The following is a 56474-nucleotide window of genomic DNA, read 5'->3' on the forward strand; positions in this document are numbered from 1 at the left end:
TGCGGCAACCCACTCAAGCAGGCTGTCGTCGTCTTTCGTACACCGGGCGCTGAATTTTTCTTTATCGACCGCGTTGAGTGTGCTGCTGTCATCGCTGCAGTTAATGGTCTGCTGTTCGTTGCTGTTAATATCGTTCGTATCTGCCGCCCAGCTGTTGCCGCTCAGGGCCATGGCGATACATAACGACAGAATACTGCGTCTCTTANCCTTTCCGTATGGGATTATTTTGCTGGCGACAAAGGGTGTTTAATCCAGCGCGGCAATATTATTTTTGGAAAGGTCAGAAAAAGATATGGGGCGGGAACGTGTCCATTTTTGGTGGCTGAATAACTGGCTTAATTACAGTGTGTTACGTGGCATTATATTAATTAACACTTGCTTTCAGTGAAACTGAATAAATATTGCTTTCTTATTTTATTTATATATTTCATTCATGGCGTAAATATAAAAACGCCCACACATCGTGGGCGGGAAATAATATATTTGCTGTAATTATACTGATTGCAGCCACCAGACGGCTTCATACGGGCGAAGCGTCATATCGCCAGGTTTTCGCGCGGTTTCCGCATAGTTGCTGATAACGGTTTGCCATTCGCCGTTTGTCGTTTGTGGCGACCATGCCTGGAACAGGTTGCTCAGGTTGGCGACGACCATCAGCGTTTGCCCCTGCCACTGGCGGCGATAACACCACAGCGCCGGGTGATCCGGCAGGAGATCTTCATAATCTCCCCAGGTCAGGACAGGTTCACGCTTACGCAGGGCGATAAGCCGCTGATAGGTGTAAAACACCGAATCAGGATCGTGCAGCGCGGCGTCGACGTTGATCTCGCGGTAGTTGTCGCACAAGCCAATCCACGGCTCGCCGGTGGTGAAACCGCCGTGTGGCTGCGCGCTCCATTGCATCGGCGTGCGGCCATTGTCACGGGATTTACTGGCGAGGATCGCCAGCAGCTCGTCGCCATCACGCCCCTGAGCACCCAGTTCGGCGTACATGTTGTGGCTCTCCACATCGCGATAGTCGGTTATCTGGCGGAAGTGCGGGTTGGTCATGCCGATCTCTTCCCCCTGATAGATGTAGGGCGTGCCCTGCATGCCATGCAGCACCATCGCCAGCATTTTCGCCGAGGTGTCGCGCAGCGCGCCTTCGCTGCCAAACCGCGAGACGATGCGCGGCTGGTCGTGGTTACACCAGAACAGTGCGTTCCAGGCGACGTTATGCATACCCTGCTGCCAGTGGCGGAACAGCGCTTTCAGGGCGACGTAATCGGGTTTTGCCAGCGCCCATTTTTCGCCGCCGGGGTAATCCACTTTCAGATGGTGAAAGTTAAAGGTCATCGACAGCTCGCGCCCGTCGAGGGCAGCATATTGCTGGCAGTGCTCAAGCGATGTGGAGGACATTTCGCCCACCGTCATCAGGTAGCCAGGTGTGAAGACGTCGCGGCTCAGTTCCTGCAAAAACTCATGCGCCCGCGGGCCATCGGTGTAGAAACGGCGGCCATCGCCGCGGTCATCGTCCGGGAAGGTCTGGTCTTTGGATATCAGGTTAACGACGTCAAGACGCAGGCCATCCACGCCGCGATCCGCCCAGAACTCGCACACTTTTTTCAGTTCGGCGCGTACCGCCGGGTTTTCCCAGTTGAGATCCGCCTGCTCCGGCGCAAACAGATGCAGAAAATACTGCTTACTTTCCGGGTGCCACTGCCAGGCGTTACCGCCAAATTTCGACCGCCAGTTGTTGGGTTCATCACGCCAGATGTAGAACTCGCGGTACGGGCTGTCCGGGTTCAGAGATTCGCGAAACCACGGATGTTGCGTCGAGGTGTGGTTGAACACCATGTCGAGCACGATGCGAATGTTGCGCGCTTTGGCCTGCGCCACCAGTTCGTCAAAGTCGTCCAGCGTGCCGTAAGTGGGATCAATAGCGGTGTAGTTCGCCACGTCGTAGCCGTTATCCACCTGCGGCGAGACATAGAACGGCGTCAGCCAGATGGCGTCAATGCCGAGCGTCTGCAGGTAGTCCAGGCGCGCAGTGACCCCGCGTAAATCGCCGGTACCGCTGCCCGTCGTGTCCTGAAAGCTTTTGGGGTAAATCTGGTAGATAACGCCGTTCTGCCACCAGTGGGGAAGGGTATTCATTATGCATTCCTGCTAAAAAAGGGGGCGCCCCGCGCCCCAACACCATTACACAATTTGCAGCGAGCCCTGACGGAACTTACGCTGATAAATCACTGACGTGAGCACAATCGGAACCACCACCGCGATGGCCATCGCCAGCGCGTAAATCTGCCAGTACGCTGGCTGGATGGAGAGAATGCCCGGCAAACCGCCGACGCCAATACCGTTCGCCATGACGCCGTTGAGACCGCACAGCAAACCGGCCAGCCCGGAACCGACCATCGCGCACAGCATCGGGAAGCGGTATTTGAGGTTGATGCCGTACATCGCCGGTTCGGTCACGCCGAGAAAAGCGGAGATGGCGGCCGGGACGGAAATTTCACGTTCGTTGTGTTTGCGGCTGACGATAATAATGCCCACCACCGCTGCTGCCTGCGCGATGTTGGAGAGGGCAATCAGCGGCCACACCGGCGTACCGCCCATGCTCTGGATCATCTGCATATCAATCGCCAGCGTGGTCTGATGCACACCAGTGATCACCAGCGGCGCATACAGGAAACCAAACAGCGCGGCGCCAATCGGGGCGAAGCTGCCGGTCATCAGGTGGCGCACCGCGAAGGCCACGCCGTCGCCAATCAGACGGCCGAACGGGCCGATCAGCGCATGGGCGAGGAACACGGCGAGGATCAACGAGCACACCGGCACGACGACCAGATAAAGATAGTCAGGCACGATCCGCTTCATCCGCGTTTCGATAAAACCAAGCGCCAGACCCGCCAGCAGCGCCGGGATCACCTGCGCCTGATAGCCCACTTTGGCGATGGTGAACAGGCCAAAATTCCACACTTCCGGCGTCTGTTGACCCAGCAGGTAAGCGTTCATCAGCTGTGGCGACACCAGCGTAACGCCCAGCACGATGCCGAGGATCGGTGTGCCGCCCATTTTTCTCACTGCAGACCAGCAGATGCCGACCGGCAGATAGAAGAAGATCGCCTCGCCGATCAGCCACAGGAAGTCGTAGATCGTTTTCAGCGCCGGGAACATTTGCGCCAGGGTCTGGCCGTTGCTCATCGGCACATCGCCGATCACGTTACGGAAACCGAGGATCAGACCACCGCTGATGAGGGCAGGCAGCAGCGGAAAGAAGATCTCGGCGAAATGCGAAATCAGCTGTTCGTGCCATTTCATGTTCTGGCGCGCGGCTTTTTTCGCTTGTTCTTTGTCGGCTGCCGCCTGGCCGGTGGTGGCCAGCAGTGCCTGATAGTAGTCGCCGACATTGGTGCCGATGACCACCTGGAACTGCCCGGCGTTGGTAAAGCAGCCTTTGACCATCGGTAATGCTTCGATGGCTTTCGGGTTGGCTTTCGCGGGCGAGTTCAGGACGAAGCGCAAACGGGTAATACAGTGGCTGACGGTGGCGATGTTCTCGCGCCCGCCCACCAGATCGATCAGATTGTCGATGTCCTGCTGATTGACTTTGCTCATCATGAAGCCTCATGGCAGATGAAGGATGTTGCGTAATGACCTGATGAGCATCCTGAACCTTTCCTCAAATTCGGTAAATGGGAACGTTCCCGAAACGCAGCCAAGATCACACAAATTGTGCCGCAGGGGGTTAAGCGAGTCGGGCGGGGATCACTATCTGACGCGGTTCGGCGCGGCCGTTGATCTGCTCGATCAACTGTTGTGCCGCGCGGCTTCCCGCCTCGGCGTAGCCGGGATCGACGGTGATAATTTCCGGGTGGAGAAACTTCATCAGCGGCGTGTTGCCGACGCTCGCCAGCTGGATGCTGTCGATACGTTGTTCCTGCAAATATTTGCTGGCGCCAATGGCGAGGGTGTCGGTGGCGCAGAGCAGCGCGGTGGTGTCGGTGTTCATGACTTTCGCGACGTTGTCATAACCCTGTTTCATCGCCAGACCGGGCAGCGCGGCGACCGGGTTGATTTTGCTTTTTTTGCAGAAAGCGAGGTAGGCATCATGACGGCGTTTGCCGGTGGTGACGTCGCTGTGCGGTACGCCGAGGAAACTGATATGACGGTGCCCCTGATCGTACAGGCGCTGCATCAGGATATTAATGGCGCCTTCGTCGTCATAACAGACCGAGGCAAACCCGCTGGCGTCCCGCGCCAACAGCACTAACGTTGACTGCCACGGCTCGAGCATCGCCTCGGTGATGCCGGTAAAACCAAACAGCACCACGCCGTCGATGTTACGGCGACTCAGCATGCCTAAATGTTCTTCCACCAGCGCCGGGGAAAACTGGCTCTCAATCATGATTGGATCGTAACCGCGTTCGTAGAAGGCAGGCAGCATCGTTTGTACGGCGAGGTTTTCGGAGAGGGAATCGAGACGGGTGACGATAATGGCGACCACTTTATCACTCTGCCCGCGCATGGCGCGCGCCGAGCGGGAAGGGGAGAAACCGTGCTGAAGCATGACCGCTTCAATCCGTTCCCGGGTGCGTTCGCTCACGCCGCTTTCATTGTTCAGCACGCGGGAGACGGTGGATTTGCCCACCCCGCTTAAACGAGCGATGTCTTTGATGGTCAGCCGGTTTTGCATCCTCAGTTCCCGTAATAAGCCAGTGCCGCAGAATAAACAGAGACTACTGTGATTCAACCAAATCGCAATGGGCAAAGTCTGGTTGATGCCCGGTTTAGTTGCGCGGTCGTATGATAACGCCATCATCGCACAAGCTTCATCGTTTATCTGGCTGACTTGCGCGGTATCTCTTCTTTCACTTACCGGAGGCTGTATGGATCCCGATCCCACTCCCCGCCATCGACGGGGGTTTTTTACGTTCCGGTAAGGCTGTGATTGCTGTCTTACCGGCGCGGTGAGGCAGTGACGTCGTTGATGTCCCTGTAGTCAATTTTGTGCCTTTCAGGTACGGCCTGGTGCCGCCTGAAAACCATGCTGCGCCCGTCTGTGATGGGCGTGGAGGGACTTTTTTATGTGGAAAAATATTACCCGGCAGCTGTTTGCACAGCTCAGCCGCCGTTTGCCGCGTCGTCTCGTTCAACGCGACCCGATGCCCGCAGGGAAAGCGCTCGCCAGCGGTCCGATCCCGGACTCGCTTGCCCGCCATTGCCTGAACATCGCCGCGATGGATGAAAACGAAATCTGGCGCGCTTTCAACAGCCACCCGGAAGGGCTGAACGCGATGGAGGTTGAGGATCAGCGCGAGCAGTACGGCGATAACACCATTCCGGCGCAGAAACCGGCGCCGTGGTGGGTGCATCTGTGGTTGTGCTATCGCAACCCGTTTAATTTGCTGCTGACGGCGCTGGGGATCATCTCCTATTCCACCGAAGATCTGTTTGCGGCGACGGTGATCGCCCTGATGGTGGCCATTTCCACGCTGCTGAACTTTATCCAGGAGGCGCGATCCACCCGGGCGGCAGATGCGCTGAAGGCGATGGTCAGCAATACCGCCACGGTACTGCGGGTGATTAACGATCAGGGTGAAAGCCGCTGGTGCGAAATCCCGCTCGATCAACTGGTACCCGGCGATGTGGTGAAGCTGTCGGCAGGCGACATGATCCCGGCTGATCTGCGCGTATTTCAGGCCCGAGATCTGTTCGTCGCCCAGGCGTCGCTGACCGGCGAATCGATCCCGGTTGAGAAGGTCGTCCGCAGCCGTGTCCCGCAGCAAAGCAACCCGCTTGAGTGCGACACCCTGTGTTTTATGGGTACTAACGTGGTCAGCGGCACGGCGCAGGCTGTCGTGTTCGCCACTGGCGGAAAGACCTGGTTCGGGCAACTGGCCGGGCGCGTCAGCGAGCAGGAAAGCGAGCCGAACGCGTTCCAGAAAGGCATCAGCCGCGTCAGCATGCTGCTCATCCGTTTTATGCTGGTGATGACACCAGTGGTGTTGCTGATTAACGGCTATACCAAAGGCGACTGGTGGGAAGCGGCGCTGTTTGCGCTTTCCGTGGCAGTGGGGCTGACGCCGGAAATGCTGCCGATGATCGTCACTTCCACGCTGGCGCGCGGCGCGGTGAAACTGTCGAAACAAAAGGTGATCGTCAAACATCTTGATGCGATCCAGAATTTCGGCGCGATGGACATCCTCTGTACTGACAAAACCGGCACCCTGACGCAGGATAAAATCGTGCTGGAAAACCACACCGATGTGTCCGGTAAAGTCAGCGAGCGCGTGCTGCACTGCGCCTGGCTCAACAGCCATTATCAGACCGGGCTGAAAAACCTGCTCGATACCGCGGTGCTGGATGGCGTCGGGCAGGATGCCGCGCGCGGTCTGGCGGAACGCTGGCAGAAAGTGGATGAGATCCCGTTTGATTTTGAGCGTCGCCGCATGTCGGTGGTGGTCGCCGAGCAGGAACACGTTCATCAGTTGATCTGCAAAGGTGCGTTGCAGGAGATCCTCCGCGTTTCCACGCAGGTGCGCTACAACGACGAGATCGTGCCGCTGGACGACACTATGCTGCGCCGTATTACGCGGGTGACCGACACGCTCAATCGTCAGGGGCTGCGTGTGGTGGCGGTTGCCAGTAAAGTGCTGCCGGCGCGGGAAGGGGATTACCAGCGCATTGATGAATCTGACTTGATCCTCGAAGGGTATATCGCGTTTCTTGATCCACCAAAAGAGAGTACAGCCCCGGCGCTGAACGCACTGAAGGCCAGCGGGATCTCCGTCAAAATCCTTACCGGCGACAGCGAGCTGGTGGCGGCGAAAGTGTGCCATGACGTCGGGCTTGATCCTGGCGAGGTGGTGATCGGTAGCGACATCGAGCGTCTTGGCGACGATGACCTGGCGCAGCTTGCCCGTCACACGACGCTGTTCGCCCGCCTGACGCCGATGCACAAAGAGCGCATCGTGACGTTGCTGAAGCGCGAAGGGCATGTGGTCGGCTTTATGGGCGACGGCATTAATGATGCACCCGCGCTGCGTGCGGCGGACATTGGTATTTCGGTGGATGGCGCGGTGGATATCGCCCGTGAAGCCGCGGATATCATCCTGCTGGAAAAGAGCCTGATGGTGCTGGAAGCCGGGGTGATCGAAGGGCGTCGTACCTTCGCCAACATGCTGAAATACATCAAAATGACCGCCAGTTCGAATTTCGGTAACGTCTTCAGTGTGCTGGTCGCCAGCGCATTCCTGCCGTTTCTGCCGATGCTACCGCTGCACCTGTTGATTCAGAATCTGCTGTACGACGTGTCGCAGGTGGCGATCCCGTTCGACAACGTCGACGACGAACAGATCCAGAAACCGCAGCGCTGGAACCCGCGCGATCTGGGGCGCTTTATGTTGTTCTTCGGGCCGATCAGCTCGATCTTCGATATTCTGACGTTCTGCCTGATGTGGTTTGTATTCCACGCCACCACGCCGGAACACCAGACCCTGTTCCAGTCCGGCTGGTTCGTGGTCGGGCTGCTGTCGCAGACGCTGATTGTGCATATGATCCGCACGCGTCGTATTCCGTTCATCCAGAGCCGCGCCGCGTGGCCGCTGTTGGCGATGACGCTGGTGGTGATGGTTGCGGGCATTGCGCTGCCGTTCTCGCCGCTGGCGGAGTATGTGCAGTTGCGGGCGCTGCCGCTGAGCTATTTCCCGTGGCTGGTGGCGATTCTGGCGGGGTATATGACGCTCACCCAATTGGTGAAAGGGTTTTACAGCCGTCGTTATGGCTGGCAGTAAATCGCAACAGGTTATTATTCGAGCGCAAATTTTCCTGTTACGCCGTCCGGTATAGTGCCTGTCAGTACATGATTATCAGCTTAAGGAGAAGGTGATGAAACGTATCGATTTACATACCCATTCGGCGTACAGCGACGATGCCGATTTCGCCGTCAGCGATTTATTAACGATGGCGAAAGCGGCAGATCTCGCGGTGCTGGCGATCACTGACCACAACTCCGCGCGATCGGTGGAAGAGGCCATTCCGGAAGGCAAAACGCAGGGCGTCAGTGTGATGACGGGGATCGAAATTGATTGTTCATTTGCCGGTAATAATTACCACTTGTTGGGCTATGGTTTTCGGCGCAACAGCCGGGATTTTGACGCCGTTGAACAGAACTTCCATCAACTTGAACGCGCGGCAACGCCGCTGAAACTCAGCAAACTGCGGGCGCTCGGGTTTCATTTCGACGAAGAGCGTCTGTATGCGATGGCGGGCGACCGCATCCCACAGGAAGAGGAGATGGCGGAGCTGATTTTAGAAGACGCCCGTAACGCAAACCATGATCTGCTGTTGCCTTACCGGGCCGGGAACGCGCGCAGCGATATGCCGCTGATTAACTTTTTCTGGGATTTTTTCGGCAGAGGCAAACCCTGCCATGTGACGGTTGAACTCCCACCAATGGCAGAAATGGCGGCATTGATTATCGACAACGGTGGCATTCCGGTGATTGCGCATATCGGCGCTAATGTGAAGGAAAAACATCTCTCAGTGATTGAGCAGATGCTGCCGCTCGGTGTGCAGGGGGTGGAGGTGTTCTCCAGCTATCATGACGAGGCGCTTCGCCACGCGCTTTATCAGTACACGCTGGATAACTCGCTGCTGGCGACCTGTGGCAGCGACTTCCACGGCAAAAACAAACCCAACATCGCGCTGGGCAGCAGCCAGCCGTGGCCGTACGCGGCGCCGTATACGCAGGAAATCCTCGAACGCGTGACGCTCTATTAATCTTCTCTGAACCCGGTGCGGTGAAAACACTAGCCGGGTCTTCGTGACCCGGCACCGCGATTAGCGACGAACTGCGATAGCTTCGATTTCGATCTTCACATCTTTCGGCAGACGCGCGACTTCAACGCAGGAGCGCGCCGGGAACGTGGCGTTGTGCTCGGTGAAGAAGGCTTCATACGTGGCGTTAACGGTCGCGAAATCATTCAGATCTTTAACGAAAACCGTGGTTTTCACGATATCGCCCACTTTCAGACCAGCTGCTTCAACGATCGCTTTCACGTTTTCCAGTGACTGACGCGCCTGGGCGGCAACCGCGTCCGGCACGCTGCCGGTTTTCGGATCCACCGGGATCTGACCGGAAGTGATGATCATGCTGCCAAGATCAACGCCCTGAACATACGGGCCGATAGCTGCGGGTGCATTTTCCGTCGCAATAGTTTTGCTCATGTTATCTCCTGAATACAGCGCTAATTAGGGTCCTGGTCATTATAAGGACCAGGCCCGTCATTACCAGTCAGAAATCGTTAGCCAGTACGACATGATGAGAGAATTCTTTCTCACAATATTTGCATTTCAGGGCGATATCGCTGTCGCGTTTTTTCACCGCAAAGCTGGAGCAGACCGGCTCTGCGTGGCTGATGCAGTTGCTGTTCGGGCACACCAGCACGGTGTCGATGCGATCCGGCAGGCTCGGGTGTGATTTACCGACCACTTCATAATTGTCGATACGGTTGACGGTGGCCTGCGGTGCGTACAGCGCCAGCTGGTTCACCTGATCGTCGGTCAGAAATGTATTTTCAATTTTAATCAAATCTTTGCGCCCCATCTCGCCGGACGGCAGGTTCAGGCCGATGGTGATGCGCTGGTCGGTTTTGGTCAGTTTGAACAGCGTCAGCAACTGAAAGCCGATCTGCGCAGGGATGTGGTCAATTACGGTACCGCATTTGATGGCTTCAACCTGAAGTTTGTTATCGTGTGTCATTGTCGTTTCCCCCTTACAGAACCAGATCGCTATTCAGTACCAGTGCCAGTAACGCCTGACGCGCGAAAATCCCGTTGCCTGCCTGCTGGAAGTACCAGGCGTGCGGCGTCTTGTCGACATCAGTGGCGATTTCATCAACGCGCGGCAGCGGGTGCAGCACTTTCATATTGCTGCGCGCAGTCTCCAGATCGCTGGCGCGTAGCACAAACTGCGCTTTGACGTTGGCGTATTCCGACGGATCGAGACGCTCTTTCTGCACGCGGGTCATGTACAGAATGTCCACGTCGGCCAGCACTTCGTCGATGGCGCTGTGCAGGCTCCAGGCAATGCCTTTTTCGTCCAGCATGTCGAGGATGTACTGCGGCATCGCCAGCGCATCCGGGGCGATAAAGTAAAAACGGTTGCCGTTGAATTTCGCCAGCGCCTGGGTCAGCGAGTGCACGGTACGGCCATATTTCAGATCGCCGACCATCGCCACGTTGAGGTTTTCCAGTCGGCCCTGGGTTTCCTGAATGGTGAACAGATCCAGCAGCGTCTGCGTCGGGTGCTGGTTGGAGCCGTCACCGGCATTCAGTACCGGCACGTTACCGGAAAATTCGGTCGCCAGACGCGCCGCACCTTCCTGCGGGTGACGCATCACGATGGCGTCAACGTAGGTGCTGATGACCGAAATGGTGTCGGCGAGGGTTTCCCCTTTCTTGCCCAGCGACGTGTTGGCGCTGTCGGAGAAACCAACCACGCTGGAGCCGAGGCGATGCATCGCAGTTTCAAACGACAGGCGGGTGCGCGTCGAAGCCTCGAAGAAGCAGCTGGCAATTACTTTATGCTTCAACAGCTCCGGCTGCGGGTTTGCTTTCAGTTTCGCCGCGGTCGCCAGCACCAGTTCAAGGTCCTCGCGACTAAGATCGTTTATGGAAATGATATGTTTTTGATATAGCGGGTTAGCCATGTTTATCTCCTGATCGCTGGGCAAAAAAAAGCCCCTTGAATAAGGGGCTTTGAGAATGAATGATCAACGGGAAGAAAAACGGCAGGCCTGCGCCCTTTTTCAGACGCGGTAAGACAGTATGTCGTACACTCTGGACCATGCTTCCCCCCGGCAAATTGTCCGGCATTATACGCAGCTGCATTTTCGGATCAAGCGATTAATGCACAAATTTGCGAAGGTAAACGGTTATCTCTGCATATCAATTCATCATAAGTAAATAATTAATCTGTTTGTGTACCAGCGGCGTGCGTTTAACATCACGCGGGGCAACCCAGACAATGCTGCTACCCGCCACCACGCCGAGGATTTCAGGCAAGGCGTGATAATCGAGAATTCGCGCCACCGCCCGCCCGTATCCCGCCGCGGTGTAGATAAGGATAAATTCGCTATTGTGCTCAACGCTCACCACCATTTCGGCAATCGAGCGCGCCGCGTTGGGCGCAGGCCGTAACTGCGGATTCACAGAATAAATTTTTTGTCCTTTAGCATTTCTTATTTTTATGACGCCAAGCAATTTCAGCAGGCGGGACACCGTTGACTGGCTGATGCTGTCAAAGCCGTGGCGCTGCAGATCGCGGCGAAGCTCTTCCTGGGATAAATAACTTTTTTCACCTATCAGGCGCTGACAAACGGCAAGCTGAAGCTGCTCTTTATCACTGGTGGGTTGGTCAAATTTCATCATCGGATTTCAGTTTCCATGTTGATAAAACGAACGTTTTTGAACAATCAATAACTTACGTGCCGATTTTATTGGTTATTTATTGTTTACCCAGATAAATCGCCCCACCCGGGGCGTGGTTATTCCATCATGTGATAGACATGGTGCCCGCCGCAATCTGCATCAGCGTGTAACCTGCCACGATCACCAGCAGCACCAGAACGCCCCACTCCAGCGAATTAAAGCAGCGTTGCTGGCTGACTTTTTTCTTCCAGATATAAACCGCCGCGCCCGGAATGAACAACAGCGAGCTGAGCAACATGGAATCGCCCGCGGCATAACAGAGCCAGAAACCATACACGGTGGCGATGACGCTAATAATGCCATCGCGCAGGGTTTTCTCCTCCGTCTGATAGTGTTCCCGCGTCATCACCAGTTTCAGGCCGTATGCCGCACTGAACAGGTAGGGCGGCAGAATAGCCGCTGTCGCAATGGAGAACAGCACCTGATAACCCGCCTGGTAAAACAGCGCCAGCAGCAGGAAAAGTTGCACCAGACCGTTGGTGATCCACAGGGAAACCGACGGAGAATTGCGGCTGTTTTCACGGGCGAACACCGACGGGAAAACACCATCCTGTGCGGCGACTCTCGGCAGTTCGGCGGCGAACAGCGTCCACGCCAGCAACGCCCCGGCAACCGAGAAAATCACGCCGCCTGCAACGAATTTCGCGCCCCACGGCCCGACGACGCTTTCCAGCACCCCGGCCATTGACGGATTTTTTAAGCCTGCCAGCGTCGCCTGGTCAAGAATCCCCATCGACAGCACGCTGACCAGCACATAAATAGCCAGTGCCCCCAGCAGGCCGACAACCGTCGCCTTACCGATATCACTGCGCCTTGCTGCGCGTGCGGAAACCACGGTTGCCCCTTCGATACCGATGAACACCCAGGTGGTAACCAGCATGGTGTTTTTCACCTGACTGAACAGCTCAGGCGCGGTGCCATGGACGCGCATCATGCGACCCCAGAAATCGGCGGTCAGCACGCCCAGACGGAAAGCGATCAGCACGGCGATGATGAAAATGATCAGCACCAGTACTTTCACCACAGTGAGAATAGTGTTGATCCACGCGGCTTCCCTGACACCACGCAGCACCAGCGTGTGGACCAGCCACAGCACGACTGACGCGCCGATGATTGACACCAGGTTGTTGCCATCGCCAAAAACGGGGATGAAAAAGCTCACGGCGCTGAACAGCAGCACGGCGTAAGAGACGTTACCGAGCCAGGCCGAAAACCAGTAACCCCATGCGGCCTGAAAGCCGATGAAATCGCCAAATCCGGCTCTGGCATAGCTGTAGATACCGCCGTCAAGATGCGGGCAGCGGGCACTCAGGTTCTGATAAATAAACGCCAGGCACAGCATGCCGACGCCGGTGATCACCCAGCCAATCATCAGCGCGCCGGGTGAGGCGACAGAGGCAAAGTTCTGCGGCAGGCTGAACACGCCGCCGCCAATCATCGATCCCACGACCAGTGCCACCAGCGCGCTCAGCCCGAGCTTTTTCTCGCCGCTACTGACGGCTGTTGCGTCGTCCTTCGTTAAATCAGTCATCGTATTATCCTCCTGTCTGGTTGCGCAGAGGGAAGGACGCCGCACCGGGCGGCATCCCTTCTCAGGCATTACTCGCCAAGCGTGGCAACCATGACGGCTTTAATGGTATGCATGCGGTTTTCCGCTTCATCGAACACAATGGAGTGCGCCGACTCGAACACCTCTTCGGTGACTTCCAGTCCGGCCAGGCCATACGCAATTTCGATTTCGCGACCCATAGTGGTCTGCGCGTTGTGGAACGCGGGCAGACAGTGCATAAACTTGACGTTCGGATTTCCCGTCGCGGCGATGACGCTCGGGTTGATTTGATAGGGGGTCATCAGGCTGACACGTTCGGCCCAGGCCTCCTTCGGTTCGCCCATCGACACCCAGACATCGGTGTAGAGGAAATCCACGCCATGAACGCCTTCTTCAACGTCTTCCGTTAACAGAATGCGTGCGCCGGTCTCTTCACCAATGGCGACACACTGTTTCACCAGCGCTTCGTCCGGCCAGAATGCGCGCGGCGCCACGAGGCGAATGTCCATTCCCATTTTTGCCGCGCCGACCATCAGCGAGTTGCCCATGTTGTTGCGGGCATCGCCCAGGTAGGCAAAGCTGAGCTCTGGCAGCGTTTTGCCCGGCGCGTGTTCCAGCATGGTCATCAGGTCTGCGAGGATCTGGGTCGGGTGGAATTCATCGGTCAGCCCGTTCCAGACCGGCACCCCGGCAAACGCACCCAGCTCTTCGACGATCGACTGGCCATAACCGCGATATTCAATGCCGTCATACATGCGGCCCAGCACGCGCGCGGTGTCTTTCATCGACTCTTTGTGGCCGATTTGCGATCCGCTTGGGCCGAGGTAAGTCACCTGTGCGCCCTGGTCGAACGCCCCGACTTCAAACGCACAGCGGGTACGGGTGGAGGTTTTTTCAAAGATCAGCGCGATGTTTTTGCCCACCAGCGTTTTCTTTTCGCGTCCCGCTTTTTTCGCCGCTTTCAGTTCCATCGCCAGATCGATCAGGTACTGAATTTCGGCAGGTTTGTAGTCCAGCAGTTTCAGAAAATTGCGGTTTTTCAAATTGATAGTCATGAATAAATCCTTTGTATTTCTCAGCAAACCGGCAGCACCGGGGCGTGTTCATTACGAATTAGCGTGCCTTTTTCGCCCGCCAGAATGTCCTGTCCATCGGCCAGCGAGCCGATACCGGCAATGCCGTTGCACTGCACAACGAAATGGCGACAGGCGGCGACCTTCGGCCCCATCGAACCGGCATCAAACGACAGCGTGCTCAGGAGCTCCGGGGTGACCTGCGTCAGCGGGCGTTGGGTGGGTTTGCCCCAGTCGAGATAAACGGCGTCGGCATCGGTGAGGATCAACAACGCGTCGGCATTGAGCTGGCGCGCCAGCAGTGCCGCGGACAGGTCTTTGTCGATCACCGCTTCAATGCCGCGGTAGCCATCGGCCTGTTCCACCACCGGCACACCGCCGCCGCCGTTGCAGATGACCAGATGGTCACGGGCGATCAGTGCGCTGATAGCGTCGCGTTCGACGATGCGCTGCGGTTGTGGTGACGGCACCACGCGGCGGAAGTACGGCCCGTCGGCCTTAAACACCCAGCCTTTTTCCGCTTTCAGGGCGTCGGCCTGCTCACGGTCGTAAACCGGGCCGATGTATTTGGTGGGGTTGCTGAACGCGGGATCGTTGGCATCCACTTCCACCTGGGTCAGCAGCACGCTGATTTCGCGCTGCGGCAGCTGATTTTTCAGCGCCTGTTGCAGCATGTAGCCAATCATTCCCTGACTTTCCGCACCAAGAATGTCGAGCGGATAGGGCGTGACCTTTTCGTAAGCGCTGTTCTGCAACGCCAGCAGGCCAACCTGCGGGCCGTTGCCGTGTACCAGCACGACGCGCCAGTTCTGCGTCAGCCGGGCGATAATTTTTGCGGCAAGTTCGATGTTCTTGCGCTGGATGTCAGCTTCGAGCGGTTCGCCGCGTTTCAGCAGCGCGTTGCCGCCCAGGGCGACGACCAGTGTGGGTTTCGTCATGCTCATCTCCTTAAATTCCGTCGCGTTCCAGCGGGCAACTCATGCAGCGTGCGCCGCCGCGTCCGCGTCCCAGTTCGTCACCCGGAATGGGCAGGACGGTGATCCCGGCTTTGTCGTATTTCTCGTTGGTCCAGATGTTGCGCTCGTAACCGATGACCACGCCGGGGCGGATCGTCAGTACGTTGTTGGCATCGTTCCATTGCTCACGCTCGGCTTCGAAAGCGTCGCCGCCGGTGGTGATGAGATTGACCTGGGTGATCCCCAGCGCTTTTTCGATGGCATGCAGCAGATCGCGCTCCTGCAGGCGTTTGATGCCGCCGCGACCGTCCGGCGTCAGCGTCCAGCACTGCACGTCCTTGCGCACCACTTCCGGGTAGACTGAGAAGGTATCGACGTCGATGTGGGTCATGACGGTATCGAGGTGCATACAGGAGCGGTGTTTCGGCAGTTCAACTGCAATCACCCGTTCCGCCTGGCGGTGTTTAAACAGGGCACTGGCCAGAAATTCAACCCCTTGCGGCGTGGTGCGCTCAGACATACCGATTAATACCGCGCCGCGACCGATCACCAGTACGTCGCCGCCTTCTAATGTGGCGTGATCGTAATTAATGTTTTCGTCGCCAAAATATTTAATAAAATCACCATTGGCGAATTTCGGGTGCCAGCGATAAAGCGCGCGCAGATTATTTGTTTCGCGCTGACGGGCTGCTTTAGCCATCGGGTTAATTGACACGCCGTTATAGATCCAGCATGACGTATCGCGGGTAAATAAATGATTGGGTAATGGCTTCATAATAAAGTCATTGATATCATGCGTATCCACGATCATATTTTTGATGCTGGCGGGAATTTCCCCGTAGGTGACGCCGCCGCTTAAATGGCGCGCCAGTTCGCGATGCGGTAAATCCGCCAGCCAGCCACGCACATCGGCGGCAAAGGTTGGCCCGAGGCGGTAGTCGGAAACCTGCGTATCCAGCAGCCAGCCCTTGGCATCCGGGATGTCCAGCGTTTCGGTCAGCAGGTCGGTAAGCAGCAAAACTTCCACGCCCTGCTGGCGCAATGTATTGGCGAAAACGTCGTGTTCTTCCCCGGCGCGCTCGACTGAAAGCACATCATCAAACAGCAATTCCTGGCAATTTGACGGTGTCAGTCGTTTTAAACTTAAATTAGGGCGATGTAACATCACGCTGCGCAACTGGCCTACTTCGGAACCGACATAATGCTTTTCCATAATTATTCCTTTAACTTTTTTAGAATAAAAAGGGTGGCTGCGAAATTTAATTCGTAGTCGTTTGGGTGAATGATTTCGCGGCTAATAGTCGATGCTTTTCTGGCAGTAAAATGTGACAGTTCTCACAGCGGTTTCGAGAAAATAAAACAAATTATGATTATATGATAAAGGTCAGAGATTATTTATTTTGCTGTCATTCTTAAATGAATGAGTAAGCAGAAGGGCAGGTTGTTATTTTTAGTTGTTAATAGTGTGTAGATAATTTCAATAAATACTGATTTCTGTAACTTATTGATTAATAAGTTATTGATATTTTATCTGGTATGGTTATGCATAATTATCACTTTATTATTTCGCGGGTAAGAATTTTCTCGAAATAATTATTGAATGGGCACGCATTTCAGACGGATGATTAAATTGTGAGCGAGCGCGGAGTATTTGCTTTACTCGTGAGCATTCAGGCGGTTAGGCAGGGCTTTTCAGACAAGAAGTCAGCGGTTATGCATATTTACTGCATAAGATGCGGCAGCGAGTTAACCGTTAATTAACACCTTCAGCGATAAACATGCGCTGGCGCAAAAGTGTGACACAAAGCGGTGGTATGGCAGCAGCGTCTTGCGTATAACAGTGAAAATGAAACGGTGTTTTAATTGAGGTAATAAACATGATCATTGGCAACATTCATCATCTTCAGTCCTGGCTTCCGGCTGAGCTTCGCGAGGCTATCGAATTCGTCAAAGCGAACGTGACCGCCGCCACGCCGCTGGGTAAGCATGATATCGACGGCAGCCGCCTGTTTTATCTGCTGTCAGAAGATATGACAGAACCGCTCGCGGCGCGTCGGGCAGAGTTTCATGCGCGCTATCTGGATATTCAGATCCTGTTGAAGGGTCAGGAAGGCATGACGTTCAGTACCCTGCCGAATGGCAAGCCGGAGACTGACTGGTTAGCGGATAAAGACATCGCTTTCCTGCCGGAAGGGGCGCAGGAAAAAACGGTGATCCTTAATGAAGGGGATTTCGTGGTGTTCTGGCCGGGGGAAGTGCATAAACCGCTCTGTGCGGTCGGTGCGCCCGCGCAGGTGCGTAAAGCTGTGGTGAAAATGCGGGTGGAATAAAAAGATTGCCCGGCGACGTTGTGCCGCCGGGCATGTTGGTTACTCGCCGAGCGTTGCCACCATGACGGCTTTGATGGTGTGCATCCGGTTTTCCGCCTGGTCGAAAACGATGCTGGCGGGGGATTCGAACACCTCATCCGTCACTTCCATGCCGCCATGCAGATTAAACTCTTCCGCCATTTTCTTACCGGCGGTGGTTTGATCGTCATGGAACGCGGGCAGGCAGTGCAGGAATTTAACGTTCGGGTTGCCGCTGAGTTTCATCATCTGGCTGTTCACCTGATAGTCGCGCAGCAGCGCAATCCGCTCGGCCCATTTTTCTTTCGGCTCGCCCATCGACACCCACACATCGGTATAGATGAAATCAGCGCCTTTAACGCCAGCGGCGATGTCTTCGGTGACCGTGATATTACCGCCGTGTTTCTTTGCCAGCGCGGTGCATTCGGCGACCAGACCGGCGTCCGGCCAGCAGGCTTTCGGTGCCACCAGACGCAGATCCAGCCCGGTGAGCGCGGCCGCTTCCAGCATCGAGTTACCCATGTTGTTGCGTGCGTCCCCGGCGTAAACCAGCGTCATCTCATTGAAGGCTTTGCCCGGCAGATGCTCCTGCATGGTCAGCAGGTCAGCCAGCAGTTGCGTCGGGTGGAACTCGTCCGTCAGACCGTTCCATACCGGCACACCCGCAAATTCTGCCAGCGTCTCAACCACTTCCTGCCCCCAGCCGCGATATTGAATGCCGTCAAACATCCGGCCCAGCACGCGCGCGGTATCTTTAATTGATTCTTTATGCCCAATCTGGTTTCCGTTTGACCCCAGATAAGTGACATGAGCACCCTGATCGTGTGCGGCAACTTCGAAAGAGCATCGTGTACGGGTTGAGTCTTTTTCGAAGATGAGCGCGATGTTTTTCCCGACCAGTTTTTGTTGCTCAACGCCTTGTTTTTTATCTTTTTTAAGGCTTGCAGCGAGCTGCACGAGCGAGATGATTTGTGCAGGGGTGAAATCGAGTAATTTCAGGAAATGCTTGTGATGTAACGACGTCATGTTTGCCTCTCATGGTACAGACCACTTGTTGAATTAAAATTCACTTTATATGGATTAATATTCACTTGCAACCCCGTATCACAAATCTTTTTCACAAAGGTGGAGGCATTGTCAGCGGTATGTGACAATAAGAGTGACTGCCGCACATTATGAGGAACGAGCAATGGCAAACCCGGAACACCTGGAAGAGCAACGTGAAGAGACGCGTCTCATCATTGAAGAATTACTGGAAGACGGTAGCGATCCGGACGCGCTGTACACCATCGAACACCATCTTTCCGCTGATGACTTAGAAACGCTGGAGAAAGTGGCTGTAGAGGCTTTCAAGCTGGGTTACGAAGTGACCGAGCCGGAAGAGCTGGAAGTGGAAGAGGGCGACGTGGTGATCTGCTGTGACATCCTCAGCGAATGCGCACTGAAGGCAGAACTGATTGATGCGCAGGTTGAACAGCTGATGAACCTGGCGGAGAAACACGACGTGGAGTACGACGGCTGGGGAACCTACTATGAGGATCCCAACGGTGAAGACGGCGAAGACGATGACGAAGATTACGTCGACGAAGATGATGACGGCGTTCGCCACTAAGCAATGACCCGTGCGGCGGGCTCTCCGCCGCACTGCAGGATTCAGGTATGGATTACCCGCAACTACTCGCCCCCGTTTTAGACTTTCTCCACTGCCCGACGCCCGTCGCGTGGATCGATGAAGCACGCAAACCTGCCCGGTTGCCACTGCTGCTCACCGATCATATGGTCTGCGAGCTGAAAGCCGCGCAAACCGCGATGTTACTGGTACGAAAATATATTGCCGATAAGCAGGGCGCAGAAGCGCTGCTTGAGTGGCTGAAACCCTACGAGGCTTTCACCTTCCGTGAAGGGCCGGAACCGGATTTCGTTGCGCTGCATAAGCAGATTGGCAAAAGTGTGATGCCGAAAACCGACGATCCCTGGGGGCAGCAACTTATCGACAGCATGGTGTTGCTCATCAAAGAGGAACTGCACCATTTCTGGCAGGTGCGGGAAATGATGCTGGTGCGCAATATCCCCTATGTCAAGATCACCGCCAGCCGCTATGCCAAAGGGATGCTGAAAGAAGTGCGCACTCACGAACCGTTGACGCTTATCGATAAGCTCATCTGTGGGGCATACATCGAAGCGCGCTCCTGCGAGCGATTCGCCGCACTGGCGCCGTACCTTGAGGCCGATCTACAGAAATTTTACTTGTCGTTGCTGCGTTCAGAAGCACGCCATTATCAGGACTACCTGACGCTGGCGCAGCAGGTGGCAAAAGAGGACATTTCCCCACGGGTGAAATTCTTTGGTGAAGTTGAGGCGCTGCTTATCACAACGCCTGATGCGGAGTTTCGCTTTCACAGCGGCGTACCTGTATAGCCTTGCTCCCGGCGCGTTCGCGCCGTTTTCCTCCCTCCCTCATCGTCACCCCTTGCGCAAATGAAAATATGGTGGCTGGAAATGCCCGTCCATTGCCGCAATAATCAACACTCATAAAGGGGAAATATAATCCCCGGCAGAACTCTTGATTGGAATAAGGATGGTTAATGAACTGGGCTCACGTAATTTTGGCAGGCTATATTGGCGCGGTGATTGCCGTGCTGGTCGGCGTATTTCGTAAAAAGGGTTGGGTAGGCAAGGCCGCCGGGGGCGTCATTTTCGTGGTGGCGATTATTGGTTGGAATCTGTTTGACGTGCACTATCTCATACCGCGCATGAGCCCGGATTATGGGCAGACCGAAGAGCAGAAATTTGAATCGGCGATGATGAGCATGCCGACGTTCCAGGTCATTAAAGAACAGGATCCGGCGTTCTGGCAGCATATTCTCGAGCTATCGGTGCAGATGAAAAAGGCGGGCAAAGATCAGCAGCAGATTATCGATGCCATCCAGCCGCAAATCCTGCAGCTACAAATGGCCCGGCTACAGCAGGCACCTGATGCCAACGTGGTTGAGTATATGAAAATCAACCTTGAGCAGATAGCCCAGGCGCAGGCCAGCGGCGATGACGTCTGCTTCCGCTTCCTGTTCCCGGCGGTGAAAGGCGGTATTAACCCGGTGAAAGTGATTTCCCATGAGCTTCTCACTCGCCGTACCGAGAGCGACGCGCGAATGATGCGTGCCGCCTACGGGCCGAATAAACACGCGGTCACGCCGCAGGAAAAACAGCAGGCGCTGGCAGATATGCAGGCCATTGGCCCGGGGCTGGTGCAGCGTTATGGGCAGGATATCGACATCATGTCTGACCCAAGCAAAGGCGTAGGCAAAGAGAAAGTCGCCTGTGGACTGGTGCAGGATTTCTGGTCGCAGGTTCTGGCAATGCCGGAAGCCAATGCCGCAGGCGTTGTTCGTTTGGCGCTATCGCCGGAAATGCAGTAAACCGGAAAACCCCTTTGAGCCATCAAAGGGGTTTGAGCATTCTCACTTCGCAGTCGACGTGGCCGGTGCAGCCAAGCGGTTCAGCGATACGCGCAAAGCCAAGGTGCTCATACAGACGAATTGCCTCGGTCAGGAACGCAGTCGTCTCCAGATAACATTGCTGGAAGCCCTGTTCGCGGGCATGTTCGAGTGCCATCAGCGCCAGTTTCTTCGCCAGGCCTTGCCCACGGGCTGTGGGTAAAAAATACATCTTCTGCAGTTCACAAATGCCCGATTCGCTACAGCTTAACGGGGCAACGCCACCGCCGCCGACAATCAACCCATTGCGTTCAACCACCCAATAAGCTGCGCCGGGCTGGCTGTAAACCTCGAACAATTCATCCAGGTTCGGATCGGCGACCGTGTAGCCTTTATCGGCGGTTAAACCGTATTCGGCAGAGACCTGGCGGATAACGGAGGCGATGGCGGCATTATCTTCAGCGGTTATCCGGCGAAGCGTCGCCGCAACGGGCGTAACAACACTCATAGCAAGCTCATGACATCAACGTGAAACATATGCAGTTAATAACACTGCGGGTAGGGGAAGCGCAAGCGAGGATAATTCACTAAAAAGCCCCTGAGCAACAGCATCAGGGGCTTTTCGGTCTGCTGCGTCGGATCTACAACGTTTATCCGACTGGCGGGTATAACCCCACGGCGCTTACAGCGCAGCGATAACTGCCTGCTGCTCAATCAGCTTCGCTTTCGCTTCGGCGTAGCCGGTCAGTTTTTCACGCTCTTTAGCGATAACCGCTTCCGGAGCGCGGGCCACAAACCCTTCGTTAGACAGCTTGCCTTCGATGCGGCCGATTTCCGCTTCGATTTTGGCTACTTCTTTCGCCAGGCGCGCCAGCTCATCTTCTTTATTGATGAGGCCTGCCATCGGGATCAGCAGCTCGGCGCCGTCGATGATTTTGGTCACGGAAACCGGGCCTTTGTCATCAGCTGGCAGCACGGTGATGCTTTCCAGGCGGGCCAGCGTCTGCAGGAAGCTCTGGTTGTCGTTCACGCGGCGTACAGCATCAGTGCTGCAGCCACGGAGCAGCAGTTCCAGCGGTTTACCCGGGGCGATGTTCATTTCCGCACGGATGTTACGCACTGCCACGATCGCCTGCTTCAGCCATTCGGTATCGGCCAGCGCAGTGTCATCGACCTTCGCCGCATCGAACTGCGGGAACGGCTGCAGCATGATGGTGTCAGCGGTAATGCCGCAAATCACTTTCACGCGCTGCCAGATGGTTTCGGTAATGAACGGGATGATCGGGTGTGCCAGACGCAGCAGACCTTCCAGTACAGTCACCAGCGTATTACGCGTGCCGCGCAGTTCCGCTTCAGAACCGCCAGTCATCACCGGCTTGGTCAGCTCCAGATACCAGTCGCAGAACTGGTTCCAGGTAAACTCATACAGAATGCCGGCGGCGATGTCGAAACGATAACCGTCCAGCGCTTCACGGTAGGCTTTCACGGTCTGGTTAAATTCTGCGAGGATCCAGCGGTCAGCCAGCGACAGCACTTTTTCGCCGCCATTGAAGCCGCAATCCTGATCTTCGGTGTTCATCAGCACAAAGCGGCTGGCGTTCCACAGCTTGTTACAGAAGTTGCGATACCCTTCCAGACGTTTCATATCCCAGTTGATATCGCGGCCGGTCGAGGCCAGCGCCGCGAGGGTGAAACGCAGGGCGTCAGTACCGTGCGGCTCAATGCCTTCCGGGAACTGTTTTTCGGTACGCTTGCGAATTTTCTCCGCCAGTTGTGGCTGCATCATGTTGCCGGTGCGTTTTTCCAGCAGATCCTCAAGTGCGATACCATCAACCATATCCAGCGGGTCAATAACGTTGCCTTTGGATTTGGACATCTTCTGGCCTTCGTCGTCGCGAATCAGACCGGTCATGTAGACAGTCTTAAACGGTACCTGCGGCTTGCCGTTTTCATCTTTGATGAAATGCATGGTCATCATGATCATGCGGGCGATCCAGAAGAAAATGATGTCGAAACCAGACACCATCACGCTGGTCGGGTGGAACTGACGCAGCGCATCGGTGTTTTCCGGCCAGCCGAGGGTGGAGAACGTCCACAGCGCGGAGGAGAACCAGGTATCCAGCACGTCTTCGTCCTGACGCAGCGGGACGTCGGCGGCGATGTTGTTTTCCTGACGCACTTCCGCTTCGCTGCGGCCAACGTACACGTTGCCCTGCTCGTCGTACCATGCCGGGATGCGATGACCCCACCACAGCTGACGAGAAATACACCAGTCCTGAATATCGCGCATCCAGGAGAAGTACATGTTTTCGTATTGTTTCGGCACGAACTGGATGTCGCCGTTCTCAACCGCTTCAATCGCCGGTTTCGCCAGCGGTGCAACGCGAACGTACCACTGGTCGGTCAGCATTGGCTCGATCACCACGCCGCCACGGTCGCCGTACGGGACGGTCAGATCGTGCGGTTTGATCTCTTCCAGCAGACCGAGCGCATCAATGGCGGCAACCACCGCTTTACGCGCGGCAAAACGTTCCAGTTTCTGGAACTCCGCCGGGATTTCGCTGGAGTACACATCGCTTTCCACGCCGTTGGTGTCGTACACCTGCGCGCTTTCACGGATATCGCCGTCAAAGGTGAAGATGTTGATCATCGGCAGGGCATGACGACGACCGACTTCATAGTCGTTAAAATCGTGCGCCGGGGTGATTTTCACACAGCCGGTGCCTTTTTCCATATCCGCGTGTTCGTCGGCGACGATCGGGATACGGCGGTTAACCAGCGGCAGCACCACGAATTTACCAACCAGATCTTTATAACGCGGATCTTCCGGGTTGACGGCCACGCCGGTATCGCCGAGCAGGGTTTCCGGACGAGTCGTGGCGACAACTAAGTAATCTTTACCGTCTGCGGTTTTCGCGCCATCGGCCAGCGGATAGCGGATGTGCCACATGGAGCCTTTCGACTCGCGGTTTTCCACTTCGAGGTCGGAAATGGCGGTGCGCAGTTTCGGGTCCCAGTTGACCAGACGCTTGCCGCGGTAGATCAGATCTTCTTTGTGCAGACGGACAAACACTTCTTTCACGGCATTGGAAAGGCCTTCGTCCATCGTGAAGCGCTCGCGCTCCCAGTCGACGGAGTTACCCAGACGACGCATCTGACGGGTAATGGTGCCGCCAGACTCCGCTTTCCACTGCCAGATTTTGTCGATGAAGGCGTCGCGGCCATAGTCGTGACGGGTTTTACCTTCTTCGGCGGCAATTTTGCGCTCAACCACCATCTGCGTCGCGATACCTGCGTGGTCAGTACCGACCTGCCACAGGGTATTTTTACCCTGCATGCGCTGGTAACGGATCATGGTGTCCATGATGGTTTGCTGGAAAGCGTGACCCATATGCAAACTGCCGGTGACGTTCGGCGGCGGGATCATGATGCAGAAACTTTCCTGGCTTTCATCGCCATTCGGTTTGAAATAGCCCTGCTTTTCCCAGTGCTCGTAAAGCGGCTGTTCGATATCTTGTGGGTTGTATGTTTTTTCCATTATTTCCAGGTTGCCGTGGTCAGGTTGAAACCGGCTACGCGGTACGCTTTGTAACGTTCGCGGGCCAGTTGTTTCAAAGAATCTTCGTAGGGGACGAAGTCTATCACTTCTGTGAAAGCGGTGGCAAAATCTGCAAAGCCTGTACGCAGACTAATCAGCAGTTCCCGCGGGCTGCTGTTGCGCTTTTGCGGCCAGGCGATCTCCACCGGCGCACCGCCACGCGGGCCTTCGCCCGACAGGTTGTGCGGCACAAAACTTTCGGGTGGGCGCGTCCACAGCGCTTCATCAAGACGCACCGCCTGCGCTTCATCTTCACAGGCGATCAGAACGCGTTTACCGTTACGCCAACGTTCTGCGGCAATTTCACACACCAGTTGTTCGACAGCGCTTAAGCCCTCGACTGTGTTGTCGTTGTCCAGCAGGTAGAACGTTGCGTTTTTCATGATATGGGGTTTCTTGTCTGAATTTAAATACGAAGCCGGGTGGCGCTAGGCTTACCCGGCCTACATACTACGGTTTATTGCCGTTTTTACCTTACTCTTCGCCGTTAAAACCAGCACGATTGAGCAGGAACTGCGACAGCAGCGCGACCGGGCGACCCGTCGCACCTTTGGTTTTACCGGAACGCCATGCGGTACCGGCGATGTCCAGATGCGCCCAGTTGTACTTGCGGGTAAAGCGCGACAGGAAGCAGCCAGCGGTAATTGCCCCGCCAGGACGCCCGCCGATGTTGGCCATATCCGCAAAGTTGGAGTCCAGTTGTTCCTGATACTCATCACCCAGCGGCAAACGCCACGCGCGATCGCCGGACTGCTCGGACGCGCCGATCAGCTCATGCGCCAGCGGATTGTGGTTCGACATCAGACCGCTGATGTGATGGCCGAGCGCAATCACGCATGCGCCGGTCAGCGTCGCGACGTCAATCACCGCTTCCGGCTCGTAACGTTCGACGTAGGTCAGCACATCGCACAGCACCAGACGACCTTCGGCATCGGTATTCAGCACTTCAACCGTCTGCCCGGACATGGTGGTCAGCACGTCGCCAGGACGATAGGCACGACCGCCAGGCATGTTTTCACAGCCCGCCAGCACGCCAATCACATTGATCGGTAACTGAAGTTCCGCGACCATCCGCATCACGCCGTAAACGGCCGCCGCACCGCACATGTCGTACTTCATTTCGTCCATGGCGTCGGCAGGCTTGATGGAGATACCGCCGGAATCGAACGTCAGGCCTTTACCCACCAGCACGATAGGGCGAGCGTCTTCCGCCGGATTGCCTTTGTACTCAATCACCGACATCAGCGATTCGTTCTGCGAACCGTTGCCGACAGCCAGGTAAGCGTGCATGCCCAGCTCGCGCATCTGCTGTTCGCCGATGACGCGGGTGATGACATTTTTGCTCCAGGCATCCGCCAGTTGACGCGCCTGAGACGCGAGATAGGCGGCGTTACAGATATTTGGCGGCATATTGCCGAGATCTTTCGCGGCCTTGATACCGGCGGCAATCGCCAGACCGTGTTGAATGGCGCGCTCACCGCTGGTCAGTTCGCGGCGGGTCGGCACATTGAACACCATTTTACGCAGCGGACGGCGCGGCTCGCTTTTGTTGGTTTTCAACTGATCGAAGCTGTACAGCGTCTCTTTCGCGGTTTCCACCGCCTGGCGTACTTTCCAGTAGTTATTACGTCCTTTGACGTGCAGCTCGGTCAGAAAACAGACCGCTTCCATTGACCCTGTATCATTCAGGGTATTAATCGTTTTCTGGATAACCTGCTTATACTGACGTTCATCCAGTTCACGTTCTTTGCCGCAACCAATCAGCAGAATGCGCTCCGACAATACGTTGGGAACGTGATGAAGCAGCAGGGTCTGACCCGGCTTACCTTCGAGTTCACCACGGCGCAGCAGAGCGCTGATGTAGCCGTCGCTGATTTTATCGAGTTGTTCGGCGACCGGGGAGAGGCGACGCGGTTCAAAGACGCCCACAACGATGCAGGCACTGCGCTGTTTCTCCGGGCTACCGCTTTTTACACTGAACTCCATGCACTACGCTCCTGAATCTTAAAGACAACGGCGGTGGCTACAGATAGAATTGAAAGCTTTCGTAACTCATGTCCGCTGTTGCGGTGACTTCATGATATTCTTACTGAGTCTACGGTTTGAACACGTTTGAAAACGTGAAGCCGCTGGGTAGTTTAATCTTAGCGATGTTTTCAACGACTCAAGAGAATAAATGACGTTTAAGCCATGAAACAAGCTATTTTCCTGCAACAAGACGGGTTTTTACGGGCGTATTTATAGTGATAATCATAAGATATCTGGTGCGGGAGACGCTGAAAAGCCAGCTTGCTATCCTCTTCATCCTGCTGCTGATCTTTTTTTGCCAGAAGCTGGTCAGGATCCTCGGCGCCGCGGTTGATGGTGAAATCCCGACAAATCTCGTGCTTTCTCTGCTGGGCCTCGGTGTCCCGGAGATGGCGCAATTGATCCTGCCACTGAGCCTGTTTCTCGGGTTGTTAATGACGCTGGGCAAACTGTACACCGAAAGTGAAATCACGGTGATGCATGCCTGCGGTCTGAGTAAAGCGGTATTGATTAAAGCAGCGATGATCCTGGCGCTGTTTACCGGCATTATTGCGGCCGTGAATGTGATGTGGGCGGGACCGTGGTCCTCACGTCATCAGGATGAAGTGCTGGCGGAAGCCAAAGCCAACCCCGGCATGGCGGCGCTGGCACAAGGGCAGTTCCAGCAGGCCACCGACGGCAACGCGGTGCTGTTTATCGAAAGTGTCGACGGCAGCAGTTTTAAAGATGTTTTCCTCGCCCAGTTGCGTCCGAAAGGCAACGCCCGCCCGTCCGTGGTGGTCGCTGATTCCGGTCAACTGGCGCAGCACAAAGACGGCTCACAAGTGGTGACGCTCAACGAAGGGACGCGCTTTGAAGGCACCGCGATGCTGCGCGACTTCCGCATCACCGATTTCCAGAATTATCAGGCGATTATCGGTCACCAGGCGGTGGCACTTGATCCGGATGATACCGAGCAGATGGACATGCGCACACTGTGGAACACCGATAACGACCGCGCCCGCGCTGAGCTGCACTGGCGTTTCACGCTGGTATTCACCGTCTTTATGATGGCGCTGATGGTGGTGCCGCTGAGCGTGGTCAACCCGCGCCAGGGGCGTGTGCTTTCGATGCTGCCCGCCATGCTGCTGTATCTGGTGTTCTTCCTGTTGCAGACGTCGCTCAAATCGAACGGCGGCAAAGGCAAGCTGGATCCGATGATCTGGATGTGGGCGGTCAACCTGCTGTATCTCGCCATCGCTGTCATGCTGAACCTGTGGGATACGTTGCCGGTGCGTCGTTTACGTGCCCGTTTTATGCATAAAGGAGCCGTGTAATGCAGGCGTTCGGCGTTCTTGACCGCTATATCGGTAAAACCATTTTTAACACCATCATGCTGACGTTGTTCATGCTGGTGTCGCTCTCCGGCATCATCAAGTTTGTTGACCAGCTTAAGAAAGCCGGGCAGGGGAGCTACGATGCGATGGGCGCAGGGATGTACACCCTCCTGAGCATCCCGAAAGACATTCAAATCTTCTTCCCGATGGCCGCGCTGCTCGGCGCGCTGCTGGGGCTCGGTATGCTGGCGCAACGCAGCGAGCTGGTGGTGATGCAGGCCTCCGGCTTTACCCGTATGCAGGTGGCGCTGTCGGTGATGAAAACCGCAATCCCGCTGGTGCTGCTGACCATGGCGATTGGCGAATGGGTGGCGCCGCAGGGCGAGCAGATGGCGCGTAACTATCGTGCACAGCAGATGTACGGCGGTTCGTTGCTTTCCACGCAGCAGGGGCTGTGGGCGAAAGACGGGCACAATTTTGTCTATATCGAACGGGTGAAAGGTGACGACGAACTGGGCGGCGTGAGTATTTACTCGTTCAATAATCAACGTCGTTTGCAATCCGTTCGCTATGCCGCGACGGCGAAATTCGATAACCAGAACAAACTCTGGCGGCTGTCGCAGGTGGATGAATCCAACCTGACCAATCCGAAGCAGGTGACTGGCAGCCAGACGGTGAGCGGCACCTGGAAAACCAACCTGACGCCGGACAAACTCGGCGTGGTGGCGCTGGATCCGGACGCGCTCTCCATCAGTGGTCTGCATAACTACGTGCGCTATCTGAAGTCGAGCGGGCAGGACTCCGGCCGTTATCAGCTCAACATGTGGAGCAAAATCTTCCAGCCACTCTCCGTGGCGGTGATGATGTTAATGGCGTTGTCGTTTATTTTTGGCCCGCTGCGTAGCGTGGCGATGGGGGTGCGCGTGGTGACGGGGATTAGCTTCGGTTTCGTGTTCTACGTGCTGGATCAGATCTTCGGCCCGCTGACGCTGGTGTATGGCATTCCGCCAGTGGTGGGTGCCCTGCTGCCGAGCGCCTCGTTCTTCCTGATAAGCCTCTGGCTGATGATGCGCAAAGCGTAATCAGCCGATTCCCCCGGCCTTTTGCAGGCCGGGGTGAGGTTTTACCCTAACAGTTCTTCTTTCACCTGCATCGCCAGCTCGAACGAGTGCAGGCGCGCCTGATTATCGAAAATCTGCCCGTTGACCATGATTTCATCGGCCTGCGTTTCGCGCAGCATCGATTCCAGCCCGTGACGAATTTTTGTCTTATCACCTACCAGTGACATGCTCAACGCCTGCTGGACGCCGTACTGCTCTGACGGTGACCAGAACTGATCCATATTCTGGATCGGCGGTGGCAACTGGCCGGTCTCGCCGCGGCGCAGTTTCACAAACGCCTGCTGCATTGAGGTAAACAGGAATTCGGCATCGCGATTGCTGTCGGCGGCAATGATATTGATGCACACCATCGCGTACGGTTTTTCCAGTCGTTCCGACGGTTTGAAGTTCGTGCGATACAGATGCAGCGCCTGGAAGAGCATATCCGGCGCGAAGTGCGACGCAAAAGCAAACGGCAGGCCAAGCTGTGCGGCCAGTTGAGCGCTGTAGAGGCTGGAGCCGAGCAACCAGACCGGCACTTTCTCGCCGTAGCCCGGCACCGGACGCACATGCGGATGGGGATCGCGGGCGTCGAACCAGTCCACCAGTTCCGCGACATCGCGCGGGAAATTGTCGACGTCGCCGCTCATATGACGACGCAGCGCCATCATGGTGCGCTGATCACTGCCCGGCGCGCGTCCCAGCCCCAGATCGATACGACCAGGATAGAGCGTATTGAGCGTGCCGAACTGTTCGGCGATCACCAGCGGCGAGTGGTTCGGCAGCATCACACCGCCGGAACCCAGATGCAGTGTGGTGGTATTCGCCGCCAGATAACCAATCAGCACTGAGGTCGCCGCACTGGCGATGCCGGTCATGTTGTGATGCTCCGCCAGCCAGTAGCGGTGATAGCCGCGCTTTTCTGCGAGGCGGGCGAGATCTAACGAGTGTGAAAAGGCGTCTCTGGCAGAGGCGCCCTGGGGGATCGGCGCGAGATCGAGCACCGAAAAAGGAATGGTTTTGTCAGTCATAACGGCTCACTTTGTTACCGGTTAATCTTTTCATACTGCATTAAAGATTAGCTAAAGCTGTTAACAAAGTGAGCTATTTATCAGGCCTGCAGCTCCAGACCGGCAAGGCGTTTCCAGTAACCGTTACAGTCGCTGAGCGGAGCCAGCGCAAGCGGCGCAGCGCCATTTTCATTGGCGCGGAAGGCGTCCAGCATCGCGAACGTTTCAGTACCCAGCGGCGAAAGGCGCACGATATCCACCAGGCCTTTCATCGAGTTCAGCTCGTTGCCGAGGTTATAAACATAACCGCTCATGGTCTGAATCCCGTTCAGCACGAACACCTGCTGGTTTTCCTGCGACAGCACGCTGCGCCCGTTCGGATATTTGATGCAGCAGGTTTCGCATTCATCCTTCGGGCGATCTTCGGAGCGTGCCGTGAAGCAGCGAGCGGAATACGCCAGCGGCAGATGGCCATAGCTCAGCACTTCCACCTCGAACTGGCGGCGGATGCCCAGCTCATCGCATTGATCAAGCAGATTGGCCAGCCAGTCGCGGGAAAGTTCAACCGGCATGCACCAGCGCACCATCCCCTGTTTCAGCAGCAGACGCAAGGTGACCGCGTTATAGCAGTTCAGCGCATGGCTGGCGACAAAAGGCAGCTTGCGCTCGGCGCACAGGTTCACCACGCCGAGATCGCTCGCTTCGAGCAGGAAATCGCCGTTGTCGACGTAGCGCTTCAGTTCACTCAGTTCTGACGATGCCTGTACCAGTGCCAGCGTCGACAGCACCACCTGCTTGCCGCTGGTGGCGAGGCTCTTCGCCATGTCTATCCAGTCGCCGACTTTGGTGGCGCGGCGTTTGCTGCACACCGTTTCGCCGAGATAGATGACATCCGCGCTGCTGTTTGCCGCCTGCTGGTAGAACGATTCCAGCGTCTCTTTCGACCAGTAGTAAAGCACCGGCCCTAATGAATATTTCATCATGTTTCCTACTGCCATTTGCGGTGATAAGCGCCAAGCGTCGTCTGGCTACCCTCGGACATCGCGCCGAGCGTGTCCATCCAGGCGGCCTGCGGGACGAAGTTCTGCGGATCGGCTTTACAGCGATCGATCGCCTGACGCCACACTTTCGCCACCTGGCTGACATACGCCGGGCTGCGCTGACGGCCTTCAATTTTCACCGAAGCGATATTCGCCGCCAGTAGCTCCGGCAGCAACTCAAGCGTGTTGAGGCTGGTCGGCTCCTCCAGCGCGTGATAGCGCTCGCCGTCAACCAGATAGCGCCCCTTGCACAGCGTCGGGTAACCGGCATTTTCTCCGTCCTGATAACGGTCGATCAGCACTTCGTTGAGGCGTGATTCCAGCCCCTGTGGCGTTTGCTGCCAGCGCACAAAGCGGGCAGGAGAGCAGGCGCCGACGGTGTTGGGGGATTCGCCGGTTAAATACGACGACAGATAGCAGCGCCCTTCGGCCATGATGCACAGACTGCCAAACGCGAAGACTTCCAGCGGCACTGGCGTAGACCGCGCCAGTTGCTTAACCTGATGGATAGAGAGCACGCGCGGCAGCACCACGCGCGCCACGTCGAAATGACGGTGATAAAAGCGAATCGCCTCTTCGTTGGTAGCGGATGCCTGAACGGAGACATGGCGTTCGATATGTGGATAACGCTCTGCGGCATACTCCAGCATGGCGAGATCGGCGAGGATCAGCGCGTCGGCGCCCAGTTGTGCCGCCATATCCACCGCGCGCTGCCAGCGGGCGTAGCCGTCCGGGTGCGCAAAGGTATTGATGGCGATGTGCAGCTTACGGCGATGCTGATGCACAAAGCTGACCGCTTCCTGTAGCTTTTTTTCGGTGAAGTTAAGGCCGGCAAAATGTCGGGCGTTGGTGTCGTCCTTCAGCCCGATATAAACAGCATCCGCGCCGTTTTCAATGGCCGCCTTAAGCGCCGGGAGGTTTCCGGCAGGGCAGAGCAGCTCCATAATATTTCCTGAGAGCGCGACCACCTGGATCGCAAGAATTGTTAACGAACTGGGATTTTAGTTAACCCATCAGCAATAATTTTTGATTTGAGGCAGTTAAAAGCGTATTGATGGCACCAATAGTGGGTAGTAATGATGTTTGTTGATTTGCGCCGCTATGTCAGTTATCGGATATGGCAAAATAGCGGCACTACAGATTTAAGGGAGTAAAGCTCGTGTTGGATAAACTGCGTTCACGCCTGGTGCACTTAGGTCCGTCTCTGATGAGCGTGCCGGTTAAACTGACGCCATTTGCCCTTAAGCGTCAGGTACTGGAACAGGTCTTAAGCTGGCAATTCCGCCAGGCGCTGGCCGACGGGGAACTGGAATTCCTTGAAGGGCGCTGGTTAAAAATAGCGGTGCGTGATATCGACCTGACGTGGTTCACCACCGTAGAAAACGATCGTCTGATCGTGAGCCAGTCTGCGGAGGCAGATGTCAGTTTTAGTGCGGATGCCAGCGATTTGCTGATGATTGCCGCGCGCAAACAGGACCCGGATACGCTCTTTTTCCAGCGTCGCTTAGTGATTGAAGGCGATACGGAACTGGGGCTGTATGTCAAAAACCTGATGGACGCCATTGAGCTTGAGCAGATGCCGAAAGCGCTGCGCATCATGCTGCTGCAACTGGCGGACTTTGTTGAGGCTGGGCTGAAAAGCGAGCCGACAACTAAACACACATCGGTAGGTGAGCCATGCTGATTCGAGTTGAAATTGGAATCGATGCCCCGGGGATAGACGCGCTGCTGCGTCGTTCATTTAACCGCGATGATGAAGCGACACTGGTGCACGATCTGCGGGAAGATGGTCTGGTGACGCTGGGTTTAGTGGCGACCGACGACGACGGGCAGGTGATTGGCTATGTCGCCTTCAGCCCGGTCACCGTCAATGACGATGATCTGCAATGGGTAGGTCTGGCGCCGCTGGCTGTCGATGAACAATACCGTGGGCAAGGTCTCGCGCGGCAACTGGTCTACGAAGGGCTGGACTCGCTGAATGAGTTTGGTTATGCCGCTGTGGTGGCGCTCGGTGAACCGGCGTTGTACAAAAAACTCGGGTTTGAACTGGCGGCGCAGCATGATCTGCGCTGTCGCTGGCCGGAAACGCAGGATGCATTTTTCGTCCACCGCCTCGCCGATGACGCCCTGAACGGCGTTCACGGCCTCGTCGAGTATCACGACCATTTCAATCGCTTTTAAGCACTGACGTTTGCAGGCTCGCCAGCAGAGTCTCAAACGTCCCGTCTCCGGCCACGAGGCGCTCTTTCTGGCGCTTTGTGAGCTGTTTAATTCGGTACTCCAGTCGTAGCGCAAGTGAGCGTTCGCCAACCTCGCCAGAGAACGCCAGCCGCAATTCGCCTTTTCCGCGCAACGCTTTCGCCCCTTTCCCGCATTGATGCTGCAGAAAACGCCGTTCAACATCGGTGGTGATCCCGGTGTAGAGATGATTGTCAGCGGTACGAATCAGATAGAGAAACCAGCGCACGATGAAAGATGTCAGTATGTTAAGGTGAAGGCACCTTAGCACAAGGAAAGAACAAGATGGAAACCCCTGATGCCATCAGTCGCTGGCTGATGAAACAACATGTCGTGACGTGGTGCGTCGCAAGCGAAGGCAATCTCTGGTGCGCCAACGCCTTTTATCTCTACGATCCGCAAACCGTGGTGTTTTATCTGCTCACCGAGGACAACACCCGGCACGCGCAAATGGCGGGCAACAACGCCCCGGTGGCGGGAACGGTTAACGGCCAGCCGAAAACCGTTGCGCTGATCCGCGGCGTGCAGTTTACGGGGGAAATCCGGCGGCTTGAGGGTGAGGAAAGCGAGGCCGCGCGGGCGCGTTATAACCGGCGGTTTCCGGTCGCCAGAGCGATGTCGGCGCCGGTGTGGGAAATCCGTGTTGATGAGCTAAAATTCACTGACAATACGCTGGGGTTTGGTAAAAAAATCCACTGGTTGCGTCAGGAGTAATGCATGAGTCAGGTTCTTATCACCGGCGCCACCGGTCTGGTTGGTGGGCACTTACTGCGGATGTTGATTCAGACGCCGCGCATCAACGCCATCGCCGCGCCGACGCGTCGTCCGCTGAGCGATATGCCCGGCGTGCTTAATCCCCACGATCCGCAACTCACGGACGCGCTTGCGCAGGTGACTGATCCTGTCGACATCGTGTTTTGCTGTCTGGGGACGACGCGCCGCGAGGTGGGCAGCAAAGAGGCGTTTGTGCATGCCGATTACACGCTGGTGGTGGACACCGCGCTGACCGGGCTGCGCCTGGGGGCGAAGCATATGCTGGTGGTAAGCTCGATGGGCGCGAATGCGCACTCGCCTTTTTTCTACAACCGCGTAAAGGGCGAAATGGAAGCGACGCTGATGGCGCAGCCCTGGGAGCGACTCACGATTGTGCGTCCGTCGATGCTGCTTGGTGAAAGGTCGACGCACCGCCTGAATGAGTCGCTGCTGGCGCCGCTGTTCTCGCTGATGCCCGGAAACTGGAAATCAATTGCCGCCAGAGACGTGGCAAGCGCGATGTTGCGTGAAGCACTCTCGCCTTCTCAGGAAGGGGTAAACATTATCCACTCCGCAAAACTGCGTGAAATTGCCGAAAACGAGGCGTAATATTCCCCAACTTCACTTCAATCTCCCTGGGGAATGCTATGGCTGGTCAGTCTTCATCTCAGGCGGCAACACCGTTTCAGTGGTGGAAACCCGCTCTCTTTTTTCTCGTCGTTATCGTTGGTCTCTGGTATGTGAAATGGCAGCCGTATTACGGCAAAGCCTTCACCGCCGCTGAAACGCACAGTATCGGTAAATCCATTCTTGCTCAGGCGGACAGCAATCCGTTCCGCGCCGCGTGGGACTACGCGCTGGTCTATTTTCTCGCTGTCTGGAAAGCCGCCGTGCTGGGCGTCATCCTCGGGTCATTAATTCAGGTGCTGATCCCGCGCGACTGGTTGCTACGCACGCTGGGGCAGAGCCGTTTTCGCGGCACGCTGCTGGGCACGCTGTTTTCCCTGCCGGGCATGATGTGCACCTGCTGCGCCGCACCGGTGGCGGCGGGAATGCGTCGTCAACAGGTGTCGATGGGCGGCGCGCTGGCGTTCTGGATGGGCAACCCGCTGCTTAACCCGGCGACGCTGGTGTTTATGGGCTTTGTTCTCGGCTGGCAGTTTACCCTCATCCGCCTTGTGGCGGGTCTGGCGACGGTGCTGGTGGTAGCGACGCTGGTGCAGAAATGGGTGAAAGAGACGGCGCAACAACCTTCGCCGGTCGAGCTGGAAGTGACGCAACCGCAGGGCAGCTTCCTGTCCCGCTGGCTGAACGCGCTGTGGTCGCTGTTCTGGAGCACCATCCCGGTCTACATTCTGGCGGTGCTGGTTCTCGGCGCGGCGCGCGTCTGGTTGTTCCCGCACGCGGACGGTTTAGTCAGCAACACGCTGTTTTGGGTAGTGGCGATGGCGATTGCCGGGTGTCTGTTCGTGATCCCGACTGCGGCGGAAATACCTATCGTGCAGACGATGATGCTCGCCGGAATGGGTACTGCGCCTGCGCTGGCATTGCTGATTACGCTGCCCGCCGTAAGCGTGCCGTCGCTGATCATGCTGCGAAAAGCCTTCCCGGCGAAAGCGCTGTGGCTGACCGGTGCGCTGGTGGCCCTTAGCGGTGCCGTGGTGGGGGGAATTGCGTTACTGTAAGCGGAAAACGCCCGGTACACGTCGCGTGACCGGGCGATTCATTATTACTTCAGGTAGGTAAACGCCGTGGTGACGTGTTTAACACCGCTCACGCGGCTTGCGATATCGGCAGCGGCTTTCCCTTCACGATCGGTCACCAGACCCATCAGGAACACTTCGCCGTTTTCTGTCGTCACTTTCACGTTAGACGATTTCACCTGATCACTGCTCAGCAACTGAGAGCGGACTTTGGTGGTGATCCAGGTATCCGAAGAGGCGGTGCCGATGCTGACCGGCGCACCCTGACGGATTTCGTTAAACACTTCCGTCGTGCCTTCCACGCCGATGGCGATCTGTTTGGCGCGTGAGGCGAGTTCGGTATTTGGCGCCTGGCCGACCAGCAGCACTTTGCCCTGATATGCCGTCACGTTAATGCGGGCTTCTTTCTTCAGTTGTTCATCTTTTGACAGGGCGCTGTTGACGCGAAGTTCCAGCGTGCCATCGTCCACCTGCGTGCCAACGGTACGCGGGTCGGTGGCGGCTTTCGTGCCAACGGCTGCAGTGCCGACAACGGCTGCAGCAACGCATCCCTGAAGCAGCAGCGCGGTAATAAGGACTGCGAGGGGCGAAAATACCTTCACCTTCATATGTACTCCTTAATCGTCCTGGTGTGGGAAGAGCGTGTTATCAATCAGATCGCACAGACAGTTAACCGTGAGCATATGCATCTCCTGGATGCGTGCGCTGCGGTGGGACGGGACGCGAATTTCGACATCCTGCTGCCCGAGTAAACCCGCCAGTTCACCGCCGTCATAGCCGGTTAAGGCCACAATGGTCATGTCCCGGGTCACGGCGGCTTCCACGGCTTTCACGATATCGCGGCTGTTGCCGCGCGTCGAGATAGCCAGCAGCACATCACCGGCATGACCCAGCGCACGTACCTGTTTTGCATAGACTTCATCATGCAGGCGATCATTTGCAATCGCCGTTAAGACCACATTATCTGTATTTAGTGCAATCGCCGGTAAACTGGGGCGTTCTGTTTCGAAACGATTGATCATGCTGGCAGCAAAATGCTGTGCGTTGGCGGCCGATGTACCATTACCACAACAGAGAATTTTGTTGCCGTTAAGCAGGGACTGTACCAGCGTCATTGCCGCACGGGAGATGGCATCCGGGAGGGCTTCCGCCGCTGCTATCTGGGTTTGAATGCTTTCCGTAAAGCAGACTTTAATTCTTTCGAGCACGATTTCCCTTAACATTTCAAGCTGACGCTATTCGCCGAAGGCGTTTTTGAGCCATTCGATTTCGTTGCCCGTGAAGGCTACCACATCAAAACGGCAATCCACAGTATCAAAACTCCCATTGTGACGAGCAAGCCAGATGCGGGCCGTCTGCAGGAGTTTCTGTTGTTTACTACGGGTCACGCTGGCGGCGGCTCCGCCATAACGTGCGGACTGCCGGAAGCGAACCTCAATAAAAACGGTGACGCGCCCCTCTCGCATAATGAGGTCGATTTCACCGTTTCGTTCTCGTATGTTGGCGGCGATAAACCGCAATCCCTGATTTTCCAGCCAGCGACGCGCGCGTAGCTCCCACGCGTCGCCGGTCTGTTTACGGCTTAACTGGCCGGGACGATCTGTCCCTGCTGGTACTGGAGCCATGATAACTTCCTGTTAATCACGCAGTCGGAATCGGCGCTCAGATCGCCGGTGTTGCCGTTCAGCTCAAAGCCTGGCATCTGGCGCATCTGTGAAAAATGGTTCGCCAGCGCCCAGGCATCTGCGCCCATCGCGTACAGGCGCGCCAGAGAGTAATCATTACGTACGGCGCCCAGCGCCTGCTGCATCAGCGCCGGGTTGCTGCCTGCCAGCATCGGAATTTCGCTGAACTGCAACCCTTCCATTTCGAGACGGAAATCCGGCCCGGCGACGCCACCGGCGCTGCGGGAACTGGCATACAGCGTGGTGCCTGTCTGGCTGCCGTTACGCATGGCGATCATCGGTTTGATATAGGCAATCTCTTCCGGCGTGGCGATGATATAAGCCGCATCGACTTTGCTGCCACTGGTGATCTGCGCATCGGTCGGTGGCGCCGGAATGTTCAGCCCGCCAATGGTCACGCTCTGTTGTTGCGGCAGGCTGGAGGCCACCGGGCTGCCGGTCAGCGCGATGCCCGAGCCGCCATTGACGCCCATTCTCAGCTCCGCCGCAGAGCCAAAACGCTGCTGAAGAACGATACCGCCGCCCAGCGTTTGCCACTCTTCGGCAAAGGCGGTGGCAACACGATTGCCGAGATCGCTGCGCGGAAGCAACAGCAGCGGAGACTGTTTGCCCTGCTCGCGAATATGGCGCGCCGCATCACGGGCTTCATCTTCCGGGGAGAGCGCGAAGTAACAAATATTCGCCCGGTTTTCGACCTTTTCCGGCTGATTCAGCGCCAGCACGTTCAGCGAGGTGTTGGTTTTGAGCAGCTCTTCAACATTGTTTTTTAACAGCGGCCCGACGACCAGTGTCGCGCCATCCTGCTGCGCCTGTGCCAGCAGTTGATCCATCGGCTGAGTGGTGGTGTCGTAGATTTTCAGCACGGCGGACGGATTCGCGGGTATGGCGGCAACGGTCGGCGTCGGCTGTTGCGCGACAGGTTGCGTCGGTTGTGCGTTATCCGGTGCGGGCGTCTGTTGCTGCGATTGCGGCTGAGCCTGATCGGCGGCTGGCGTCTGAACCGGTGCCTGCGGCGGCTGCGGGACTGGCGCCTGGGGTTGTTCCGTCGCGCCTCCGGCCGTCAGATCGCTGACTTCGGCCTGTGCCGGACTGATCACACTCTGATTAGCACTGGCGACCTGAGCGACCTGCTCAGGCACCGCGCTACCGGCAACGGCACCGGTGTTGCCGTTTTTCGCTGCTTCAAAACCCTGCTGGATCGTCCGGCCAAAAACCGCGGCCTGACCGTTTAACGGCAGCATCAGAGCGATGGTATTCACTGACGCCGGTTTGAAATTCTGCACATTCACCAGTTGCGTCGGCAGCATTTTCGCCCCAGGGTTTTGCGGATAGCGGGTCTGCCAGTCCTGAACGCCCGCTTTCATCATGTTGGGATCGTTGCGGTTATCAAACCAGACACGCTGCAGATCCAGCCAGCCCTGCAGTACGTTTTCGTCGGCATTGATGACCAGCGCGTTCGCCTGATCCTGCGTCATCGAGGAAAGCGTCTGCCAGGTGGCATCAATATTTTTCTGCTTATCCTGTGCGGTCGCCAACAGCGGCTCCTGCGCGATCAACGCCCGCAACAGCGCGAGCGACGGTCTTCCCTGTTGAGCGGTGATGCTGTCCTGCCAGAATCTCGCCTGCTGCGCCTCTTCGAGGCTGGAGACGTCGATTTTCGCCAGCAGCGCCTGAGCGCCCGGGAAATCTTTCTGCGCCAGTTTCAGCTCAACCGCCAGCAATGACTGCTCCTGACGCTGATCTGCACCCAGCTCTTGCGGTAGCTGGTTGAACAATTCACCCGCCTGCTGGCTTTGGCCCTCTTTGAGCAATGCACGAATGGCGAGTAATTGCCAGTTGGTCTTGCTATCATCAGCGCTTTGTTGCATCTGCTGTAGATAGTAACCAGAGTTAGCCTGCGCGGTACCCTGAAGGTGAGCCGTACTCTGGTCAGTAGACTGGGTGCCACAGCCGGCGAAAAGTAACGCTGCCACAACAAGAGGCAGACAGCGCGCGGCTTTCGAACGAAGAAAAGTAGACGGTACCATACTGTATCCAGTGGTTATTTTTATACGCAATGCTCAATATTAAATCGGCTATACGGACGAAACAATGAAACAACACGATTCCGCAGATAATTCTCAAGGTCAGCTCTATATTGTTCCCACTCCGATCGGGAACCTGGCTGATATCACCCAACGTGCGCTGACCGTGTTACAGGATGTCGATCTTATCGCTGCCGAAGACACCCGTCATACCGGTTTACTGTTACAGCACTTTGCGATTAATGCCCGCCTGTTTGCCCTCCATGACCATAACGAACAACAAAAGGCGGAAACGTTGCTGGCAAAACTGCAGGAAGGGCAGAACATCGCGCTGGTGTCTGATGCCGGTACGCCGTTGATTAACGATCCGGGCTATCACCTGGTGCGTACCTGCCGGGAAGCCGGGATCCGCGTCGTGCCGCTGCCGGGGCCGTGCGCGGCCATCGCCGCCCTCAGCGCCGCCGGTCTGCCTTCGGACCGTTTCTGCTACGAAGGCTTCCTGCCTGCCAAATCCAAAGCGCGCCGCGACGCGCTGAAAGCGCTGGAAGAAGAGCCGCGGACGCTGATTTTTTATGAGTCTACCCACCGTCTGCTGGAGAGCCTGGAAGATGTCTGCGCGGTGCTTGGCGAATCCCGTTACGTGGTGCTGGCGCGCGAACTGACCAAAACCTGGGAATCTATCCACGGCGCACCGGTTGGCGAACTGCTGGCCTGGGTGAAAGAAGATGAAAACCGCCGCAAGGGCGAAATGGTGCTGATCGTCGAAGGCCATAAAGCGCAGGAAGATGCGCTCCCTGCCGAGGCCTTACGCACGCTGGCGCTGCTGCAGGCCGAACTACCGCTGAAAAAAGCGGCGGCGTTGGCCGCAGAAATCCACGGCGTGAAGAAAAACGCGCTGTACAAATACGCGCTGGAGCAGCAGGGGTAATCACGTATTGAGTTTTGCCGGATGACGGCGATAACGCCTTATCCGGCCTACAAACAGCCATACGAGTAGGCCGGATAAGCGAAGCGCCATCAGGCATTTCAGCTAATTTGTGCTGAAAGAAGGGAACGATGAGCCGTCGTACAGACAGGTGACATCAGGGTGAAGCCACAGCAGTGATGCGGGAAGTTCGGTGGTGACCTTTCCCTCGCAGAACGTGGTAAACGCGCGCTGTTTACCGTCGCCCGCCACCAGAAACAGCACTTCTCTGGCGGCCAGAATATCCCGCAACCCCAGCGTGATGCCGTGTTCGATGGCTAAACCGGCGTGCTTAATCATGTCGTGCTGGCGCGTCTGGCTATCAAGCCGGGCGATATGACACGATGGCTGCAAAAACGCCGCCGGTTCATTCAGGCCGAGATGGCCGTTTTTCCCGAGGCCCAACAGGCACAAATCCAGCCCGCCACGCAGTGCGATCCTGTCGACAATGCGGGCACACTCGCGCTCATCCGCCGTTTCAGCGTCGAAAGCGATGTACTGCGCATCGCGGATGCCGAGCGGCTGAATGATGTGCTGTTGCAGGAAGGTCTCGCAAGTGCCCGCGGCATTTGCGGGCAATCCAACCCATTCATCCAGTTTGACGAAGGTCAGCTGGCTGACATCCAGCTGCTGTGCCTTCACCGCCTGAACAAACAACTGATAAGTAAGCAAAGGCGTCGCCCCCGTCGCCAGACAGATAACCGCGTCAGGTTTGCGGCGAACAAGCGCAAGAAGCCTGGCGCAGGCCGCTTCACTCAGCGCGCGGTAATCAGCAAACGAGTCGAAGGCGATCGCTTTCATTTAGAGCACTCCCAGCGCCGAACCGAGGATCGCGAGCACAAACGTTACGGCGATCAGCACCACCGGATGTGCTTTTTTCACCCGCAGCAGGTAGTACATCAGCAGCGTATAGCCCATCGGCAGAATGTTAGGGAACACTTTGTCGAAGAAGTCTTGCTGCAACGCAACGTTGTGGGTGGCGTCGATGGCAAAGGTGGTCACGACATTGATGTGAACGTACGACGCGATAAGCCCGCCAATAACGGTGATACCGAGGATCGTCGCCGAACGGGCAATCATTTGCGAGTTTTCTCGTACCTTGTCGATGGCTTTAAGCCCCACCGTATAGCCGACGTGCGTCCAGCCCACGCGCAGGAAGAAAATGGCGAGGTAGACGGCGAAAAACAGAATCGGCCCCAGCAGGTTGCCCTGGCTGGCAAAGGACGAACAGATACCCGCCATGATCGGCAGCAGGGTGAACCAGAAAATCGCATCACCGATACCCGCGATCGGGCCAAAGAGGGCGACTTTTAACCCTTTGATGGTGCTACGATCTTCGCCTTTCTCCTCCATGGAGATCAGCAGCCCCATCAGGAAGCCCACCAGGTTGGGGTGGGTGTTAATAAACTCCAGGTTATCCTTCATCGCCGCGCTGAGCCCGGCTTTGTCGTCTTTGTAGATTTTTTTCAGCAGCGGCAGCATCGACCAGGTGAAACCGCCCGCCTGCATACGTTCGTAGTTAAAACTCGCCTGGAGCAATGAGGAGCGAAACCCTAAGCGAGTGATATCTTTTTTACTGATTTCAGATCCCATTGCTGTAGTCCTCTTCGTCATTTTTGGCGGCGGCAGGCAGAGCTTGCGCGCTTTCTTTGGCTTTCGCTTTCGCGTTGAAGTATTCATACACCGCGAAACCAGCCCCTAATACGGCAACAGGCAGCAGGTTGCTGACCTGGATGTAGCAAACAAACAGGAAACCGGCGATGAAGTAAGGAATGTACTGGGCTTTAAACATGACACGCAGCAACAGACCAAAACCGACGGCTGGCAGAATGCCGCCCGCGACTTCAAACCCGTGCGTCAGCCAGGCTGGCATGGATTTCACCAGCGCCTGCATCGCGCCCTGAGCAAGATAAGTACAGAGGAAAGCAATGATGGAATAGGAACACGCCACAATCAGCGTGGTCGTCCAGTTCAGACGGGCAAAAGCGGCGGTATCGGCCTCTCTGGCGCATCTGTCGGCTTTGTTCATGAACAGCGAGAACGCCGAATAGAAGAACAAAATGACGTACTGCATTAACAGACTAAAGGGGAGGCCTAAGCCGATCGCCGTTTTTGCATCGACGCCGGTAGACCAGGCAATGACGGTCGTCATCACCCCCGCCATAATAGGGTTAGGCGGTTGAACCCCACCCGCAGGCGTTAACCCTGCGAAAGCCAGTTCGGTCAAACCCCCGGTAATTAAACCGATGTGAATATCACCCAGAATCGCACCCGTGAGGGTACAAACGATAATGGGGCGAAAAAGAAAAAGTGCTTCCAGCCAAAAATCGATCCCTAGAACAAATACCAGAGCGGCAAGCGATATGCCTTGAATAAGCGTAATTTCATGCATTTTATTGCCTCGTCGTCATTATATTACCTGAAAATTTATCGAGACAGCGTTGTTAGTCAGGAATGCCCTCTTTGGCATCACCAGGAACATCCTGAATAAACACATTTACCCCGTTGCTTTTAATAAAGCGCAGGTCATTCAGATCGCTTTCGTCGACATAGACTTTGCTGCTAATCTGTTTTTTACCTTCCGAAAAGTGCATATTCCCCACGTTGACATCTTTCAGTGCCACACCGCCTTCCAGCAGTTTTCTGACGGTAGAAGGTGTACGGCAAATAAGAAAAATCTTCTGATGTGGCGCGGCTTTAGCGATGACGTTGATCGTTTTTTCAATGCTGAAGAAGCGAATGCCGAAGCCATAGTTTTCGGCGGTGAAGCTCATTAACTTCTGCTGCATTTCATCTTTCGCAACATCATCATCAACAACCACAACCAGATTTGCGCCGATGGCAGTGGTCCAGGTCACACCCACCTGACCATGCACCAGACGGTTATCAATGCGTGTTAATAAAATATTTGGACTGCTCATATCATGAATTCCTGTAATATCGTGAATATCGTTTATGCTCATCCTCTATGAGAGTGTTGAAAACATCGTCCTGATTCATTCCCCCGCTAATAACAGACAACCTCTGTTATTATTTACATTGATTGCATCAGGGTGTCTGATGCAATCAAATTCTGTGATAGTGATATATTTTTTTACGATGTTGTGACGCTGCCTGCGGTCAGCTTATTCATCGAGCCACAAACGTTAATTTTATTTCTCACCACCTCTTTCATGGCTTCCATTCCGACGCGCATGTAATAACGCGGATCGTTTCCGTCCGGGTTATCGGCGAACCATTTTTTCACCGCGGCGGCGAAGGCGATTTTCAGTTCGGTGGCGACGTTGACTTTGCAGACGCCCAGTTCAATGGCGCGGCGCACAAATTCGTCCGGCACATCGCTCGCCCCGTGAAGCACCAGCGGTATATCAACCACCGCGCGGATTTTTTCCAGTCGCGCGAAATCAATCTTCGGCCGTTTGGTGTATAAACCGTGCGCGGTACCGATAGCGACGGCCAGGCTGTCAACGCCGGTCTCGGCAACAAAGCGGCGGGCATCCTGCGGGTCGGTGAGAAACGCGCTTTCTTCATCCACGTCCATGTCATCTTCCACGCCGCCAAGACGGCCCAGTTCCGCTTCCACGCTGCAGTCGTGGCGATGGCAAAAATCCACCACCGATTTCACCAGTTTCACGTTTTCATCAAACGGGAAGTGACTGCCGTCGATCATGGCGCTGCGCACGCCCGCGTTCACTTTGTTGCGAATATCAGCCAGCGATTCGTGGTGATCGAGATGCAGTGCCAGCGGCATGTCGTAGCTGGCGGAGTAGGCTTCACACAGCGCAAAAATCTCTTCAAAGGCGATGTGTTTGAAGGTGCCTGGCGTCCCGGCGAGGATCACCGGGGAGCGCATCTCATGGCAAACTTCAAGAATAGCCTGAATGGTTTCGGCGTTATGGATGTTGAAAGCAGGGACGGCATAACCCTTCGCCTGCGCATCCTGAAGAAGATACTTCGTTGAAATAATACCCATTTTTCAATCCTCTCAGGCAAGCCACGGATGAATAACAACGCCCTGAACCACACGGTTCACCGTTCCGCTGGCGGAAGGGGTATCTGGCGTATTGCCGATCCTGATAGATTCCGTCAGGGCAAAAACCTGCGCGTACATCAGGAAACAGAAAACCTGTTCAACGTCGATAAAGGCGCGGGCAGGCGGCAGTGTAATGTGCGGGCCGCTCTTTATGACGCCATCAACGTCAGCCGCAATCGCCACCACATGCATCGCCTGACCATCGCGGCGCAGTTCAGCCAGCAGGTCGAGGTCATACTGGCGGGTGTACGGATGGCTTGAAACCAGCACGATCACCAGCGTTTCTTTGTCGACCAGTGATTTCGGCCCGTGGCGGAAACCGGTCGGGGAGTCATAGAATGCCGCCAGTTGACCGGCAGTCAGTTCCAGCACTTTCAGCGCCGATTCCCGCGCCACGCCCTGCAGACCGCCGCTGCCGAGATACACAATGCGTTTCCACGGCTGGTGACCAAATACGCCGTGGCTGAAATCACCCAGCGAGTCGAGGATCGCCTGACTGCGGTCGGCAACGTCTTTGAAGGTGTGGCTGTTGACGATTTCCGGCGCGAACACCGCCAGGCAGCTGGCCATCATGGTGGTGATACTGCTGGTCATCGCGAAACCGCGATCATGCGTTTCTGCCGGCATCAGCAGGGCAAACGCGTTATCGCTGTGCTGCGCGTTTTGATACAGGCTGCCTGCGTCGTTACAGGTGATCACCAGGTGGTAGCTTTCTGGCACGAACTGATTCGCCAGATCCACCGCCGCCACGCTCTCCGGGCTGTTCCCTGAACGGGCGAACGACACCAGCAGCAGCGGCTTGTCGGTTTTGAAATAATCCATGGGGTTGGTGACCAGATCGGTCGTCGGGACAGAACAGAAGTTTTTCCCGGTGTGGCGTGACAGCCACGGCGTAATAATATCGCCAATAAATGCCGACGTTCCCGCGCCGGTGAGGACTATTTGCAGATCATCCCGACGCAGTAGCGGCGCCAGGAAGTTGTCGATCGCCCGGCGAATACTGTCGATATGGGCGAGCGAACGGATCCAGGTCACAGGCTGCTGGCGGATCTCTTTTTCAGTCCAGGTTCCGGTGTTGGTAAGAGAAGGCGTGTTGGTATCAGGCATAACTCAATCCTTAGTCGTGTGAAAGCTGAAGACGAATCGGCACCTGCCATTTACTTTCGTTTCGTTTCACTTAATTGCAGAATCTACTAATTGAAATCTACAAAAAAGAAAACGAAAGTTCAATGCGACAAAAGAAAATAAAACGAAAAATGTGATCGCAAAGGGAATTGTGATAGCTTTCGTTTTGATAAATAAACAATTTTATTTTGTTAAAGACGGATCTTTTTTCCGCAGAGGAAAGGAAAAAAAAGCCCGCAATGGAGACGTTGCAGGCTAAAGTGACACACACTGAAAGGGCTATAGGGGAATAGCCAGGCCTTGAACCCAGGTTTGTTGCAAATGCAGTGCGCTATCGAGCGCGATCAGGCTGGCGCGCTTACCGGGACGGATCGATCCCAGCTGGTCGTCAATGCCAAGAAGTTTTGCCGGGTGCAGCGAGGCCATGGCGATAGCCTCTTCCGGGTTGACGCCCACCTGCTGCACCATGTTTCGTACCGCGACATCAAGCGACAGCGTACTTCCTGCCAGCCCGCCCGAGGCGGTGCGCACGATGCCGTCGTGCATTTCCACGTCGTAGCCGCAAATGTCGTAACGCCCGTCCGGCATGCCTGCCGCCCGCATAGCGTCGGTGATGAGCACGATCCGCTCTCCGGCGCAGTGGGCGCAGAGTTGCATCGCCGCGGGATGGACATGATGACCATCGGCGATAAGCTCAAGCCTGGCGCGTTGGTCGGTCAGCCCGGCACCGACCATGCCCGGCTCGCGGTGATGTAGCCCGGTCATGCCGTTATAACAGTGCACCAGCCCGTCGGCTCCGGCATCGAACGCTGCGATAGTCTGCGCCCATGTCGCGGCGCTGTGGCCGAGCATGACTCGCACTCCGCGCTGTTTAAGGTGTTTGATGGCCGGTAGCGCACCCGGTTTTTCCGGTGCCAGCGCCACCACGCGCAGAGAACCTTGCGCGAGCGCGATGAGCGCATCCAGCTCAGCGATATCCAGTTCGCGAAACCATTCCGGCGGATGAGCGCCTTTATTCTGTGGCGTAAAGTAAGGCCCTTCGAGATAGCTGCCGAGGATCTGCGCGCCCGGCCCGCCACGCTGGCGGCGTTCCGCGATGCGCTTCAGGGCCGCATGAATGGCGCCCAGCGGCGCGGTGACGGTGGTGGGGCACCAGGCGCCTACCCCTTCACGCGCTTTATGCATCGCCAGAATGTCCAGCGTCTGCGGTGCGTCATCCATGACATCAACGCCTGCACCGCCATGGACGTGAATGTCGATATACGCCGGGCAGAGCAGCTCGGCGTCACGCACGGTGACGCCAGTCGGGATCGGCTCAATCGCCACGATTGCGCCGTCCTCGATGCGGAGTTGATGATCGTCAAGCCAACCCTGTTCGCTCAGCAGCCGTCTGGCGCGTAGCACAAGGCTCATATGCCTCCCTCGTCAGGCGTTTCCTCACGGCTGCGGCTCAGTTCATCAGCCAGGCTGGTGAGGCCGCGATGACCACTTTCCAGCGCGCCGATGCGAAACTCTTCGCCGCTCAGTCCGTCGCGCTCCAGCGCCATTTCCAGCAGCAACTGCAGGTTGGTCCCGGTGATCACTTCGCAGCCCGGTCTCTGCATCGCAAGCGTGGATGCGACGCGGAAAGGGGTGCCGCCAAGCAGATCGGTCAGGAAGACGATCTGCTCATTCGGATCGAGATCGCCCATTGCGCCTTCCAGTTGCGACGTCAGCAACGCCGTACTGGAGGTTTCCGGAAAATCAACGGCGATGAATTGCGGCTGACTGCCGAGGATCTGCTTCATGGCCTTTTCCAGACCGCTGGCAAACCCGCCGTGACCGCAAAGAATAATGCCTATCATCATGACTCCTTTTTACTTACAGGAAGTGGGCAAACTTACCGACAATACCCAGTATGACGGTGATAACAATAAGACGCAGCGGGCTCCACCCACGACGCACCAGCGCGTACATGGTCAGCGTATAAACCAGCGGCAGGAAAGCAGGCATCAGCTTATCGATAACGTCTGCCTGCAACTTCACAACGGCATCACCGGCGGTAATTTCCAGCGTGGTGTTCAGCCGTACATAAGTGGCGACCAGCGCGCCAATCACCGTCATCCCGACGATAGAAGCAGCATGCCCCACTTTTTTGGTGTTGGCTTTGATCAACGGGATTGCCGCGACGCCCATACGATAAGAGTAATGCGCAAGACCGAAACGCAGACCCAGATGCACCACGTTGAACAACAGCAGGAAAACCACGGCGCCGAGAATCGATCCCTGCAGCGCCAGACTGGCGCCGATACCGCCGCAAATCGGCAGCAGCGTCAGCCAGAACATGGCGTCGCCAATCCCACCCAGCGGCGCGCCAACGGCGATTTTGGTGTTCTGAATACTGTTCACATCCTGTTTGGAACGTTCCATCGCCAGGATGATGCCGATAACGAACGTGACGAGGAACGGATGGGTGTTAAAGAACCCCATGTGGCCTTTCATCGCCCGGGCGAGATCGCGCTTGTTAGTATGGATTTTCTTCAGCGCAGGCAGCAGACCGTACAGCCAGCCGGACGCCTGCATACGTTCATAGTTGAAAGAGGCCTGAAGCAGCATCGAACGCCATGCCACCCGGTTAATATCTTTCTTCGTCAGTTCCTCACCAATGGACTGATCTTCATAGATATTTTCGTTTACGCCTGACAGCAGCGTCTCTTCCTGCACCGGAACGCCCGGCAGGGTGGTTTGATTAGATGCCATCTTCAAATTCCTCTTTCTGTGGCTGAGACACTTTAGGTTCCGGGTCTTTGCGCAGGAGATCGATCAGCGCCATCGCCAGTGCCGCGGCAGCAATCGCCAGCACCGGCAGTTTCAGCCAGGCGGCGGCCACAAAACCGACGATAAAGTACGGGATGTAGACGTTCTTCATCATGATTTTCAGCAGCACGGCAAAACCGATAGCCGGCATGATGCCCCCGGCGACGCCGAGGCCGTCAATCAGACGCTGCGGCAGCACATCAATGGCGGTTTTGGCGTGTTCCGCACCAAAATAGATGGGCAGAAACGCACAGAGAAAATAGAAGATACCAAGCGCCAGCAGCGCCAGATAGTTCACCCGTTCGATGCCGCGGGTGTCCGCATTCGCGGCCATGCGGTCGCAGCGTGACATCACACCGGACATCACCGAGAACAGGAAGGTGATCCCCATCTGCACAGCCACCGCGAACGGTACCGCAACACCCACGGCAACCTCAGGTTTTACGCCTGTGGTGATGGCAAAGGTGGTACCGACGATAGTCCCGATAATGACGTTAGGCGGTTGTGCCCCGGCCAGCGGCGCAAGGCCCATCCACACCAGTTCCAGCGTACCGCCTGTCAAAATACCGGTATGCAGATCGCCCAGGATCAGACCTACCAGCGGACCTAACACCACCGGACGGTGCATGTGTGTCAGGCCGTTGAACATGTCCAGTCCAGCGATAAAGGCGAGTATGCCCAGAGAAAAAGCCTGTAACAGACTGATTTCCATCGCGTATCCCTCAGAGAAGTTTAAAAATATCGACCGCGGGTTCTGTCGGAACGCCCTGCACGAAACACTCCACACCGGCGGTTTTCAGGCCGTTCAGTGCGGCGATGTCCGTGGCGTCTACAGACACCGTCTTTGCAATTTGTTGCTTGCCATTGGCGTAATGCATATTGCCGACGTTGATCCGGGTGATCGGCACGCCACCTTTCACCAGCGTGAGGAAATCCGCCGGTGATTTGCAGACCAACAGGATCTTCTGGCGATCGGCCGCGCGGTGAATGTTGTCGATCACCTTTTGCAGCGTCCAGAAACGAACGGCGATCCCTTCGGCCAGCACCATCTCCATCAGGTTTTGCTGTACGGGATCTTCCGCGACCTCGTCGTTGGCCACTAACACCAGGTTTGCGCCAGCAAATCCAACCCATTGCACGCCCACCTGACCGTGAATCAAACGTTCATCGATACGGCTTAACACGATGTTTGGCATTGCATTTTCCTCTTCTTCGTTATGCGTTATGACGGCGCTGACAGGCGTCGTGGTACTGGCGCAGGATGTCCTGAATGTGATCGATAATGAGTTCCCGTGGTGTGGCCTTCAGCGTGCCTTCGCGCACTTTGGCGTACTGCAAGGGCAGATACTGGCTTATCAGCGGCAGCGGAATAGGATCATCAGCCAGGTTGCGCACCAGGCTATCAAAGGCGCTATCAATCTGTTTGTCCGGCCAGTAGTAACGAACGCGGTCGGAATAGCTATAACCCCGCGCCAGACGTCGGGCGTTACCGTCGCCGTGGTAGTGGCTTTGCCAGTATTCAGGGCGATCGAGCATCACGTTTTCCAGTACATGGCGCAAACCGGAACAGGCTTTCGCCGGTAACAACTCTTCTTCTACGGCGGCCAGTGAGAACAGCGCTTCGCGCAGCGCGAACGTCAGCGCCGGGCCGACTTTCAGAATGGCGAAGTGATCCACCACCAGCTGACGCAGCGCGTGTGGTGTCTGGTAATCGGTCGAGTGTGCTTCGTAGATCAGCGTGTCGTACGCTTCGACCATTTTGCTCAGCGCGATGGCTTTCTGCGGCTGGTAATCAATGATGTGGGTATGGTCGAATTCAACACCCGGTTGCACCACCAGCGCGATAATACGCGGCCAGATGTCGCTCAGCCCCAGCGCCGCGAAGGCGTCCTGGTGGGCCTGTAACGTCTCCTGGGCGGCTTTCGGCGTGGTCACCGCCAGTTCGGTCAGCGTTTCATGGGCGCCGCCAGGGACGGGAACTTCCGTGCCGATGACGTACACCAGGTCCGATTCGCCAAAATGTTCGCGGCAGGTTTCTTCGGCGATTTTCGCCAGTCGGGCCGCGCGTGCGGCGACGATAGCATCGGTTAACGGAATCGGGTCATCGGCGCAGGACATACTGCAATCAAGGTGGATTTTCTTGAAGCCCGCCGCGACGTAACTTTTGATCAGATCATCCGCATGGGCCATCGCCTGCGCAGAGGGCAATTTTTGCCAGCGGTTTGGCCCGAGGTGGTCGCCGCCAAGGATCAGCATGGACGGGGGAAAATTAAGCTGGTCGGCCAACTGGCAGACGAAACCGCGAAAATCGGCGGGCGTCATGCCGGTATAACCACCATACTGATCAACCTGATTTGAAGTGGCTTCAATCAACAGCGGGGTCTGGCTTTGTTGAGCGAAGCGTAATGCGGATTCAAGCACCAAAGGATGTGCTGAACAAACGGCATAGATGCCATTGGCGTCCCCGCGTTTGTGCTGTTCCACCATGTTGGTTAGATGTTTCACTTTCCTCTCCATTTAGGATGGGTTCGGCATTTATCTTTCGTTTTGTTTCATTTAATACTGCGTCACCGGTTTAAAAAAATAAAACGAAAGATACTGATTTTCCGATCTGTTTCACAAAAGAAACATAATGAAAGCATTCAGCTGAGCCAGAAGGTCTCTGAAACCGTATTTCAGGACTTGCATTCCGGCAAAAGAAAGGTGTTAATAGGCAAAACGAAATGAAACGAAAGGTAAAACCCAAGGATCATCTATGAGTAGCACCGATTCTTCCGCAGATAAGCGAATCACCGGGACCAGTGAAAGGCGGGAACAGATCATCCAGCGATTACGCCAGCAGGGAAGCGTTCAGGTGAACGATCTTTCTGCGCTGTTCGGCGTATCAACGGTGACGATCCGTAACGATCTGGCGTTTCTGGAAAGACAAGGTATTGCGGTGCGCGCCTATGGCGGCGCGCTGATTTGCGACAGCACTACGTCAGGGCTTGAACCCTCCGTTGAAGATAAAAGCTCGCTGAATACCGCGCTAAAACGCCGTATCGCCAGCGCCGCAGCAGAGCTGATCCAGCCCGGCCACCGGGTGATCCTCGATTCCGGGACCACCACGTATGAACTTGCCCGCATCATGCGCCATCACCAGAATGTTATCGCCATGACCAACGGCATGAACGTCGGTACGGCGTTGCTGGAAGCAGAAGGGGTGGAACTGTTAATGACCGGCGGGCACCTGCGCCGTCAGTCGCTCTCGTTTTATGGCGATCAGGCGGAACAGTCGCTGCTGAATTATCACTTCGACATGCTGTTTCTTGGCGTCGATGCCATTGATATTGAACGCGGCGTGAGTACCCATAATGAAGATGAAGCGCGGCTCAACCGCCGCATGTGTGAAGTGGCTGATCGCATTATCGTGATCACCGACTCCAGCAAATTCAATCACTCCAGCCTGCATAAGATCATCGATACGCAGCGCATCGACATGGTGATTACCGACGATGGCGTTCCGGCGGACAGCCTGAAGGAATTACAGCGGGTAGGTATCGAAGTGGTGCTGGTGCGGGAGTAAACGCGCAACGCCCGGCAAAGGGGTTGCCGGGCGTCATCTCCTGTAGGCCGGGTAAGCGCAGCGCCACCCGGCGAAGCATCATCAGGTCACTGGCGCCGGGTTAAACACCGCCAGCTGATTGTGCAGGCCCCATTGATCCGAGAAGGTTTTCTTGCGGCCGCTCGCCACATCCAGAATGAAGTGGAACAGCTTCCAGCCCACATCTTCAATGGTTTCGTCGCCGGTGGCGATGGTGCCTGCATTGATATCCATCAGATCATACCAGCGGTTTGCCAGTTCGGTGCGTGTCGCCATTTTGATGACGGGAACCGCCATCAGCCCATATGGCGTGCCGCGACCGGTGGTGAACACCTGAACGGTAATGCCTGATGCCACCTGCTGGGTGCCACAGACGAAATCGCTGGCGGGTGTGGCCGCATAAATCAGCCCGCGTTTTGTCGGGCGCTGGCCCGGGGAGAGCACCTCGACGATGGCGCTTTTACCGGATTTCGCGATAGAACCCAGCGCTTTCTCAACAACGTTGGCCAGACCGCCTTTCTTGTTGCCGGGCGATGGATTCGCGCTGCGGTCGGTTTGCCCCATATCGAGATAGTTATCGTACCAGGCCATCTCTTCAAGCAGCCGTTTGCCGACTTCTTCGTTAACGGCACGCGGCGTCAGCAGATGGATGGCATCACGCACTTCGGTCACTTCTGAGAACATGACTGTGGCGCCACAACGAACCAGCAGGTCGGAAGCATAACCCACGGCCGGGTTGGCGGTGACGCCGGAAAACGCGTCGCTACCGCCGCACTGCATCCCTACTACCAGTTCAGAGGCCGGGCAGGTTTCGCGCTGGCGCTGGTTGAGTTTCGCCAGATGCCGCTCCGCCACCTGCAAAATGTCGACGACCATTGAGCGGAAACCGACGTGCTGTTCATCCTGCAAACGCACAATGCTGGCGTCTTCAACCGGAATGGGCTGCACGTCTTCCGTACCTTGCAACAAACGCTCCGGTTGTAGCTTTTCACAACCCAGGCCGATCACCATTACCTCGCCGCCAAAATTAGGGTTGAGGGCAATATTGTGGATGGTGCGAATTGGCACCACTGCGGCAGGCGCGTTAATGGCGACACCGCAGCCATATAAATGATTCAGCCCGACAACGCCGTCCACGTTCGGGTATTTCGGCAGCAGATCACGCTCGATAAGCTTAACCACGTAATCGACGACGCCCGCCACGCAATGCACGCTGGTGGTAATGCCGAGCAGATTTTTGGTGCCCACGCTGCCATCGGCGTTGCGATAGCCTTCAAACGTGAAGCCCTCCAGCGGCGGCAGCGGTTCAGGCACGCGGGTCGCCAGCGGCAGGGTATTCAGCGGCGGCGCCTCTGGTAGCTCGACCAGCGATTCGTCAATCCAGCTGCCTCTGGCGATGGGGCGAACCGCATAGCCGATCACTTCGCCATAGCGAATGATTTCACCGTGCTGCGGAATATCGACAAGGGCGACTTTATGGCCTTGCGGAATATGTTCAATCAGCTCCAGCCCATCAGAAAAACGGGTGCCTGCTTTCAGGCCATTATCATTGACAATAATTGCCACATTATCGGTGTCATGCACTTTTATATAAAACGCAGTGGGTGGCGTTTGTCGAATTTCAATATCAGCCATTGTCCAGTATTCTCCAGCGAAGCGATAGATAATATCATGTCTAAAAATAACGGCTCTGTATTTTTAAAATAAGAATGTCAGGAGTTGAGCGGTAATATTGTGATCGAGATCACTCATTATCGCGGCGCTATGCCCCGCAAGGCGGGCAATCATCGGATCTGTGGAACAGCGCCCACAGGTGTGTGCAGTTGCCAGAAAACCTGTTCTTAACGGATGTGTTTCTTGTGTACCTGCACAGTGTATTACGCCTGAACGCTGATTATACTGAATCACGATTTAATGGTTTTTTTTCTGCACGTAGATATTACCTGCTATCGATAAATAATCTGCAAAGCCGCACCTGAGTCATAAATAAATAATAGAGAAGGTGTGTTGTACCCGAGGATAAATAAATGATGCTGGATACTGAAGTAGATACTAAAAAAGGCATGCATACCCGTTATTTAATATTGCTGATTATCTTTATTGTGACGGCGGTGAACTATGCCGATCGCGCCACCCTGTCGATTGCGGGCACGGACGTGGCGAAAGAATTACAACTGAGCGCGGTGACAATGGGATACATCTTCTCCGCGTTTGGCTGGTCGTATCTGCTGATGCAGATCCCCGGCGGCTGGCTGCTCGATAAGTTTGGCTCGAAAAAAGTCTATACCTGGAGCCTCTTTTTCTGGTCGCTGTTTACCTTTCTGCAGGGCTTCGTCGATATGTTCCCGCTGGCATGGGCGGCAGTCTCCATGTTCTGTATGCGCTTCATGCTCGGTTTCTCCGAAGCGCCGTCGTTTCCTGCGAATGCCCGTATTGTCGCCGCCTGGTTCCCGACCAAAGAGCGCGGCACCGCCTCAGCTATCTTTAACTCGGCGCAGTATTTCTCGCTCGCTATCTTCTCGCCGCTGCTGGGCTGGCTGACTTTCGCGTGGGGCTGGGAACATGTCTTTACCGTCATGGGCGTCATCGGTTTTGTGCTGACCGCAGTATGGATCAAGTTCATTCATAACCCAACCGAACACCCACGGATGTCGGAAAAAGAACTGAAATTCATCTCTGAAGGCGGCGCGGTGGTCGATATGGACCACAAAAAACCGGGTGAGAGCGCGGCAAAAGGGCCGAAACTGGACTACATCCGCCAGTTGCTGAGTAACCGCATGATGCTGGGTGTGTTCTTCGGTCAGTACTTTATCAATACCATTACCTGGTTCTTCCTGACCTGGTTCCCGATTTACCTGGTACAGGAGAAGGGCATGTCGATTTTAAAAGTCGGCTTCGTCGCTTCGATTCCGGCTTTGTGTGGTTTCGCCGGTGGTGTGCTGGGTGGCGTGTTCTCGGATTATCTGCTGAAACGCGGCGCTTCGCTGACGCTGGCCCGTAAGCTGCCGATTGTGCTGGGAATGCTGCTAGCATCAACGATCATTCTGTGTAACTACACCGATAATACCACGCTGGTGGTGACTCTGATGGCGCTGGCGTTCTTCGGTAAAGGTTTTGGCGCACTGGGCTGGCCGGTGATTTCCGATACCGCGCCGAAAGAGATTGTTGGCCTGTGCGGCGGTGTGTTTAACGTATTTGGTAACGTCGCGTCCATCGTCACGCCGCTGGTGATTGGCTATCTGGTCAGCGAACTGCACTCGTTCAACATGGCGCTGGTCTTCGTCGGCTGCTCCGCCCTGATGGCGATGGTCTGCTACCTGTTCGTGGTGGGCGACATTAAACGTATGGAATTGCAGCAATAAGCAAAAGGTACAGATGATGAACAACGATATCTTCCCGAACAAATTCAAAGCGGCGCTGGCGGCACAGCAGGTACAGATTGGCTGCTGGTCTGCGCTGGCGAACCCCATCAGTACCGAAGTGCTGGGTCTGGCGGGCTTTGACTGGCTGGTTCTGGATGGCGAGCACGCGCCGAACGACGTCACGACGTTTATTCCGCAACTGATGGCGCTGAAGGGAAGCGCCAGCGCGCCAGTGGTACGCGTGCCGACCAATGAGCCGGTCATTATCAAGCGCTTGCTGGATATCGGTTTCTATAACTTCCTGATCCCGTTTGTTGAAACCGAAGAGGAAGCGGTGCGTGCGGTGGCATCGACCCGCTATCCGCCAGAGGGCATTCGCGGTGTTTCCGTTTCTCATCGCGCCAACATGTTTGGCACTGTGGCGGACTACTTCGCGCAGTCAAACCGCAACATCACCGTGCTGGTGCAGATTGAAAGTCAGACCGGCGTGGACAACGTAGACGCCATCGCGGCAACCCCTGGTGTGGACGGCATTTTCGTCGGCCCGAGTGATTTAGCGGCGGCGCTGGGCCATCTCGGCAATGCCTCGCACCCGGAGGTGCAGAAATGCATTCAGCATATTTTCGCGCGAGCTAAAGCGCACGGGAAACCGTCCGGCATTCTGGCGCCGGTGGATGCCGACGCACGCCGTTACCTGGAATGGGGTGCCACTTTTGTGGCCGTGGGCAGTGACTTAGGCGTGTTCCGTTCCGCCACGCAAAAGCTGGCAGATGCCTTCAAAAAATAACCACCGACTGAACAGAGAGAGACAGTTATGACGACGAAAGTAGGTTTCATCGGCCTCGGCATCATGGGAAAACCCATGAGCAAAAACCTCCTGAAAGCAGGATATTCACTGGTGGTCTCTGACCGTAATTCTGACGCCATCGCCGAGGTGATTGCCGCCGGGGCGGAAACCGCCGCCACACCAAAAGCCATTGCTGAACAGTGCGATGTGATTATCACCATGCTGCCGAACTCGCCGCATGTGAAAGAAGTGGCGCTGGGTGAAAACGGCATTATTGACGGCGCGCGTCCGGGGACGGTGTTGATCGACATGAGTTCTATCGCTCCGCTGGCCAGCCGCGAAATCAGTGAAGCGCTGAAGGCAAAAGGCGTTGAGATGCTTGATGCGCCGGTCAGCGGTGGTGAGCCAAAAGCGATTGATGGCACGCTCTCCGTGATGGTGGGAGGTGATAAAGCCGTTTTTGACAAATACTACGACCTGATGAAAGCGAT

General features: G+C 56.1%; 55 protein-coding genes and 1 pseudogene (1 of these 56 running past the window's edge). 18 read left to right on the forward strand and 38 right to left on the reverse strand.

The window, feature by feature from the left end:
* Positions 1-492: 492 nt before the first annotated feature.
* From treC to treR, 3 genes are all read right to left on the reverse strand, one after another.
* Positions 493-2136 carry an alpha,alpha-phosphotrehalase gene (gene treC, locus AOY23_RS01815; RefSeq protein WP_054178146.1) on the reverse strand — a complete coding sequence of 548 codons (1644 nt, stop codon included), beginning with the start codon at positions 2134-2136 and terminating at the stop codon, positions 493-495.
* Between the two features lie 45 nt (positions 2137-2181).
* On the reverse strand, positions 2182-3600 hold the full coding sequence (gene treB / locus AOY23_RS01820) for a PTS trehalose transporter subunit IIBC (RefSeq protein WP_161804011.1): 1419 nt from the start codon (positions 3598-3600) through the stop codon (positions 2182-2184).
* Positions 3601-3730: 130 nt separating this feature from the next.
* Positions 3731-4804: a trehalose operon repressor TreR gene (treR, locus tag AOY23_RS01825; RefSeq protein WP_321164308.1), complete on the reverse strand. Its 1074-nt coding sequence runs from the start codon at positions 4802-4804 to the stop codon at positions 3731-3733.
* A 265-nt stretch (positions 4805-5069) separates the two neighbouring features.
* Between treR and mgtA the strand changes: the two genes are divergently transcribed.
* Positions 5070-7778 (forward strand): magnesium-translocating P-type ATPase, encoded by a 2709-nt coding sequence (mgtA, locus tag AOY23_RS01830; RefSeq protein ID WP_054178149.1) that lies wholly within the window; start codon positions 5070-5072, stop codon positions 7776-7778.
* Between the two features lie 94 nt (positions 7779-7872).
* Positions 7873-8766 (forward strand): PHP domain-containing protein, encoded by an 894-nt coding sequence (locus AOY23_RS01835; RefSeq protein ID WP_054178150.1) that lies wholly within the window; start codon positions 7873-7875, stop codon positions 8764-8766.
* Between the two features lie 60 nt (positions 8767-8826).
* On the opposite strand, the gene ridA is transcribed toward AOY23_RS01835, so the two are convergent.
* The 9 genes and pseudogenes from ridA to arcA form a co-directional block, all read right to left on the reverse strand.
* Positions 8827-9213, reverse strand: coding sequence for a 2-iminobutanoate/2-iminopropanoate deaminase (gene ridA, locus AOY23_RS01840; RefSeq protein WP_054178151.1), 387 nt, complete (start codon positions 9211-9213; stop codon positions 8827-8829).
* Positions 9214-9280: 67 nt separating this feature from the next.
* Positions 9281-9748: an aspartate carbamoyltransferase regulatory subunit gene (gene pyrI / locus AOY23_RS01845; RefSeq protein WP_054178152.1), complete on the reverse strand. Its 468-nt coding sequence runs from the start codon at positions 9746-9748 to the stop codon at positions 9281-9283.
* Positions 9749-9761: 13 nt separating this feature from the next.
* Complete coding sequence (gene pyrB / locus AOY23_RS01850) at positions 9762-10697, reverse strand: aspartate carbamoyltransferase (protein ID WP_054178153.1); 936 nt, start codon at positions 10695-10697, stop codon at positions 9762-9764.
* Positions 10698-10699: 2 nt separating this feature from the next.
* Positions 10700-10836: pseudogene (gene pyrL, locus AOY23_RS21430) on the reverse strand (pyr operon leader peptide).
* Between the two features lie 99 nt (positions 10837-10935).
* Positions 10936-11415: an arginine repressor gene (locus AOY23_RS01855; protein WP_407829998.1), complete on the reverse strand. Its 480-nt coding sequence runs from the start codon at positions 11413-11415 to the stop codon at positions 10936-10938.
* Between the two features lie 127 nt (positions 11416-11542).
* A complete protein-coding gene (locus AOY23_RS01860) occupies positions 11543-13009 on the reverse strand; it encodes a basic amino acid/polyamine antiporter (RefSeq protein WP_054178155.1) in 1467 nt (488 codons plus the stop codon).
* Between the two features lie 68 nt (positions 13010-13077).
* Positions 13078-14082, reverse strand: a complete 1005-nt coding sequence (gene argF / locus AOY23_RS01865; RefSeq protein WP_054178156.1) for an ornithine carbamoyltransferase — start codon at positions 14080-14082, stop codon at positions 13078-13080.
* 20 nt (positions 14083-14102) lie between these two features.
* Positions 14103-15038, reverse strand: coding sequence for a carbamate kinase (locus tag AOY23_RS01870; protein WP_054178157.1), 936 nt, complete (start codon positions 15036-15038; stop codon positions 14103-14105).
* A 10-nt stretch (positions 15039-15048) separates the two neighbouring features.
* Positions 15049-16269 carry an arginine deiminase gene (arcA, locus tag AOY23_RS01875; RefSeq protein WP_054178158.1) on the reverse strand — a complete coding sequence of 407 codons (1221 nt, stop codon included), beginning with the start codon at positions 16267-16269 and terminating at the stop codon, positions 15049-15051.
* A gap of 664 nt (positions 16270-16933) precedes the next feature.
* Here arcA and AOY23_RS01880 point away from each other — a divergent pair.
* Positions 16934-17386 carry a YhcH/YjgK/YiaL family protein gene (locus tag AOY23_RS01880; protein ID WP_054178159.1) on the forward strand — a complete coding sequence of 151 codons (453 nt, stop codon included), beginning with the start codon at positions 16934-16936 and terminating at the stop codon, positions 17384-17386.
* 39 nt (positions 17387-17425) lie between these two features.
* Here the strand turns inward: AOY23_RS01880 and argF (AOY23_RS01885) are convergent, their stop codons facing one another.
* Positions 17426-18430 carry an ornithine carbamoyltransferase gene (gene argF, locus AOY23_RS01885; protein WP_054178160.1) on the reverse strand — a complete coding sequence of 335 codons (1005 nt, stop codon included), beginning with the start codon at positions 18428-18430 and terminating at the stop codon, positions 17426-17428.
* A gap of 163 nt (positions 18431-18593) precedes the next feature.
* Between argF (AOY23_RS01885) and rraB the strand changes: the two genes are divergently transcribed.
* From rraB to AOY23_RS01900, 3 genes are all read left to right on the forward strand, one after another.
* Positions 18594-19016: a ribonuclease E inhibitor RraB gene (rraB, locus tag AOY23_RS01890; RefSeq protein ID WP_038156116.1), complete on the forward strand. Its 423-nt coding sequence runs from the start codon at positions 18594-18596 to the stop codon at positions 19014-19016.
* 47 nt (positions 19017-19063) lie between these two features.
* Positions 19064-19822: a tRNA isopentenyl-2-thiomethyl-A-37 hydroxylase MiaE gene (gene miaE / locus AOY23_RS01895; protein WP_054178161.1), complete on the forward strand. Its 759-nt coding sequence runs from the start codon at positions 19064-19066 to the stop codon at positions 19820-19822.
* Between the two features lie 167 nt (positions 19823-19989).
* Positions 19990-20820, forward strand: a complete 831-nt coding sequence (locus AOY23_RS01900; RefSeq protein ID WP_038156113.1) for a hypothetical protein — start codon at positions 19990-19992, stop codon at positions 20818-20820.
* Between the two features lie 22 nt (positions 20821-20842).
* Here AOY23_RS01900 and AOY23_RS01905 read toward each other — a convergent pair whose 3' ends face one another.
* The 4 genes from AOY23_RS01905 to pepA form a co-directional block, all read right to left on the reverse strand.
* Positions 20843-21346 (reverse strand): GNAT family N-acetyltransferase, encoded by a 504-nt coding sequence (locus tag AOY23_RS01905; RefSeq protein WP_038156111.1) that lies wholly within the window; start codon positions 21344-21346, stop codon positions 20843-20845.
* A gap of 174 nt (positions 21347-21520) precedes the next feature.
* Positions 21521-24376: a valine--tRNA ligase gene (locus AOY23_RS01910; protein ID WP_054178162.1), complete on the reverse strand. Its 2856-nt coding sequence runs from the start codon at positions 24374-24376 to the stop codon at positions 21521-21523.
* Positions 24376-24819, reverse strand: coding sequence for a DNA polymerase III subunit chi (gene holC, locus AOY23_RS01915; RefSeq protein ID WP_054178163.1), 444 nt, complete (start codon positions 24817-24819; stop codon positions 24376-24378). Before holC ends, AOY23_RS01910 begins: the two co-directional genes overlap by 1 nt.
* 91 nt (positions 24820-24910) lie before the next feature.
* A complete protein-coding gene (gene pepA, locus AOY23_RS01920) occupies positions 24911-26422 on the reverse strand; it encodes a leucyl aminopeptidase (protein ID WP_054178164.1) in 1512 nt (503 codons plus the stop codon).
* Between the two features lie 257 nt (positions 26423-26679).
* On the opposite strand from pepA, the gene lptF reads away from it, so the two are divergent.
* A complete protein-coding gene (lptF, locus tag AOY23_RS01925) occupies positions 26680-27780 on the forward strand; it encodes an LPS export ABC transporter permease LptF (RefSeq protein WP_054178165.1) in 1101 nt (366 codons plus the stop codon).
* Positions 27780-28862, forward strand: a complete 1083-nt coding sequence (gene lptG, locus AOY23_RS01930) for an LPS export ABC transporter permease LptG (RefSeq protein ID WP_054178166.1) — start codon at positions 27780-27782, stop codon at positions 28860-28862. Before lptF ends, lptG begins: the two co-directional genes overlap by 1 nt.
* Positions 28863-28903: 41 nt before the next feature.
* Here the strand turns inward: lptG and AOY23_RS01935 are convergent, their stop codons facing one another.
* The 3 genes from AOY23_RS01935 to ubiU form a co-directional block, all read right to left on the reverse strand.
* Positions 28904-29911, reverse strand: coding sequence for a luciferase-like monooxygenase (locus AOY23_RS01935; RefSeq protein WP_054178167.1), 1008 nt, complete (start codon positions 29909-29911; stop codon positions 28904-28906).
* An 80-nt stretch (positions 29912-29991) separates the two neighbouring features.
* Positions 29992-30870, reverse strand: coding sequence for a U32 family peptidase (locus tag AOY23_RS01940; protein WP_054178448.1), 879 nt, complete (start codon positions 30868-30870; stop codon positions 29992-29994).
* 8 nt (positions 30871-30878) lie between these two features.
* Entirely contained in the window at positions 30879-31874 is a 996-nt protein-coding gene (gene ubiU / locus AOY23_RS01945) for a ubiquinone anaerobic biosynthesis protein UbiU (protein WP_054178168.1), read from the reverse strand.
* Positions 31875-32089: 215 nt separating this feature from the next.
* On the opposite strand from ubiU, the gene ubiT reads away from it, so the two are divergent.
* Positions 32090-32614 carry a ubiquinone anaerobic biosynthesis accessory factor UbiT gene (ubiT, locus tag AOY23_RS01950; protein ID WP_054178169.1) on the forward strand — a complete coding sequence of 175 codons (525 nt, stop codon included), beginning with the start codon at positions 32090-32092 and terminating at the stop codon, positions 32612-32614.
* Positions 32608-33111 carry a GNAT family N-acetyltransferase gene (locus tag AOY23_RS01955; protein ID WP_054178170.1) on the forward strand — a complete coding sequence of 168 codons (504 nt, stop codon included), beginning with the start codon at positions 32608-32610 and terminating at the stop codon, positions 33109-33111. The genes ubiT and AOY23_RS01955 overlap by 7 nt, the downstream gene beginning before the upstream one ends.
* Here AOY23_RS01955 and AOY23_RS01960 read toward each other — a convergent pair.
* Positions 33098-33439: a GIY-YIG nuclease family protein gene (locus AOY23_RS01960; protein WP_321164309.1), complete on the reverse strand. Its 342-nt coding sequence runs from the start codon at positions 33437-33439 to the stop codon at positions 33098-33100. The two genes, AOY23_RS01955 and AOY23_RS01960, sit on opposite strands and share 14 nt — an antisense overlap.
* A gap of 14 nt (positions 33440-33453) precedes the next feature.
* Between AOY23_RS01960 and AOY23_RS01965 the strand changes: the two genes are divergently transcribed.
* From AOY23_RS01965 to AOY23_RS01975, 3 genes are read left to right on the forward strand one after another with little or no spacing between them, the layout of a single operon-like run.
* Entirely contained in the window at positions 33454-33882 is a 429-nt protein-coding gene (locus AOY23_RS01965) for a YhbP family protein (RefSeq protein WP_054178171.1), read from the forward strand.
* 3 nt (positions 33883-33885) lie between these two features.
* Complete coding sequence (locus AOY23_RS01970; protein WP_054178172.1) at positions 33886-34530, forward strand: NAD(P)H-binding protein; 645 nt, start codon at positions 33886-33888, stop codon at positions 34528-34530.
* Between the two features lie 38 nt (positions 34531-34568).
* The gene (locus AOY23_RS01975; RefSeq protein WP_054178173.1) at positions 34569-35606 is read left to right on the forward strand and encodes a permease; all 1038 of its coding nucleotides are present in this window, start codon (positions 34569-34571) and stop codon (positions 35604-35606) included.
* Positions 35607-35650: 44 nt separating this feature from the next.
* Here AOY23_RS01975 and dolP read toward each other — a convergent pair whose 3' ends face one another.
* Genes dolP through AOY23_RS01995 form a run of 4 tightly spaced genes read right to left on the reverse strand, consistent with a single transcriptional unit; the run spans position 35651 to position 39336 of the window.
* Entirely contained in the window at positions 35651-36226 is a 576-nt protein-coding gene (gene dolP / locus AOY23_RS01980) for a division/outer membrane stress-associated lipid-binding lipoprotein (protein ID WP_054178449.1), read from the reverse strand.
* A 15-nt stretch (positions 36227-36241) separates the two neighbouring features.
* The gene (diaA, locus tag AOY23_RS01985) at positions 36242-36832 is read right to left on the reverse strand and encodes a DnaA initiator-associating protein DiaA (RefSeq protein WP_049857052.1); all 591 of its coding nucleotides are present in this window, start codon (positions 36830-36832) and stop codon (positions 36242-36244) included.
* Positions 36833-36859: 27 nt separating this feature from the next.
* The gene (locus tag AOY23_RS01990; protein WP_054178174.1) at positions 36860-37249 is read right to left on the reverse strand and encodes a YraN family protein; all 390 of its coding nucleotides are present in this window, start codon (positions 37247-37249) and stop codon (positions 36860-36862) included.
* On the reverse strand, positions 37207-39336 hold the full coding sequence (locus AOY23_RS01995) for a penicillin-binding protein activator (protein ID WP_054178175.1): 2130 nt from the start codon (positions 39334-39336) through the stop codon (positions 37207-37209). The genes AOY23_RS01990 and AOY23_RS01995 overlap by 43 nt, the downstream gene beginning before the upstream one ends.
* Positions 39337-39400: 64 nt before the next feature.
* Between AOY23_RS01995 and rsmI the strand changes: the two genes are divergently transcribed.
* On the forward strand, positions 39401-40261 hold the full coding sequence (gene rsmI / locus AOY23_RS02000) for a 16S rRNA (cytidine(1402)-2'-O)-methyltransferase (protein ID WP_054178176.1): 861 nt from the start codon (positions 39401-39403) through the stop codon (positions 40259-40261).
* Between the two features lie 102 nt (positions 40262-40363).
* On the opposite strand, the gene AOY23_RS02005 is transcribed toward rsmI, so the two are convergent.
* The 12 genes from AOY23_RS02005 to kbaZ form a co-directional block, all read right to left on the reverse strand.
* A complete protein-coding gene (locus AOY23_RS02005) occupies positions 40364-41098 on the reverse strand; it encodes a galactosamine-6-phosphate isomerase (protein WP_054178177.1) in 735 nt (244 codons plus the stop codon).
* Positions 41099-41890 carry a PTS galactosamine transporter subunit IID gene (agaD, locus tag AOY23_RS02010; protein WP_054178178.1) on the reverse strand — a complete coding sequence of 264 codons (792 nt, stop codon included), beginning with the start codon at positions 41888-41890 and terminating at the stop codon, positions 41099-41101.
* A complete protein-coding gene (gene agaC, locus AOY23_RS02015) occupies positions 41880-42689 on the reverse strand; it encodes a PTS galactosamine transporter subunit IIC (protein ID WP_054178179.1) in 810 nt (269 codons plus the stop codon). The genes agaD and agaC overlap by 11 nt, the downstream gene beginning before the upstream one ends.
* A 52-nt stretch (positions 42690-42741) precedes the next feature.
* Positions 42742-43218, reverse strand: coding sequence for a PTS galactosamine transporter subunit IIB (gene agaB, locus AOY23_RS02020; protein ID WP_054178180.1), 477 nt, complete (start codon positions 43216-43218; stop codon positions 42742-42744).
* A gap of 173 nt (positions 43219-43391) precedes the next feature.
* Positions 43392-44270, reverse strand: a complete 879-nt coding sequence (kbaY, locus tag AOY23_RS02025) for a tagatose-bisphosphate aldolase subunit KbaY (protein WP_054178181.1) — start codon at positions 44268-44270, stop codon at positions 43392-43394.
* A 12-nt stretch (positions 44271-44282) separates the two neighbouring features.
* A complete protein-coding gene (locus tag AOY23_RS02030) occupies positions 44283-45437 on the reverse strand; it encodes an SIS domain-containing protein (protein WP_054178182.1) in 1155 nt (384 codons plus the stop codon).
* A 297-nt stretch (positions 45438-45734) separates the two neighbouring features.
* Positions 45735-46868, reverse strand: coding sequence for an N-acetylglucosamine-6-phosphate deacetylase (nagA, locus tag AOY23_RS02035; protein ID WP_054178183.1), 1134 nt, complete (start codon positions 46866-46868; stop codon positions 45735-45737).
* A complete protein-coding gene (gene agaF, locus AOY23_RS02040) occupies positions 46865-47299 on the reverse strand; it encodes a PTS galactosamine/N-acetylgalactosamine transporter subunit IIA (RefSeq protein WP_054178184.1) in 435 nt (144 codons plus the stop codon). Before agaF ends, nagA begins: the two co-directional genes overlap by 4 nt.
* 16 nt (positions 47300-47315) lie before the next feature.
* Positions 47316-48194 (reverse strand): PTS N-acetylgalactosamine transporter subunit IID, encoded by an 879-nt coding sequence (gene agaE / locus AOY23_RS02045; RefSeq protein WP_054178185.1) that lies wholly within the window; start codon positions 48192-48194, stop codon positions 47316-47318.
* The gene (gene agaW / locus AOY23_RS02050) at positions 48184-48963 is read right to left on the reverse strand and encodes a PTS N-acetylgalactosamine transporter subunit IIC (RefSeq protein WP_054178186.1); all 780 of its coding nucleotides are present in this window, start codon (positions 48961-48963) and stop codon (positions 48184-48186) included. Before agaW ends, agaE begins: the two co-directional genes overlap by 11 nt.
* A gap of 10 nt (positions 48964-48973) precedes the next feature.
* Positions 48974-49447, reverse strand: coding sequence for a PTS N-acetylgalactosamine transporter subunit IIB (gene agaV / locus AOY23_RS02055; protein WP_054178187.1), 474 nt, complete (start codon positions 49445-49447; stop codon positions 48974-48976).
* Positions 49448-49466: 19 nt separating this feature from the next.
* Positions 49467-50768, reverse strand: a complete 1302-nt coding sequence (gene kbaZ, locus AOY23_RS02060) for a tagatose-bisphosphate aldolase subunit KbaZ (RefSeq protein WP_072170900.1) — start codon at positions 50766-50768, stop codon at positions 49467-49469.
* Between the two features lie 238 nt (positions 50769-51006).
* Between kbaZ and AOY23_RS02065 the strand changes: the two genes are divergently transcribed.
* Complete coding sequence (locus AOY23_RS02065; RefSeq protein ID WP_054178189.1) at positions 51007-51816, forward strand: DeoR family transcriptional regulator; 810 nt, start codon at positions 51007-51009, stop codon at positions 51814-51816.
* An 81-nt stretch (positions 51817-51897) separates the two neighbouring features.
* On the opposite strand, the gene garD is transcribed toward AOY23_RS02065, so the two are convergent.
* Positions 51898-53469, reverse strand: coding sequence for a galactarate dehydratase (gene garD, locus AOY23_RS02070; RefSeq protein ID WP_054178190.1), 1572 nt, complete (start codon positions 53467-53469; stop codon positions 51898-51900).
* Between the two features lie 392 nt (positions 53470-53861).
* On the opposite strand from garD, the gene AOY23_RS02075 reads away from it, so the two are divergent.
* The 3 genes in view from AOY23_RS02075 to garR are tightly spaced (at most 27 nt apart) and all read left to right on the forward strand, a layout consistent with a single transcriptional unit that may run on beyond the window.
* On the forward strand, positions 53862-55196 hold the full coding sequence (locus tag AOY23_RS02075; RefSeq protein WP_054178191.1) for an MFS transporter: 1335 nt from the start codon (positions 53862-53864) through the stop codon (positions 55194-55196).
* Between the two features lie 16 nt (positions 55197-55212).
* On the forward strand, positions 55213-55983 hold the full coding sequence (garL, locus tag AOY23_RS02080; protein WP_054178192.1) for a 2-dehydro-3-deoxyglucarate aldolase: 771 nt from the start codon (positions 55213-55215) through the stop codon (positions 55981-55983).
* A 27-nt stretch (positions 55984-56010) separates the two neighbouring features.
* Positions 56011-56474, forward strand: the 5' portion of a protein-coding gene (gene garR, locus AOY23_RS02085) for a 2-hydroxy-3-oxopropionate reductase (protein ID WP_054178193.1). Its footprint extends 427 nt past the window's final position; the window shows 464 of its 891 coding nt (coding positions 1-464); the start codon lies at positions 56011-56013; the stop codon falls past the right edge of the window.

The sequence above is a fragment of the Trabulsiella odontotermitis genome (assembly GCF_001297775.1).
Classification (GTDB): domain Bacteria; phylum Pseudomonadota; class Gammaproteobacteria; order Enterobacterales; family Enterobacteriaceae; genus Trabulsiella; species Trabulsiella odontotermitis.

Bases quoted from the DNA above. Each gene is read 5' to 3' on its own strand.
- ubiU (WP_054178168.1), bottom strand. From the start codon at position 31,874: ATGGAGCTGCTCTGCCCTGCCGGAAACCTCCCGGCGCTTAAGGCGGCC.
- AOY23_RS01835 (WP_054178150.1), top strand. From the start codon at position 7,873: ATGAAACGTATCGATTTACATACCCATTCGGCGTACAGCGACGATGCC.
- AOY23_RS01880 (WP_054178159.1), top strand. From the start codon at position 16,934: ATGATCATTGGCAACATTCATCATCTTCAGTCCTGGCTTCCGGCTGAG.
- pyrB (WP_054178153.1), bottom strand. From the start codon at position 10,697: ATGGCTAACCCGCTATATCAAAAACATATCATTTCCATAAACGATCTT.
- pyrI (WP_054178152.1), bottom strand. From the start codon at position 9,748: ATGACACACGATAACAAACTTCAGGTTGAAGCCATCAAATGCGGTACC.
- agaF (WP_054178184.1), bottom strand. From the start codon at position 47,299: ATGATAGGCATTATTCTTTGCGGTCACGGCGGGTTTGCCAGCGGTCTG.
- argF (WP_054178156.1), bottom strand. From the start codon at position 14,082: ATGACTATCAATTTGAAAAACCGCAATTTTCTGAAACTGCTGGACTAC.
- AOY23_RS01870 (WP_054178157.1), bottom strand. From the start codon at position 15,038: ATGACGAAACCCACACTGGTCGTCGCCCTGGGCGGCAACGCGCTGCTG.
- agaC (WP_054178179.1), bottom strand. From the start codon at position 42,689: ATGCATGAAATTACGCTTATTCAAGGCATATCGCTTGCCGCTCTGGTA.
- rraB (WP_038156116.1), top strand. From the start codon at position 18,594: ATGGCAAACCCGGAACACCTGGAAGAGCAACGTGAAGAGACGCGTCTC.
- rsmI (WP_054178176.1), top strand. From the start codon at position 39,401: ATGAAACAACACGATTCCGCAGATAATTCTCAAGGTCAGCTCTATATT.
- treB (WP_161804011.1), bottom strand. From the start codon at position 3,600: ATGAGCAAAGTCAATCAGCAGGACATCGACAATCTGATCGATCTGGTG.
- ridA (WP_054178151.1), bottom strand. From the start codon at position 9,213: ATGAGCAAAACTATTGCGACGGAAAATGCACCCGCAGCTATCGGCCCG.
- nagA (WP_054178183.1), bottom strand. From the start codon at position 46,868: ATGAGCCTTGTGCTACGCGCCAGACGGCTGCTGAGCGAACAGGGTTGG.
- AOY23_RS01935 (WP_054178167.1), bottom strand. From the start codon at position 29,911: ATGACTGACAAAACCATTCCTTTTTCGGTGCTCGATCTCGCGCCGATC.
- AOY23_RS01955 (WP_054178170.1), top strand. From the start codon at position 32,608: ATGCTGATTCGAGTTGAAATTGGAATCGATGCCCCGGGGATAGACGCG.
- agaB (WP_054178180.1), bottom strand. From the start codon at position 43,218: ATGAGCAGTCCAAATATTTTATTAACACGCATTGATAACCGTCTGGTG.
- lptG (WP_054178166.1), top strand. From the start codon at position 27,780: ATGCAGGCGTTCGGCGTTCTTGACCGCTATATCGGTAAAACCATTTTT.
- AOY23_RS02005 (WP_054178177.1), bottom strand. From the start codon at position 41,098: ATGAAAGCGATCGCCTTCGACTCGTTTGCTGATTACCGCGCGCTGAGT.
- treC (WP_054178146.1), bottom strand. From the start codon at position 2,136: ATGAATACCCTTCCCCACTGGTGGCAGAACGGCGTTATCTACCAGATT.
- AOY23_RS02030 (WP_054178182.1), bottom strand. From the start codon at position 45,437: ATGCCTGATACCAACACGCCTTCTCTTACCAACACCGGAACCTGGACT.
- AOY23_RS01905 (WP_038156111.1), bottom strand. From the start codon at position 21,346: ATGAGTGTTGTTACGCCCGTTGCGGCGACGCTTCGCCGGATAACCGCT.
- garL (WP_054178192.1), top strand. From the start codon at position 55,213: ATGAACAACGATATCTTCCCGAACAAATTCAAAGCGGCGCTGGCGGCA.
- AOY23_RS01990 (WP_054178174.1), bottom strand. From the start codon at position 37,249: ATGGCTCCAGTACCAGCAGGGACAGATCGTCCCGGCCAGTTAAGCCGT.
- holC (WP_054178163.1), bottom strand. From the start codon at position 24,819: ATGAAAAACGCAACGTTCTACCTGCTGGACAACGACAACACAGTCGAG.
- AOY23_RS02065 (WP_054178189.1), top strand. From the start codon at position 51,007: ATGAGTAGCACCGATTCTTCCGCAGATAAGCGAATCACCGGGACCAGT.
- agaE (WP_054178185.1), bottom strand. From the start codon at position 48,194: ATGGCATCTAATCAAACCACCCTGCCGGGCGTTCCGGTGCAGGAAGAG.
- AOY23_RS01855 (WP_407829998.1), bottom strand. From the start codon at position 11,415: ATGAAATTTGACCAACCCACCAGTGATAAAGAGCAGCTTCAGCTTGCC.
- AOY23_RS01900 (WP_038156113.1), top strand. From the start codon at position 19,990: ATGAACTGGGCTCACGTAATTTTGGCAGGCTATATTGGCGCGGTGATT.
- kbaY (WP_054178181.1), bottom strand. From the start codon at position 44,270: ATGGGTATTATTTCAACGAAGTATCTTCTTCAGGATGCGCAGGCGAAG.
- AOY23_RS01970 (WP_054178172.1), top strand. From the start codon at position 33,886: ATGAGTCAGGTTCTTATCACCGGCGCCACCGGTCTGGTTGGTGGGCAC.
- kbaZ (WP_072170900.1), bottom strand. From the start codon at position 50,768: ATGGAGAGGAAAGTGAAACATCTAACCAACATGGTGGAACAGCACAAA.
- agaV (WP_054178187.1), bottom strand. From the start codon at position 49,447: ATGCCAAACATCGTGTTAAGCCGTATCGATGAACGTTTGATTCACGGT.
- AOY23_RS02075 (WP_054178191.1), top strand. From the start codon at position 53,862: ATGATGCTGGATACTGAAGTAGATACTAAAAAAGGCATGCATACCCGT.
- mgtA (WP_054178149.1), top strand. From the start codon at position 5,070: ATGTGGAAAAATATTACCCGGCAGCTGTTTGCACAGCTCAGCCGCCGT.
- AOY23_RS01860 (WP_054178155.1), bottom strand. From the start codon at position 13,009: ATGACTGATTTAACGAAGGACGACGCAACAGCCGTCAGTAGCGGCGAG.
- garD (WP_054178190.1), bottom strand. From the start codon at position 53,469: ATGGCTGATATTGAAATTCGACAAACGCCACCCACTGCGTTTTATATA.
- AOY23_RS01910 (WP_054178162.1), bottom strand. From the start codon at position 24,376: ATGGAAAAAACATACAACCCACAAGATATCGAACAGCCGCTTTACGAG.
- miaE (WP_054178161.1), top strand. From the start codon at position 19,064: ATGGATTACCCGCAACTACTCGCCCCCGTTTTAGACTTTCTCCACTGC.
- AOY23_RS01995 (WP_054178175.1), bottom strand. From the start codon at position 39,336: ATGGTACCGTCTACTTTTCTTCGTTCGAAAGCCGCGCGCTGTCTGCCT.
- agaW (WP_054178186.1), bottom strand. From the start codon at position 48,963: ATGGAAATCAGTCTGTTACAGGCTTTTTCTCTGGGCATACTCGCCTTT.
- agaD (WP_054178178.1), bottom strand. From the start codon at position 41,890: ATGGGATCTGAAATCAGTAAAAAAGATATCACTCGCTTAGGGTTTCGC.
- argF (WP_054178160.1), bottom strand. From the start codon at position 18,430: ATGACGTCGTTACATCACAAGCATTTCCTGAAATTACTCGATTTCACC.
- AOY23_RS01940 (WP_054178448.1), bottom strand. From the start codon at position 30,870: ATGAAATATTCATTAGGGCCGGTGCTTTACTACTGGTCGAAAGAGACG.
- arcA (WP_054178158.1), bottom strand. From the start codon at position 16,269: ATGGAAAAGCATTATGTCGGTTCCGAAGTAGGCCAGTTGCGCAGCGTG.
- AOY23_RS01975 (WP_054178173.1), top strand. From the start codon at position 34,569: ATGGCTGGTCAGTCTTCATCTCAGGCGGCAACACCGTTTCAGTGGTGG.
- treR (WP_321164308.1), bottom strand. From the start codon at position 4,804: ATGATGGCGTTATCATACGACCGCGCAACTAAACCGGGCATCAACCAG.
- AOY23_RS01965 (WP_054178171.1), top strand. From the start codon at position 33,454: ATGGAAACCCCTGATGCCATCAGTCGCTGGCTGATGAAACAACATGTC.
- pepA (WP_054178164.1), bottom strand. From the start codon at position 26,422: ATGGAGTTCAGTGTAAAAAGCGGTAGCCCGGAGAAACAGCGCAGTGCC.